The organism is Bacillus sp. BML-BC051, assembly GCF_019656175.1.
Taxonomy (GTDB): Bacteria; Bacillota; Bacilli; order Bacillales; family Bacillaceae_G; genus Bacillus_A; species Bacillus_A mobilis.
In genome coordinates this window covers 1-45,751 of the sequence record NZ_BPLI01000080.1, presented here as the reverse complement: position 1 = coordinate 45,751, position 45,751 = coordinate 1, and the positions used below count along the sequence as shown (strand labels likewise).

The following is a 45,751-nucleotide window of genomic DNA, read 5'->3' as shown; positions in this document are numbered from 1 at the left end:
TTTTATGGGCAGTTGATCCCCCACCTAACTTCTTTGCTTTCGCTGAATTTTGAGGTGGGGGGTCTTACTGCCCATTAAAGCGGGATAAAATTAGAAAGTAAGCCAAATAAGAAGAACACTCACATAACCAAATTACATTGCTAGTAGCTACTCTTCTTATACCTTTCACTCATGCTACTACAATGTACCCCCTTCCCCTTTATATAATGAAGAAGGCCTTAGTCCATATGGACTAAGGCCTTCTTATACATCCTAAAATACCCCTACCTCGTATTTTTATTTTCGACAAAAAATAGGTGGGGGTATAATTCGCTATCTCATCGCTAAAAGTTTACTCTTCGCATTAATAGGAATATTTACAGCTTCAATTTCTTCAATCGCCTCGCCGTAGCGCCCTTTTGCATACACCTTTAATGCTTCATCTCTCTTTAACATATGCTTAACAGTCTTCTTTATTTTTTGTTCTCTTCCACGTTCGTCAAACGCAATAAATTCATATTCATACCATTCATCACCAATAGGCTGACCAATTGTATTCACAACCGTATAGTATTCTTTCGTCTTATAAAGCGGATTATATTTATCGATAACCGGTCCAAATTTCGTAGGCAGTAACATTATTACTATCACTACCATCGCTATTATAGTAGTGATCATTTTTTTCTTCATAATAAACATTCCTCCTCAGCAGGATATATATACATCCATTTTAAAAAGAAGGAATAAAATCTACTATTGAATCTCATTACATTACACTTACATTTTTGTAAGAATTAAAAAAGGTGAACGAATTTACTCGTTCACCTTTTAGCTCGCTTTAAAGCCACCGCCAAGTACATCACGTACATCATGAATAACAACGAAAGCATCTTCATCTACTCGGCCGATAACTTGCTTTAACTTAACAAGCTCTTGTTTATTAATAACAATATATAATACTTCTTTATTTTTACCAGTATATCCGCCGCGTCCTTCTAATACAGTGACACCGCGTGTCATGTTTTTCGTAATAGTTTCACGTATTAAGTCTGGTTGATTTGAAATGATTGTAACAGCCGTTTTTGTATCCATTCCTTCTACAATGAAATCAATCACTTTTGCTCCAATGAATACTGCAACAAGTGTGTACATTGCTTTTTCTTGTCCTATTATAAATACAGAACCAGCAATTACAACGATATCAATAATAAGTACGCCTTTACCAACGCTCCACCCTAAATATTGATTTGCTAATTGTGCTAAGATAGCCGATCCTCCTGATGTACCTCCAGCTTTGAACATACAGCCTAACCCGACACCGACAAATAAACCAGCGAATAGAGCCGCTAATAACGTATCACTATTTACATGATACTCAATATGTTCCGTAACATATAAAAACAAGGATGTTTCTACAATCCCTAAAATTGTATAAACCATCGTTTTCTTATCAAAAAATTTATAACCGATAGCTAGTAAAATTGCATTTATAGCAAAGTTCACAATCCCCGGCGACCAATCAAATAAATAGTACGTAACAACCGTTACACCAATAATTCCACCCTCTGATAAACGGTTTGGAATTGCAAAGTAATTAATACCAATTGCGAACAATAATGAACCAATTGTAATTAGTGTTATTTCTTTTATACGTTGATTAACCATAGTTCATACCTCCCCCCATTTGACATTGTATCACTATCTCCTAGAGGTTTAGAAGTTGTTTTTATTGCACATTCCCCCTCTTAAAGATCGAGATATTATGTTTAAACAAAGGGGTGATTAATTATTCATATTCGCTCTAACTGTACGGACAAATCGCTCCACATTCCCCTTCTGAATATACTTAGCTCGAATGGTTTCATGATTACAAGTACATTCGAAATGCGGACGACAAACTATGCTATCTATATGCAAATATGAATAATCTTTAAATGTTGCAGAATAGTATGGAAATTTCCCATAAAAGAGAAGACGTCTAGTAGTAGCCGCAAAAATCCCATGCTGATACGATAACGTAAAATTATCCTCCTCAAATATCCCTACTACAAAGGCCAAAATCTTTTCATCATCTTCTATATACTTTTTCATACTCGATAAAAGTTCATTCATGCATATTCCTCCAAATACTATTTTTGAAAAGAATCCATGGATTATTACAGACCGGTTTAACTCCTTTATAAAGTATGAAACGCGTTTCCTGTCAAAGATATTTCAAAAAAATAATCCGTTATGCAATTTACACATAACGGATTAAAACTAAACAGTAGAGCGTTCCACAAGTTCGTATGGAATTTCCACCTTTTCTTGTTTAGAACTTTCATCACTTATTTGCCTGTAAAACATTTCAAAGGCCTTTTTACCTATTTCCTTTAAATTTTGATCGATGGTTGTAAGTTGTAACACTTGCGAAATAGGTTGATTATCAAAGCCAATAATCGCTAAATCTTTAGGAACTTGAATACCTAATTTTTCAGCTTCTGTCATCACCCCAATCGCAACTTCATCTCCTGCTACTATTAACGCTTCAGGAAGATGCTGCATCCCCTTTAATTTATGAGCCACTCTCACACCATCTTCTAATGTAAAACATTCTGTGAAAATCCATCCTTCATTCACTTCTTCATCTATAGATTGCAATTGCTGTTTATAAACATCAAAACGCTTTTGACTACTCGGTCCTAATTTTCTTCCTGTGCAATAACCAATTTTTTTATAACCTTTCTCAATTAAATAATCCATTCCTAATTGAAAAGCGGCCGAATGATTCGTATATACACTTGAGATATTCGAAATATCATTATCTTCACAAGCAACAATTGCCCCATAGGAAGCATACGGTTCTATCGTTTCCCAATCATTTGCACGAGAACAAATAATAAGACCATCCAATTGTTTTGTTTTTAACATATGTAAACTTTTCATTTCTTCTTTTTTATTATAATTCGTTTGGCAAAGTAGCACTCTATAATTATGAGCTAACGCCACCTCCATCATCCCGCCTACCATCGCATCAAAACACGGATGATTAATATACGGTAAAATCACACCAACAATATTCGTCTTCCCTTTTGATAAATGAACAGCATTTGCGTTTTGCGAGTAATTCAACTTCTCAACTATCTCTATAACCGCTTTCCTTTTCTCTTCACTTACATACGGATGATCATTCAATACTCTCGAAACAGTCGTAACTGAAACTCCCGCCATCTTTGCAATATCTTTAATATTAGCCATACACTCACCTCTACTTTTAAAATTAATGAATTCCATGCACATATGTCAAATCTTCTCATCATTACACCTTCATTCGTTTTTCTTACAAAAGTGTAATTCTCCTGTAAGCTAATTCGATAGTTACTTCTTACGATATTTCATACAATTAAGTCAGAAACAAGGCAACAACTATTCGAAAAGGAGCGGATTCATATGATGAACAAAATGAAATCAAACAATTTTTTAAATACAATGGGCATGGTATTTTCTACTCTAATCGATGCTAAAGCTGTTGCTTCTACATTAAACAAGTAAGGAGAATTCATTATGAACAATATCACATTTAACAAATTAGATTTTTTAGGACTAGCTAGCGGATCAGTTCTTCTTACTGCTTTTATTTACGCCGCTACGCTTGTATAACTTTGTGTCCCCTTTCCCCTTTACCCCGCTTTAACGGGCAGTAAGACTCCCACCTCAGAATTCGGCGAATGCGAGGAAGTTAGGCGGGAGATCAACTGCCTGTAAAAGCCCGATTGGTTCAACTAATAATCAGTGGGGACGAACAAAACCCCCACTGATTAAAGTTTCACTTTATTATAAATAGTAATAGAAAAGACGACCGTCTATGCCCGGTCGTCTTTTCTTATTTTTGATTTGATTGCAAAGTTTCCTTTAGCTCCTCAAATTTCTCATTTAATTGATCTGTCATCATTTTCATCGCTGTTTTTCGATCTATTTGTTCTTCAGCATCAATTTGAATTGGGTCTCCAAAAATCAATTGTGCCTTTTTCCCTTTTATTAATTCTTTTACACTTGATGGACCAACATAAGCTGCCGGTACTAACGGGACATTAGAACGTAGCGCAATCGTAACAGCCCCAGCTTTTAATGAAACATCTTCTGTTGATCGTGTCCCACTCGGAAAAATCCCTACTACTTTCCCTTCTTTTAATAGGCGTGACGGAATTTTGAGTGTACTCGGTCCTGGATTCGCACGATCTACAGGAAATGCATTCACATTTTTAAAGAACCAGTTTTTGAATTTCCCTTCAAATAATTCTTTTTTTGCCATGTAATGAATTTGGGTCGGGTACATCCCTGTAGCTAACATTAATACATCCATAAAACTTGTATGTGTACACGCAACAACATATGGGCCGCCTTCTGGTAACTTTTCTCTCCCTTGCACTTCTACTTTTCCAGCTGTTTTAAATATATATTTCAACAAAAATGTAATTGGTTTATACATTTGTTTCGTTCCTTTCTGAACATCCGAATTATAATCATTTTCTTACAACGATTATAACACTAAGTTTTAGGAGTTGGTAATAAAAATGAGTATTAATTGTTAAATTTCAATTCTTACAAAAGTGTAATTTTCTTGTAAGCTAATTCGATAGTTACTTCTTACGATATTACATACAATTAAGTCAGAAAGAAACAACAACTATTCGAAAAGGAGCGGATCAATATGATGAACAAGATGAAAACGAACAATTTTTTAAATACAGTGGGCATGGTATTTTCCGCTCTAATCGATGCTAAAGCTGTTGCTTCTACATTAAACAAGTAAGGAGAATTCTTTATGAACAATATCACTTTTAACAAATTAGATTTTTTAGGATTAGCTAGCGGCTCTCTTCTTCTTACTGCTTTTATTTACGCTGCTACGCTTGTATAACTTTGTGTCCCCTTTCCCCTTTATATAGAAAAAGACGACCGTCTATGCCCGGTCGTCTTTTTAAATGTTTCTTTCTTTTAACTCTTTTAAAAGCTGTATCATTTCAGCTTGTTGTTTTATCTTCTTACGACCATTTCGATTAATTGCTGCAAGCTCACAAGCAACTCCGACGGCAAAGAAAAACAATAAACTTTCTAACATGTGAAATCCTCCAATTGCCTATTAAACAGCTTGGCGTAATTGCTCTTCTTGTAAAATCTTCTTATTTATATTTTCTTCTTTTCTCTGACAAACGTTATTGCGAATAAGTGCTGCAATAACAAGTAAAGTTCCTACAATATCAAACATTGTTATTTGATATCCTTGCATCATCATAATAATTAAAGTCGTAATAGGCACAAAGTTAATAAATAAAATCCCATTAATAGATGATAAAATTTTCACACCGTAATTCCAAGCGAGTAATGCTACGATTCCCGGTAATGTCATCATAAACAATAAATCATATTTCACGATAGAAATCGTTCCCATGCTCGGAATCGGTACATATCCAAGCAATGTAATGATTACAGTTATAATCCCTGTGACAGTCGTACCGAATACACACGTCAACGTAGAATAACGTAATGTTGACCAATCGCTACACGTTTGACCACCCATCGTATAAATAACCCAACCTACAACCCCAATAAATATACATGCTAGTGAAAACATGTTATCTTTCAATGTTAAAAAGAAACTCATATCACCTTTTGTAATAACAAATAGAGCTCCTATAAAAGCGACCATCATGCTCGTTATCATATACTTTTTCGGTTTTACATGCTTATATCCCCATAGAATACAAATAGAAATCATCGGCATCAGTGCTTCCATAATAGACGCTACCATCACGCCTGATTTTCCCATTAACATTTGACCTAAAAATATAAGTACATTATATACAGTAAACGCCATCGTCCCGAAAAAGACGAGTAACTTTCCTCTTCCCTCTAAACGAAATGCCTGCTTTCCTTCTTTCATTAACAACAATACAATCAGTACGATTGCCACCGCTCCATAGCGAATAAGCGAAAAATAAAATGGATCTATGTATTCTAGCGCATGATCAGCAACTGGAAACATCGCTCCCCATGACATACTTGCAATTAAACATGCTAAAGCCCCTATTATCATTTGACCTTTTCTCAATACAATTCCCCCGCTTCTTTCTATTTGCACAAAGAAAATTGTAAAAGAAAAAATATATCACGTAAAATGATTCAAAATGATGTTAACTATCACTTATAATGATAGTTAATATCAAGGAGGATCATACTATGGAATTAAGAGACTTACAAATCTTCCAAAGTGTTGCCGACCAAGGTAGTGTAAGTGGCGCAGCAAAGGAATTAAACTACGTACAATCAAATGTAACTGCACGTATTAAACAACTAGAAAACGAACTAAAAACACCGCTCTTTTATCGTCATAAACGAGGCATGACTTTAACAGCTGAAGGAAGAAAAATGCTCGTTTATGTTAATAAAATTTTGCAAGATGTCGATGAGCTAAAACAAGTATTTTTAGATAGTGAAACACCGTCTGGTATATTAAAAATCGGCACGGTCGAAACAGTAAGTACATTACCTACCATTTTATCTTCTTACTATAAACGTTATCCGAATGTCGATTTATCATTACAAGCAGGTCTAACAGAAGAATTGATTAGAGAAGTACTTGATCATCAATTAGATGGTGCCTTTATATCAGGTCCTATTAAACATCCACTAATCGAACAATACGATGTTAGTACAGAAAAATTAATGCTTGTAACACAAAATAAAGCTTTTCATATAGAAGAATTTACAACAACGCCTCTACTCGTTTTTAACCAAGGATGTGGATACCGTTCCAAACTAGAACGCTGGCTTAAAGATGAGGGTTTGCTACCAAAAAGAATTATGGAATTTAATATATTAGAGACAATATTAAACAGTGTTGCACTCGGTCTTGGAATTACACTCGTACCACAGTCTGCTGTCCACCATCTTTCTAAAGCTGGTAAGGTACATTGTCATGCAATCCCTGAAAAGTATGGTAGTATTTCAACGGTTTTCATACGCCGTAAAGATAGCTATACGACAAATTCAATGCGTAGCTTTTTAAAAACAATCGAAGAGCATCATCACATCAACATGCTTTAAAAGACATTCTTACACGGATGTCTTTTTTTCTTACAAAAGTGTAAGTCTTTCGTAAGCTAATTCGATAGTTGCAGGCGATCATATTTCCTATAATTAAGATATAAAGCAGGGCAACAACAATTCGAAAAGGAGCGGATACGCATGATGAACAAAATGAAATCAAACAAATTTTTAAATACAATGGGCATGGTGCTATCCGCACTTGTCGATGCAAAGGCTGTTGCAACTACATTAAACAAATAAGGAGAGATTATAATGAACAACATTACATTTAACAAATCAGATTTCTTCGGACTTGCAAGTGGAGCGACTCTTCTTACAGCTTTCATTTACACACTTGCTCAAGGTCTTGTTTAACACTTTGTTTCCCCAAACCCCTTTATATATAGAAAAAGCTGCTCGTCTTATAGACAAGCAGCTTTTTAGTTTATCCCACTTTAATGGGCAGTAAGACCCCCACTGATTAAAGTTTCACTTTATTTCATATATAATTTGACCTGTTTTCGTCATATCGTATCCGCCAATTGCTTTTAATTCATTATGAAATTCTTCCGATTGCAGAATGTCTTTCACGACTTCAATCAGCTCTTCATTTTCTTTATTCTTCAAAATCACTAAATCATACTGTTCTTTCATGATTGGAACAAAGTCTACATTTACAATTTGCGAAAACTTTTCTGATCCTACTCCCACATCAGCTTTTCCATTCGCGACTTGTGTCGCAACACCAAGATGATTCGATTCTTCCCATTCATACCCACTAATACGTTCTTTATTTAACTTTTGAATGCGCAATTGTTCATCCACTAATACCCTAATGCCAGAGCCTTTTTCTCGATTTACAAATCGTATAGATGATTGAGATAAATCATCCCATGTTTTTATATTTTTAGGATTCCCCTTTTGCACATAAAACCCAACGTTCCTTGCTAATAAATTAATCATAGTACACGGTTGTCCAACTAAAATACGTTTTACGTAAGGAACATTATATGTACCCGTTTCTCCATCAAACAAATGAAGACTAACGATACTTCCTTCTCCTTGATACATTTTTATTAAACTCGTTAAACTACCTTGATATGCCCTTAATATATTTGAACCTATCAGGCGATTTTCTATACGTTTTGCCAACATATCTAACGTTAGTTCTTGTCCGCTAATAATACATGTATCCAAGCCTCTACTATCTTCGCTCTTTACAGGCGTACCTTGTATTCTCCCTGTTTTCATTTGCTTTATATATTGTTCTAAATCCGTTGCATCAATGCGCATCTGTCTACCGATTCTATAAGAAGGCAGTTCTCCTTTTTTAATTAGATCGTATACAGTTAATTTTGATACTTTTAATCGCTTCGCTACTTCTTCCGTTGTGTAGGAATGATGATCCATAGACGATTCCTCACTTTCTTCCTTCATTGTAACAAAGAAAAGAATTTTTCTCCTATATTTTAAAAACAACTACATCGTTCAAATTATATTCAATTATAACTAGTTATAATTAGTTATAATTAGTTATAATTGAATATATCAAAACGAAAGGGGATTTTTTTATGAACAAGTTTACATTACGATCCATCGGAGCACTTATACTTTCTTTTCTTCTTTTATTTAGCGTTGCATGTACAAGCGGAGATAAGAAAGAGAAATCAACTGCTAAAGAAGGAAAAACAGTTGAACTTACTATATCAGCTGCTGCAAGCTTACAAGATGCACTAAAAGAAATTGAAACAAAATATAAAGAAACAGAACCTAATATTAAGCTTTCTTTTAACTTCGGTGCTTCTGGTGCACTTCAACAACAAATTGAACAAGGTGCACCTGCTGATTTATTCTTCTCAGCAGCCGAAGATAAATTCCAAGCTCTTGTTAAAAAAGGATTCATTAATGAAAAAGAAGGGAAAAATCTTCTTGGAAATGAACTCGTTCTAGTTGTCCCAAAAGATAGTTCTCTTACAAAAATTCAAGATTTAAAAGATGAAAAAATTAAGAAAATCGCACTTGGTACACCTGAATCAGTACCTGCTGGAAAATATGCAAAGGCTTCTCTCACACATGAAAATCTATGGAATGATATTCAAAATAAAATCGTATTTACAAAAGATGTTCGCCAAGTGTTAACATATGTAGAAACAGGTAATGTCGATGCTGGCATTGTATACAAAACAGATGCTCTTATTTCAAACAAAGTAAAGATTGGAGAGACAGCAGCAGCGACTTCTCATGAGCCAATTCACTATCCTTTAGGTGTTATAAAAGAATCTAAGCACAAGAAAGAGGCGACTTCATTTTATGAGTATTTGCAGTCAAAAGATGCACAATCTATCTTTAAGAAATATGGATTTACAGTCCTATCATAATTGCCATGAGCTTTGATGCTATTTTGTCACCAATCTTTCTATCTTTACGAGTAGCTGCATGCGCCACCATCATCGTTACAATTTTAGGAACGATAATCGGACGGGCTTTAGCACGCTCTTCATGGCGATATAAAGTTATATTAGAAACAATTTTCTTATTACCAATGGTACTTCCACCAACTGTAATTGGTTTTTTTCTCATTATCATTTTCGGAAATAATAGTCCCATTGGAATGTGGATAGAATCATTGTTTCAGCAGTCTATTATGTTCACATCTACTGCTGCGATCATCGCTTCTACAGTTGTTGCATTTCCGCTTATGTACCAATCAGCAAAAACAGGATTTTCTATCGCAAATGTACAAATTGAAGAAAGCGCTCGTGATCTTGGTGCAAGTGAATATCAAGTTTTTCTACATGTCACACTTCCGCTTGCATTTCCCGCCTTACTAAGCGGAATGATTTTAAGCTTTGTTCGTGCACTAGGGGAATTTGGTGCTACGCTCATGTTTGCCGGAAATATTCCTGGTAAAACACAGACAATCCCAACTGCAATTTATATGGCGATTGATGCAAGTAATATGCAACTCGCTTGGACACTAGTAGTTATCACTATTAGTATGTCACTCCTATTTCTGCTATGTATTCAGCTTATTAATAAAAGAATCACTAACTCTTAAAGCAGCTTCTGCCGAAGCTGCTTCTTTATTTCTTAGGAAATAAAATATACTAGCGGGAAATAACTGAATTTTACCTTTTATTAAAATATACATTTTATTTGAATTCACTTTCTAAAATAGGCAATTTCCTGTTATTATATGGAGGTGTTTCAAAAAATGAAGAAATGAAAACGCATTTATATCGTGAATTCTTCATCCTGTTTTAGCAATCGGTAATCTTCTACTCTATTAGTGGGGCATTACCGATCGTTAGAACGATATGTAATTATATTGGTATAGAAAACCGAAGGGAGTCTTGTAATGGACATTTTATTAGCGCTTCTTCCTGCAATTGCATGGGGAAACATCTTATTAGTAAGCGTAAAAATGGGCGGTGGTGCATATAGCCAAACGGTAGGTATGACAATCGGTGCTCTATTCTTCGCAACAATTATGTATGTATTTACTCAACCAGCTTTAACAATGACAGTCTTGATTGTTGGTTTTATTTCAGGTTTATTCTGGGCATTAGGACAAGTAAACCAATTAAAAACAGTTGAAAAACTAGGTGTTTCAACTACTGTAACGATTTCTACTGGTATGCAACTTGTTGCAACTTCTATCTTTGGGGTTATCGCTTTCCGTGAGTGGACTACTACAACGACGATTGTTCTGGGAACGATTGCAATCCTATTAATTGTAGTTGGTGTTGTATTCACATCACTAGATGACAAAGAAAATGCACAGCCACCAGGACAATTGAAAAAAGGACTTCTTACTTTAATTGTTTCTACTTTCGGCTACCTTGTATATGTAATTATTATTCGTTGGTATAATATCGATGGTTGGTCTGCTATTTTACCACAAGCAGTTGGTATGTTTGTTGGTGCGGTTGTACTGACATCTAAACATAAGCCATTTAATAAATATGCAATCCGTAATGCTTTATCTGGTTTACTATGGGGAACTGGAAACTTATTCTTACTTCTTTCATTACCACGTGTCGGAGTAGCAACAAGCTTCCCATTATCTCAAACTGGAATCGTTATCTCAACATTCGGTGCGATTGTCTTCTTAGGCGAAAAGAAAACAAAACGTCAATTGATCTTTATTGCACTAGGTAGTGTTTTAATTATCGGCGGCGCTGTATTGTTAGGTATGACAAAAGCATAAACTTATAATCTATTAATCCCTGAAGCAATTATGCTTCAGGGATTTTTTATTACAACTATTTTTTAAATATAATAATCTTTATAGCCTTATTTGTATCACCTCTCCTCCCTCCCATTCCATTCTTTTCACGATAAGTCTTTTCTTTTTACAAAATTCTCTTAAAAATGGTATCGTTTTTTATAACATATCTCCACTAGAAAGGAATAAAGGATATGCTAACTAAACATCGAATTCTATTTATTGGTGCTGGTCGTATGGCAGAAGCTATATTTTCCGGATTACTTAAAACAAGCAAAGAATACATCGAAGAAATTATCGTTTCTAACCGAAGCAACGTAGAAAAGCTAGAACAATTACAAGCACGATATAATGTGTCTACTGCAACAGATTGGAAGCAGCATGTTACATCTGTTGATACGATTGTTTTAGCAATGCCACCTTCTGCACATGAAGAATTATTAGCAGAATTATCTCCGTTACTATCGAATCAACTTGTCGTAACGGTAGCCGCTGGCATTGGCCCATCTTATTTAGAAGAAAGACTTCCCGGGGGAACACCTGTTGCTTGGATTATGCCAAACACAGCTGCTGAAATTGGAAAGTCTATCTCCTTATATACAATGGGACGATCAGTAAACGAGATGCATCAAGAAACCCTGCAACTGCTTTTAAGAGGCATTGGTACTTCGCAACTTTGCACTGAAGAGGAAGTTCATCAGCTAACTGCAGTTACTGGAAGTGCACCAGCTTTCCTTTATTACTTTGCTGAAAGCTTAATTGAAGCAACAAAAAGTTATGGAGTCGATGAAGCAACTGCCAAACACCTTGTCATTCAAATGATTTCTGGCTCTGCTTCTATGCTTGAACAAACGCAAGATCCAGCTAACCTCCGCGAACAAGTAACAACACCAGGTGGTTCCACAGCTGAGGGTCTCAAAGCTTTATATGAATATAATTTTTCAGAGGCAATTCAAAAAGCAGTAGAAGCAACAAACAAAAAAGCTAGGGGGAAATAATATGAATTTAACAAGTTTAAAAGACTATACAACATTACATAACGGTGTAAAAATGCCTTGGTTCGGTTTAGGTGTTTTTAAAGTAGAAGATGGTTCAGAAGTAATTGAATCTGTAAAAGCAGCAATTAAAAATGGCTACCGCAGCATTGATACTGCCGCAATTTACCAAAACGAAGAAGGCGTTGGACAAGCGATCCGTGAATCAGGTGTTTCACGTGAAGAATTATTCATTACATCAAAAGTATGGAATAGCGATCAAGGGTATGAAACGACACTTCGAGCATTTGAGACTACATTAGAGAAATTAGGTCTAGAATATTTAGATTTATATTTAGTACATTGGCCTGTAAAAGGGAAATATACTGAATCATGGAAAGCGTTAGAAAAGCTTTATAAAGATGGCCGTGTTCGCGCTATCGGTGTGAGTAATTTCCATATTCACCACTTACAAGACGTATTTGAAATTGCTGAAATTAAGCCAATGGTCAACCAAGTGGAATACCATCCACGTTTAGCACAAGAAGAATTACACGCTTTCTGTAAAGACCATAATATCCAACTTGAAGCTTGGTCACCATTAATGCAAGGCCAACTGCTAGACAACCCAACATTACAAGACATTGCAACAAAATATAATAAATCAACTGCGCAAATTATTTTACGTTGGGATCTACAAAACGAAGTTGTAACGATCCCTAAATCTATTAAAGAACATCGCATTATTGAAAATGCAAATATATTCGATTTTGAATTAAGTGCTGATGACATGAAAGCAATTCAAGCTCTAAATGAAGATCGTCGCGTTGGTCCAGATCCAGATAACTTTAACTTCTAATAGAAAAACCACTGCCATATGCAGTGGTTTTTCCTATTAAAGAAAACTGAAAATTTAAACTATATTTCATTTGGTTGACACTTCATTATCCAAGGTGTAAGATTTTGAATTATCAAAGAAACACAAAAATTAATAAAGTTTATTCGTTTACTCATTGTATCAAGAGAGGTGGAGGGACTGGCCCTTTGAAACCTCGGCAACAGGTTCATTTTGAATACTGTGCCACTTCCTGCAAGCTTTGTGCTTGAAAGATAGAATGAGGGACTTCGTTTATATACGGGTGCATAACTTGTACGTAAAAATCCCTCTTTCTCAATACGAAAAGAGGGATTTTTTATTTTTCATTTCCCTCATCATCATCCAAACTTAATTATTTAGGAGGAAAATCAAATGAAAAAGAAGTTTGTACCCGGTATTGCATCAGTTGTAGGAGTAAGTATTTTATTAACTGGTTGCGGTAGTTATAAAAACGAAGCGAGCGGAGCAAATGCAAAAGACGAGGCGCCTAGTAAACAGATTTTAAACTTATCTTCACCTACTGAAATACGAACAATGGATACAGCTCGTGCTACAGATACTGATTCTGGTCAAGTAATGAGAAACGTATTTGAAGGTTTGTATAATCTTGGTGAAGGTAACAAACCTGTCCCTGGTGTTGCAAAATCTCATGAAGTAAGTGGCGATAAAACGAAATACACATTCCATTTACGAGATTCAAAATGGTCAAACGGCACTCCTGTTACAGCGAAAGACTTTGTCTTTGCTTGGCAAAGAGCTGTTGATCCAGCAACAGCCTCTGAATATGCATTTCTATTCTTTGATATTAAAAATGCAACAAAAATTAACAACAAAGAACTTCCAGCCGATCAACTTGGTGTAAAAGCAATTGATGACCATACGTTTGAGGTGGAATTAGAACGTCCTGTTCCGTACTTTATAAGCTTAACAGCGTTCCCAACATTTCTACCAATTAACGAGGAATTCTTTAAAGCACAAGGTGATAAGTATGCTTTAGAAGACAATACAATCTTGTACAATGGAGCTTTTACACTAAGCGATTGGAAGCACGAACAAAGCTTTAAATTTAAGAAAAACCCTACCTATTGGGATAAAGATACTGTCAAACTGGAAGAAATCAATTTTAACGTCGTTAAAGAAAAATCTACAGAAGTAAATTTATTCGAGTCAAAGCAATTAGACCGTATAAAACTAACATCTGACTTCGTTGATAAATATAAAAAAGATGCAAACTTTAAAGAACGTCCGAACGTAGGGGTACAGTTTCTACGTATGAATCAACAAAATAAAGTACTTCAAAACGTTTCTGCACGCCAAGCAATCGATCAAACAATCGATCGAAAATCCTTTGTAAATACGTTATTAAATGACGGCTCTACACCAACCTCTAGTCTCGTGCCGAAAAACTTTGCAAAAGGACCTGACGGAACAGACTTCCGTACTGCAAACGGCGATTTAACAAAGGTTGATACACAATCTGCACAAGAATTATGGAAAAAAGCTAAACAAGAGCTTGGATCTGAAAAAATAACGTTAGAACTATTAACAAGTGACGGTGACCTTGAGAAGAAAACTGGTGAATTCTTAAAAGGACAACTAGAAAAGAATTTAGATGGCTTAACAGTGACGATAAAACCGCAACCACGTAAACAACAAGTTTCACTTTTATTAAAAGGTGACTATGAAATTGGAATTGACGGCTGGAGCCCTGACTTTGCGGATCCAATTACATTCCTTGAGCTATTTACAACGAATAACCCTTATAACTTAGATCATTACTCTAATAAGGAGTTCGATGAAACAATAGCAAAAGTGAAAACAACTTTAGCCGGTGATGAAAAAGCTCGTTGGGAAGCACTACTAGCATCCGAGAAAATATTATTTAAAGACTCTGTGATCGCTCCTCTTTACCAAAAAGGCGAATCTTATTTAGAACGTTCTTATGTGAAAGGAATTGTGCAAGTAGACTTTGCAGGTCAATTAAACTTCAAATGGGCAAAAATTGAAAAATAAAGCGAAACTTTAATCAGTGAGGTTTTCTTCATTCCCCACTGATTATTACCTCATACCAATTATTTTTTTAGAAAAACATATTAAAAGTAGGTTCCCCAACACGAGGGAATCTACTTTTTTAATATATTATTCCAAGAAATTAACAATCTATTTTTATTATTGACATATAGTTCTTTCCAGTGTTAATATTCTAAATAATCAAAGAAACGAAATATTCCACCATCAAAATATAATGTCTACTACGTTGAAACATATAACGATAGATTATAGTTCAACATGTATATACATATAGAACACCTGATTACCTACATACACATATCTATAATAGGTTTTCTCTTCTTCTATAGTTACACTTCAAGACATGGACATTATGACGTTACGAACAACACATATAGGGAGGAACGAACAATGAAGAAAAAAGTTATACCTGTTGTTGCATCTGTTTTAGGGGCAAGTCTATTACTAACTGCTTGCGGGGGCAATAAAGATAATGCAAGCGGAGCGAAAGCAAATGATAAAGCGCCTGATAAACAGGCAATTAACTTATCATTCGCTTCAGAAATTCCAACAATGGATGTTGCAAAAGCAACGGATGGGGAATCCATGAACGTAATGCGAAATGTTTTTGAAGGTTTATATGCAATGGGAGAAGATAATAAACCAATTCCTGGTGTGGCTGAGTCGGTTGACGTTAGTCCCGATAAAACAAAATATACATTCCACCTGCGTGATTCAAAATGGTCAAACGGTACTCCTGTTACAGCAAAGGACTTCGTCTTCGCTTGGCAACGTGCCGTAAATCCTGATACAGCAGCTGAATATGCGTTCTTATTCTTCGATATACAGAATGCGAAACAAATAAACCAAAAACAATTGCCAATTGATCAACTAGGGGTCAAAGCTCTTGATGATAAAACGTTAGAAGTACAACTAGACCGTCCTGTTCCCTACTTCTTAAGCTTAACGACATTCTCAACATTCTTACCAATTAATGAAGAATACTTAAAATCTCAAGGCGATAAATATGGTTTAGAAACAAATCATTTAATTTACAACGGTGCTTTCACATTAGATAACTGGAAACACGAGCAAAGCTTCCAATTGAAGAAAAACCCTACCTATTGGGATGCTAAAACTGTAAAATTAGAAGAAATCAACTTCAATGTCGTTAAAGATAAGTCTACAGAAGTTAACTTATATGATTCAGGACAAATTGATCGCGTTGCTTTAACTGCGGAGTTTGTTGATAAATATAAGGGCGATCCAAACTTCAAAGACCGTGCTGAAGTTGGTATTCAATTTTTACGACTAAATCAAAAAAATGCAACATTAAAAAATCAACATGCACGCCTTGCTATTAACGGAGCAATGAATAAAAAAGCATATGTAGAAACAATTTTAAATAACGGTGCTGTTCCAGCTGAAGGAATGATTCCTGCGAAATTCGCAAAGAGTCCGGAAGGCAACGACTTCCGTAAAGAAAACGGAAACCTAGTCAAAGATGATGTGAAAACAGCGAAAGAAAACTGGAAAAAAGCGAAACAAGAACTTGGTACTGACAAAGTAACAATCGAACTATTAACAAGTGATAATGCTTTAGCTAAAAAGACTGGTGAATATTTAAAAGGTGAACTAGAAAAAAATCTAGATGGATTAACAGTGACGTTAAAACCACAACCACGCAAACAACAGTTAAAACTACTATTAAGTGGTGACTATGAAATCGGTATTGATGGCTGGGGCCCTGACTTCGCGGATCCAATTACATTCTTAGATTTATTTACAACAGATAGTGCTTATAACTTCGATAAATACTCTAACAAAGAGTATGATGAGCTAATCCATAAAGTGAAAACAGATTTAGCTGGCGATGAAAAAGCTCGCTTTGAAGCGATGAAGCAAGCTGAAAAAATCCTATTACAAGACGGCGCTATCGCTCCTTTATACCAACAAGGTCGTTCTTATTTACAACGCTCTTTCATTAAAGGGCTTGTAACAACTGACTTCGGCGGTGAATTTAACTACAAGTGGACAGAAGTTGCAAAATAATAAGTATCAGTAAAAAAAGGTATCCAATTGAAGGATACCTTTTTACTTTATACTTCTTTAACTACAGAGCTTCTTCCCTTTACTATTCCTTTTATAGATACAGTAATCATTGCTACCAATTGTGTAACGAATATAATGACTAATAATGAAATAATATTTTTCTCTAAACTAATCCCTCCAAATATTATTGTATAATAGCCATTTGCTGCATATGTTGCGGGAAATAATTCGCCGATTGTTTGATATGTTTTAGAAAGCATCTCATGTGGTACAATTACAACCGAACTTACAAGTTGGAGCGATAGTGAAATTATATTAAAGATCATACCTGCATTTCCGAAAACAGTTATGAACATTTGTGTTAATGAAATAAAGGCGAAGAAGACTATTTTTAATAATCCTCTTCCCCTTCTTTTTGCATCCAACTAAAACTCATCATAAATATAAACACAAACATCAAATATGTTCGCCACGTCAAAGAAGGTATATGCCCTGACCAAAGATAGCTAATGAAATAGTTAATTCCCATAATACAAGACGATACTACTAAACTAATACTTATTAGTTTTACATATTTGAGCATATCTTTTCTCCTTACTTTTCTATCTCTTCAAATTGCAGATTTATCGGTTCTTCTAGTAGTGTTTCATAAAAGTTTTCAGCCAAATCTGTTGAAGGAATTTTTTCATCTACTTCATCAAATCGAATACTATCTAGCCACACACAACCTTCTCCTGATAATAAAACACCGAACGCAATACCAAGAGCCTCTTCTTTTATATCTAATACAACCGAGTACGATTGCCAGTTATTCGTATTTTTAATTGGACGATTTTGCATATTATCCATAGCAAGCGGTTCTGTATCTTTTCCGTCTACTCGCATCCACAATCCTGCCCAATCTCTTACGTTCTCACTCTTAACAAATGCTGTTAAACGTAATCTTTTACCTACATATTTATCCGCTCGAAACATTTGCATTAATGTTGAAAACCCTCCGTGCGTAACATTCTCTTTTGCTTGTATGTATGCAGATACTTTTCCTTGATGGGCAACTTCATAATCTAAACCCATCTCATATTCAGCAGGATGACTTCCACTTAAAATCCATCCTTTCGGTATACCTTTTTGCATCGAAACACCCTCTCTTTCTATATAAAATGACTGGAAGTACTTTCGATATTTCTTCGGTGGCAATTGAAACATTCTTTTAAAAGCTCTCGTAAATGCCTCTTGTGAGGAAAAGCCGTATTGCACTGCAATATCAATAACAGCTCTCTCTGTTGACACTAAAACCTGCGCAGCATGAGTTAACCTTCTCTTTCGAATATAATCCGTTACACTCATCCCAACATATCTTTGAAAAATACGATGAAAATGGTACATCGATACTGCACTGTGAGACGCCACTCTGTCTGTTGTAAGCTCCTCGTGTAAGTGACCTTCTATATATTCAATTGCTTGTTTTATCATCTCTTTATATTCTCCATGCATGTTAGTACCCCCTCACAACTCCAATTTACCATATACATACAAATCATTTTTGATTTAAATTGCGGATTATCCCTTGTGGCTATAGGGTAATAATTTATTTTCAACTCATACATAATTACATGATTTTGGGAAAAACTTGTATAGAAGGAATTTACATAAGGAGGAATTTATAATGAGAATTTTACTATCAGTTTTATTAGCTCTTATGCTAGTACCTGCATTAACAGGATGTAAAGCTCCTGCAAAAGAAGACACAACTTCTAATAAAAAGACTACAGAAGAGGCAAAGAATGAAGCTCCTGCTGATTTAAAACTAGACTTTAATGAATTCGATTTAAAGGCAGACTACCAAGATACAAAGAAAGACTACGAAGCTGACTATAAAAATGTAGCAGCAGATAAAAAAATGGAAGCAAAAATTGAAGATCATAAAGCAGATGTAAAATTAACAGGAGACGAGGCCATCACAAAATTAAGCCCACTTCTACAAGAATTAAAATTTAATAAAGATACTCCTGACCAAGAAGTAATCGATCAAGTAGTAAACGTGTTCAAGCTTGATAAAGACTATCAAAAGTTCGATTTAGAAGTTGTCTTCTCTGATGGAACGAAAAAAGAATATAAAAGAGAAATAAAATAAAGAAGTAGGCGATTGCCTACTTCTTTATTTTATTTTTTAGCATATCGTAAGCTCGGTTGAGACCCTACGTAGTATTCTAATCCAGATACAGATGATTTTTGCAAATAAGAATCTGTCGGGAATACAAGTGGAATTAAAGGATACTCTGTAAACATAATATCTTCTGCTTGATGTAATAAGTCAAAGCGTTTATTTTCATCTTGTTCTAATTTTGCTTGATTAATTAAATTATCAAAGTCTTTATTAAACCATTTCGCATAGTTATTTGGACCATCACCTGCATAAATTTCCAATTGAGCAGCTGGATCTAATGTAGATCCTCCCCATCCCATATATGCAATTTGAAAGTCACTCTGTTTGTACATATCAATATAGCTTTTCCACTCTTTACCTTCTATTTTTACATCTACCCCAAGATTCTTCTTAAACATTTCTTGAAGTGTTTCAGCTATTTTTTTCTTATCCGAATATTTCACTGTTACTTCTGGAAGGGTAGTCCATCCTTCTTCCTTCATTCCTTCTTCTAATAGAGTCTTAGCTACTGCAGGATCATATTTAAAATAGTCACCTTTCTCTTTACGGAAGTCGCGACCACTTTCTGTTTTTGCTCCTTCTGGTACAAAGCCATATGCTTCTTTTGCATTATTCTTTAATATTTTCTCTACGATAAACTTACGATCTACAGCTAATGCAAAAGCTTTACGGATTTTCGCATTTGTAAATGGTGGTTTTTCTGAATTAAATGAGTAAATGTGAGTTGAGTAGTCTTGCATCTTTTTAAACTCTTTATTTTTTTGTTCCTTTTCAACTAAGTCTGTTGGTATATGAGATAGTAAATCTAATTCTCCAGATTTATATAATTGATACGCTGTTTTACCTTCAGGAATAATACGGAATTCGATTTCTTTTGATGCTACTTTTTTATCATGAAACTCTTTATTTTTTTCTAAAATAATCGCTTGATTATGCTTCCATTCTTTCAATGTAAAAGGACCGTTTGTAATTAATTCTTTGGGATCTACTTTTAGTTTACCTTTTTCATCAATAGATTTTTTATTAAGTGGAATATATAACGACTGAGATAACGTTCGTTTAATAGACGTTACTGGATGTTCAAATTGTAGCTTTAGAGTTACATCATCTACCGCTTGAATTCCTACTGCATCTTCTGCACCTTTCCCCGTATTAAACGCTTCCCCACCTTTAATGAAATATAGTTCTGTTGCATTCATAGAACCCGTTTTAGGATTTAATATTCTCTTCCAAGCGAATTCAAAGTCTTTTGCTGTTAATGGAGAACCATCAGACCATTTCAATCCTTTTTTCAAATAGAATGTATACTCTTTTCCATCTGCCCCAGCTTCCTCTTTCTCTACTAAGTCCTTTTCAAATTTCCCATCACTTGTTTGTCTATACAAAGTTGCAAATAAGTGCTCAATTACATAATTAGAATTATTGTCTGTTGAAATTGCTGAATCTAGTGTATAAGGATCACTACCAAGATTCGTTACAAAACGGTCTCCCTTACTAGCACTTGCTTTTGAAGTATCTTTCTTACCGCAAGCGACAGAAGTAATTGCTAATACGGCCATAATGACAAATAATAAAAACTTCTTCATCCTACATTCCCCTTTAACCTGAAATTTTTGGTGTTGATGCTAATAATGTTTTTGTATAAGAATGTTGTGGATTACGGAATACTTCATCCGTATTTCCAAATTCAACAAGTTCTCCTTTATATAAGACAGCCACTTTTTCACATAAATAGTGAACCATCGGTAAATCATGTGCGATAAATAAATATGTATAGCCTTGTTCCTTTTGGATCTTTTGCAACAAATGTACAATCTGAATTTGTAGTGAAACATCTAATGCAGAAATTGGTTCATCAAGAATTAATACCTCGGGCTCACATAATAACGCCCTTGCAATAGCAATCCGTTGACGTTGTCCTCCGCTAAATTCGTGCGGGTAACGATCAATATATCGTCTATCTAATCCAACACGTTCTAGTGCATCACCTGCGACTTTATCTTTCAGCCTTTTATCACCTAAACCGAATGAAATATAGCCTTCTGTTACGCTATCGCGTACTTTCCAGCGCGGATTTAATGCAGCTGTTGAATCTTGAAAAATGAACTGTACTTTCTGCAAGAAATCCCGTTTATGAGTTGACTTCAACTTATGGACAACTTGACCGTTATAATCAATTTGACCAGACGTTGGGCTCTCAATCCCGGCTATGAGCTTACCAAGTGTTGTTTTTCCTGAACCACTTTCTCCAATAATGCCAAGCGTCGTTCCTTTCGGGATAGAAAGTGATATATCTTTTAGCGCTGCGATTTCTTTCTTTTTACTTCCATACGTTTTTGTTACTTGCTTTACCGTAATTAAATCTGTCGTCATGAGGCATTCACCTTCTCTTTTGATTTCGCTTGGTCATGCTCTAGAACATGTTGCCAACAATGTGAACTGTGCTCCTCAGAATATGATGTTCTATCAGGGAAACGATGAATGCATTCTTGTATTGCTACTGGGCACCTATTTACAAATGGACACCCAAAGCTATTTAACGTTTCAATTGATGGTGTTGTTCCCTCAATGGCCCTAAGTACCTTTTCAGAATCATCCATATTCGGAATGGCTTGCAATAAACTTTTCGTATATGGGTGCTTCGGTGAACCTATTACTTCTTGTATCGTTCCTTTTTCAACAACACGTCCCCCGTACATCACAACTACTCGATCTGCTACTTCACGTACAAGTGCCAAATCATGGGTAATTAACAAAATACTCGTATGTTGTTTTTCTTTTCGCTCTTTTAATAACCCCATAATTTGTTTTTGAATCGTTACATCTAATGCAGTTGTAGGCTCATCTGCAATAACGAGCTTTGGGTGACAAGCAAATGCAATTGCTAAACAAATACGCTGCCTCATACCTCCGCTTAATTGATGCGGGTACTGTTCAAAACGTTTCTCTGCTTCATGTATCCCTAAATCATTTAATAAGTTAATTGCAATTTCTTTTGCCTCTTTCTTTGACTTCTTTTCGTGTTGCAAAATTACTTCTGTAATTTGTCTGCCCACCTTCATCGTAGGATTTAAAGAGGACAGAGGATCTTGAAAGATAAAGGAAATATCTTTCCCTCGAATTTGATTCCACTCTGATTCTTGTAAATTCGTTAATCCTTGAGATTCGAAAGAAATACTTCCATCATCGATATGAATAGACTCTTGATTTAGTCCGATAATGGATTGTGCTGTAACACTTTTCCCTGAACCACTTTCTCCTACAAGTGCCACGATTTCACCTTCGTTAATGGAAAAGGAAACATGCTTCACAATTGCTTGCTTACTATTCTCTTTTTCAACGGCTAACGTTACGTTTTCTAAAGATAAGAGCTGTCCCATGTTTTTTCTCCTTTCGATTTCGTTTTACAATCTTCGGATCAATTGCATCTTGCAAACCATCACCAATTGCATTAAATGCGAACATGATGAGCGCAATCATCAGCGACGGAAAGAAAAGTTGCCACCATTCCCCGCTTAATAATGTCCCGAGCGCATCATTTGTCATCGTCCCCCAGCTCGCTGCTGGTGATTGTACCCCTAGTCCGATAAAACTTAAAAATGATTCTGAGAAAATAGCTGCTGGAATTGTAAATGATAAATTTACGATAATAATGCCTGTTAAATTCGGAATGATATGTCCGTATATAATCTTCATATGCGATGTACCTAATCGTTCTGCTGCAATAACAAATTCTCTTTGCTTTAAAGATAAGATTTGTGCCCTAACGAGACGCGCCATGCCAATCCATCCGGTTAATGCAAGAGCAATAATAATTGTAAAAAGTCCTGGTTTCATAATGATTAGTAGTAAAATAACAATTAATAAATATGGAATACCGTATAATACTTCAATCCCTCGTACAATCCACTCATCAATTAACGTTCCCAGGCGATTACGTCCTCTCACATATCCACTAAAGCCCCCAATCAGTACACCAAGTCCTATATCAAGAACGGCCGCTATTAATCCAACTACTAATGAAATTTTCCCTCCAGCCCAAGTACGTGCCCAAATATCCCGACCTAAATCATCTGTTCCAAACCAATGCTCACTACTAGGAGGTAAATTTGTCGCCTCTTTTACTTGTTCACTCGCAGTAAAAGGAGTTAAACTTTCACCGATAAGAGAGAAAATAATAATGAGTAATAATGTCACCGTCCCTAGAACTGCGATTGGATTTGATACAAACTTACGAAACACTTCTTTTTTTCGGCTAATCGTTTGCTGCTCTTTATTTATCGTTAATTCTTTTTTCTCTTCATTCGTTAATAGCTGTTTATTGATTTCATAAGCTCCCATTTAAATATCCCCCCTCCTTATGTAATAGAACGAATACGCGGATCAACAATACGGTGAATAATATCTGTAATGAAAATACAAGAAATTAATAATGAACTATAGAAAATTGTTGTTCCCATAATGACTGGATAATCCCGGTTAAAAATACTATCCACAAAATATTTTCCAAGACCTGGAATCGCAAAAATCTTTTCAATAATGAACGTCCCTGTTAAAAGCCCAGCCATTAAAGGTCCAACAAATGTAAGTACTGGCACAATCGCATTTCGAAGAGCATGTCTTATAATGATTTTCTTAATTGGTATACCTTTCGCTCTCGCTAGCTTAATATAATCACTCTGCAAGACTTCAATCATATTAGAGCGAACAAACCTTGTAATTACTGCGATTGGCCCTAGCGCTAATGCGAAGGATGGCAATACCGTATGTTCGAATGTGCCCCAAGACGCTACTGGCAAAAGTTCAAATTGAATTGCAAATACTTGTATAAATAATGGTGCTAAAATAAAACTTGGAATAGAAATACCGAGAATCGCAAGTAAGCTCACACTATAATCAATTACTTTCCCATGATATAGAGCTGCAAATGTACCTGCTGCAATTCCGACTAATAATGAAATAACAAGTGCTTGTAAACCAATAATCGCTGATGGACCAAATCCTGTTGTTATAATTTCTGATACGCCTTGCCCCGTCGATTGAACGGATTCACCAAAATCAAAATGAACTACACCGTCTAAATAAGCAACATATTGATTCCATAACGGTTCATCAAGGTGATACTTCGCTCTCATATTCTGCACAACTTCCGCCGGAAAGATCTTTGCATCCGATGAAAATGGATCCCCCGGAATAATGTGCATAATCAAAAATGTTACTGTTGTAATAATCCATAGTGTAAACACCATAACTGATAGTTTTTTAACAACATACACTCCAATAACCTCCTAAACACATAAATTTACTTTGTTTTATTAACGTATCTTTCCCATTAATCCCTTTCCTCTTCTTAAAACACAAAAAGCCTTGATCTTAAAAAATAAGATCAAGGCTTAATAAACGAAGGCCCATCACTTATCTTTCAAGACTTGCTTGCTGGAATTAGCACGGTGTTCCTGTTACAGAACCCGCTGCTGAGGTGTCATAGGGCCAGTCCCTCTACCTCTCTGGATAAGTAAATTGCTATATTATTATTTGGTTCAAATTGTATATTTCGAATTATAATTCTGAAAAAATGAAAAGTCAATCAAATTGGATATATTTAGAAAAATCAGTTTTTAATAAGAGGTTTATCTAAATCGCGTTTTTTCACTTATACTTAACAGGAGTAGTACCAGCAAAACGCATAAAATATATATTAAGGAAAATATTCACAAATACCCTTAGCGTATGTTTTCCACGAAATGTTGGCGGGACCCCATACCCATCAAGCTAAGATTTTAGAATACCCCCCAAACGGAAATTTTGTGTGTTTTATAGCACCGAAGTTCATTTTTATCGTTTTAGGGGCAACCTGTTCTGTTAAGTTGATACGATATAGTGGGCCCCTACTAGACCATAAAAAAACCATTCCAATATGAAATGGTTTTTTGTAACACTTATTCGCATTAATTACTTATTATAAAACTAATAAAAGAAAATATAATTGCATTTCAATTTCTTAATAATTACTTTTAAGATGACTATTATCTCGACCAAGTGCTTTTTTGACAGCATTATACATCTGCTTGTTTTTTCTTGTATGCAATTGGACTTCAGTACCATCGTGCCCAATAAGGTAGAATACAGGAGCTTTTTTCTCACTCGTATTATTAATACTCATATTCGTATTCCCGATTTTTGTTGAAGTTGTTATATAATCGCCAGTACCAAGGCCTTTATAACCATATTCCGCATAATTACTATGAGGAATATATATTATATCACCTTTCTTTGGAACGAAAATTAGCGCCTCTTTTGTTAACGTAAGACATCCCCATCCAAAATCTGAATGATGAAATACTTCTAGTGTCAATATACTGGTTTGATTATACTTATTACGAACAATTTCTTTACAGCTGTTTTTCCCTTTGTTATCCTGAATCACAAAATAAATAGGAATCCCAAACAAAGCAAGCAGATAAGAAAATGCTATGGCTTCGCTATTAATCATAGCTCCTATCAAAAATAACCCTACAGCTGACCCAACTGTAATAAAAAATCGTTTCGCAAAACGTGAAGTAAATGGATCCACTAACAAACACTCTCCTTTTTTTTACCAATGATATGCTGATTTTATTTTATAAATTACTAAAACTTAATAAACAAATTAAAGATTTACATTTTTTTGTTTGTTCAAGGCCTATATATCGATTTCAAAAAAACATCTTGATAAAAAATGGTTTTAACTATATAGGATTCGTTAGGAAAATAATGTATAATTACAACGTTTATTATACTATAGGGGGCAAGGTATGTATATATTGAAAAATCGACAAAGATACTTATTATATTTTTTAATAAAGAAAAGACACCCTAAGGTGCCTTTCTCCGACTTGAACTACAATTTCACATTCCAATAAAAGGATGAAAATCTGATAATTCCCAATGGTACACTTCATGAAGTTTATATTTCTTTACAGGTTAATTGTACAAAAAAATGTATAGACAACCAGACTTGTATTAAAATCCCATACATTTTAATATTTTGTTGTAGGGTAAAAAACATTAAAAAAGGTGGTTGCTACATGAAAACATTACACAAATTCAAATGGACTAAAGTGCTAGTAATAGCATTAGTAGCGGTATTGTGTTTTACAATTCCGTTACAAGAAAAAACAAAGGCTGCGGTTATTGATGAGGTTACAAAAGATGTTATTGAAAATGTTAGCGAGGAACAATTCAATAATGGATTTAATGCCGTTAAAGCAGGTCTTTCATTAGAAAATGGAATTTACAAGTTTAATAAAGAAAATCTAAATAATTCTAATCTTACACAAGAACAAGTAAAAGAATTAGAGATCTTTTTCACAACTCAATCACAAGAAGTTATGAAAGATATTTTTGAAGGTGTAAATAGTGAAGATGCTAAGGTAAATAAAAATGCTCTTTATATGTCAGCTACGCCAGAAGTACAACAAGCGGTAATTCCAGTATTAGTTGCTGCAGCTGCGGCTGTTGCTGCATTCGTGGGCGCAGCAATCGCTGCACAAATTATAGCAGATGTATATAAGTTAGCTGCTATTTCTTTTTGTCGTAAATGGCAAAAGTACAGCAAAGTTAAAACAGCTTGTAAAGATTTAGGATACTTAAAATAATGATGGATAAACCCACTTTAATCGTTATAGGAGTCCTTGTAGGCAGTTTAATATTGCTTGGTGCAGGTTGTGCCGTACTATTTAAATACTTTAGACAATAAAAAAATAACCTTGCACGCGCAAGGTTATTTTTTCGTTTCTGCTTGAAAACGTTTATAGTATGTCGATGCTGTTGCAAAGTTAATTTCTATATCGCGAATCAATGATGAGTCTTCTTCTTTAGCTAACTTCTGTAATTTTTTCATCGCTTGTTCCGATTCATTCAAGAAACCAGCGTATACCTCATGTTCTTGCTCTTTCGACTTTGGAACACGAATTTCTTTACGTATATTATCGATATCTTCTAACATGCTCGTCGTTACCTTTTGCACATCTTCTTTATATGTAGCATTCGTTATTTCCTTACCGCCCTTTTCTTTTGCTACTTCAAATAACTGCAGTGCTTTATTAATTTCCTTATTCATTTTTATATCGTATTTTTCATGTACTGCAAGATATTCTTTCATCTCTTCTGTTTGTTCAGTAGATTGCTCTACCGTTTCTTTCGGTTCTTTCGTATCTTTATTTCCATTACACCCTGCTAGAAGGAGCATACTTCCCATTACAGCAATACCCAAAACCTTCTTCATCTCTTCTTCTCCTTTTATCTACAGCTATTACTCATTATAGTTTCTTTTATCTCCACTTGTTATTATACCGAGAACACCCTACTTTTTACACTTAAGACGATACCTTAATATACACACCAACATTTTTGTCACAGTATCGTCACTTTATGCAAATAACTTTTGCATCACCTTACAACACTGTATAAGTTATTTCAAAGAAATGAAAAAAAAGCTGATTCAACACATGTTTGAATCAGCTCTTTTGTATAAATTAAGCCTCTAAATTTTGTCTTTGTTGCAGTTCAAACTGCTTCTCACTTCTTCTGGCCATAAATAGATAACATAACACAGCACCAATTTCACAAAGAGCTATCACAACCCCCATCGGTAATGCGGTATTGCTTCCGCCAATACCTACTAACGGTGCAACAAGTGCTCCTGAAATGAACTGTAATAATCCTAATAAGGCCGACGCTGTTCCTGCGGCTTGTTTCTGATTTCTCATCGCTAACGAGAATCCAGTTGTTGATACAACCCCGACACTTGATACGACAAGGAATAACGAACATAAAACACCAATTAAACCTATTCCTAGTACGATTGTCAGTAGTAAAGATAAACCGCCAACAGCTGCAATAATAATACCAGCAACAAATAATGTCTTCTCATTCACTTTCCCTGCTAAACGACCTGTTACCTGACTAGCAATAATAATACCGATACCGTTAATCGCAAAGAATAAACTAAATTGCTGTGGTGATGCTCCGTATATGTTCTGCAGCACAAATGGTGAGCCCGAAATGTATGCAAACATTGCCGCCGTTACTAGCCCTTGTGACAATGCATATCCCATAAACAGACGATCCTTTAACAGTTTTCCGTACGTCGCCAACGTCCCTGACAATCCACCTGTTTCTCTTTCTTCGATAGGTAATGTTTCACGTAATACAAAAGTAGCTGATATTAACATGAATACACTAATTACTCCAAGAACGATGAAGACACCGCGCCATGTTGTAAACTGTAGCAATTGTCCTCCAATAATCGGTGCCAAAATAGGCGCTGCTCCGTTTACTAACATGAGCAGTGAGAAAAACTTCGTCATTTCAGAACCCGAATACATGTCACGCACCATTGCACGTGATATAACAATCCCAGCCGATCCTGAAGCTCCTTGTAAGAAGCGTAATAACACTAAACTCCAAATAGATGGCGCAATAGCACAAAGTAAAGAAGAAGCAACATAAATAATAAGAGCAATAATAAGAGGTTTGCGCCTTCCATAAATATCACTAATTGAACCGACAAATAATTGCCCAACTGAAAGCCCAAGTAAACAAGCTGTCAATGTAAGCTGCGCAAGGGATGCACCTGTTTGTAAATCATCCGTTAATTTCGGTAAAGAAGGCAAATACATATCAATAGATAATGGCCCAATCGCTGTAAGTGTCCCTAGTACAAGAATCATCCATAACCTATTTGTCTTTACAGGTTTATATATTTCTTGATTAACTCCATTCACTTTTTCCGTTCACCCTTTCCTATAACTACTGAATCGTAACAATTATAGTTACAACATAAACATACGTCAAGTATAGTGCATTTTCCTGTTTTATACTGTAAAAAAAAGCGATAGAATTTCTATCGCTTTACTTTTTCAAATTACTATTTGCAAATTTAGATACGGAAGACATCGCTTCTCCTGTATCTAAATATGTGATTTGAATTGGATCTCCCACTTCTGTAAACATAGCATATGGGAATTTCTTCACAGGTATCATAAATACTTTTTGTTCATTTTCTAACAGTACGTACACAATTGTATTTTCACCTGATTTTTCTTTATATACACGTTGTACAACGCCTTCTTTTTGTGCCTCTTTACCACTTGAAGTCGGTCTAAATGAATCTCCACTTCCGCTCAGCGCATTTTTATAATTCTCAAGTGCTTCTTTTTGCGTCGAACCTGTTGCAAATATTTTTGCATTAGAAGCATAGATAACTGTATGAGCACGTACTAATCCCCCGTCATCAATAACAGGTACAATCCAAGAAGGTTTACCGTACACGTTATAAATAACCGGCATCGTTCCATGCCATTTCTCTCTCTTAAAGGAATTATCCACTACTTCCGAAGCAGCTGAACCATCCATAATTCCCTTCACTTCTTTTCCGTTATAGTAATACAACTTACCTGTACGCGCATCGATAAGCGAATAACCTAGTGCAGAATCTACTCCCTCTTTCGGAGAGGTGAAATCAGTAAAGTAATATAACGTTCCATCCTTACCGAAGATTGGTGTAACTCCTTCTTTCGTTCCCCACTCAGTCGGAATCTTCATATCCGTTTGCGAGAATTTTGTATTCCAAAATCCGTGAATGTATTTACCGAAATACGTATTTAATGTAGATGCGGTCTCGTGATTTAATACACCATCAACAAATTTAGGTGCCTTTCCTTTATCGTATCTTTTCACTTCACCTGTTTGTGCGTCTACTACTACAACGCCCTCTACTTCGAATCCAGATCTTCCCGAAATAAATTCACCATACGTCATTGTATAATACGGTTTCCCTTTATCATCAACTTCGAATTTAGGTTTCCCTTTAAAAATTAAATCCGGTTCTGCTTTTCGAACGACACGTTCTAATTTATTACCAAAAAACATGCTTGGCACATATTTCATTTTATAACCGAGATGCAGTTTCGCTTCCGCATCAGGATTCGTACCTGACATCGTTACGTACCCTGGAATTGTCTCAGCTTTACGTGCTTTAAAAAATCCTGAAACTTCAATTGGTGCTACATATAAAGCCTCACCATTTACCATTTGTGGCGTTAATTCTCCTAGCTCAAAATAAGCTACTTTCGGAATGTCCCCAAATACTTTTTTCATTTTATTCTCCGCTGTCTTTGGCGGCACTGTAAACGGCTGATCATTTTCAGTAAATGGCTCTGAAATATCTTTCTCTACTTTTACAACAGAATCATATTTCTTTTGCGAGATTACTATATCATGCAAATAACCAAAATAGCCGTAACTTGCTAGTAAAACAAACATTAGAAGTCCTTTTAACGTACCTTCTAATTTCCCTATTTGATCTTGTGAAAATAAAACAAGCCCAATTAAAATTGCTACTGCAACAGAATAATGAGTAAGAATCGAATCTGCTCGATCATCAATTAGCCAAAAATATTCATAGATTGCAATACCTATCCAAAATAAAACAGGAATAACTAAAATGGATGATTTCTTACCCTTTACAACCTTCTCATCCCCTTTCTTATCCACTGCTCGAAGTTTACTACCGCTTCTTGTCCATGGAATCAAAAACAAAGTGAGAATAGCTAAAATTAAAAATTTCATCAAAGGCAATGTCCCCTTTTCTTTTGTCTTCCCCTTTAGTATAACAAATAAAGGGTATTCAGGTAAAAATGGGGATGATTATATTTTTTTACTACTTAATACAACTCCGCTCACTACATATAAGATAGATGCAATATAAAAAATCGTACCAATCGTAAAGAAATCTACTAAATATCCCGTTGCAATAATTGCTACTGCTCCTCCAATCGATGTCCACACATGATATTTTCCAATCTCATAACCAGCATTTTCTTGCACAACCTTTCGCGCTAACGATGTCTTCTCCGTATTACGCTGTACAGCACCTAAAATCCCCATTACAATTTGAAGAATATACACATGCCAGACTTCCGTGGCAATCGGGAAACAAAGCATTAATACTGCCATAGACCAAGCATATATAATTAATAATTTCCGATCACCCACTCGATCAGACACCATTCCTACTACCGGATATACAAGTGCTGAAGTTAAAGCGAATAAGCCATACGCCCAGCCAAATTGCGAGAAGCTATTCCCAACGTTTCGAAGCAATAGTATATAAAAAGGAAATACCATACTTCCCGCCATCATAATTATGCTTTGTGAGGCTACAAATCTTCTATATGTCATTTCGTATACTCCCTATAAAATAAATTCACAAATCTCTCTTTTGGATCCGCTTCTTTTTTCTTCTGAAGAAATTCTTCTATACGAGGATATGCCCTCTTTAACTGCTCCTTCGTTGGGTAAGAATAGTACGGTAAATAATAACTTCCATTATGCTTTAAAGTAACATCAATCATCTTCTGAATGACCACTTTTGTTTTCTTTATTTCATCCTCTGAGCGCCCTTGATTAATTAAAAGCACAAGTGCAAACATATCATCTTTCGCATAAGATAGTACCGCATTCTCATTCTTTTCTACATAGCGAATTGTAATATTAAGAAGGTTTAATTCCTCTTCATTCAAAACACTTCGCAAGTCATCTATATATGCTGTAAAACTACCTATCGGTACGAAATACTCCTGTAAAATCTCGGTCAAGTTTGGATTATCATATTCCATAAAGGCACTATCCGACCTCATAACATTATTTCGCGTCTCATACTTTCCATCTGTACGTTCAAAATAACTTCTTTGTATATCCCAAAACGTATTCTTTCCCCAATCACTATAGCGTGATAAACCGAGTAAAAATTTTGGCGCAGCTATAATATTTTCTTCTTTCAATTTACTGTACTCTTTCAACCTCTGCTGATTTTTCGCTAATACATAATCTGTCACATACATCTCTTTTAAAAATGAATTGGGGGCAACAGAAATACGGGCTAAGTGCATACGAACATTTTCATCTCTTTTCACTTTATCTTTGAAATAAGACGTGTATTCTTTATAATCTATCATTCTCGTGTGCATTTCATACAATTCATCATCTGTTAACTTTAGCGTCACATCTAAAATCACGCCAAACAATCCGTATCCCCCAATTACATATGGAAACAGATCAGCATTTTCTTCTCTACTTACATTACGCACCGTACCATCTGCCATTAACAACCTAAACGACTCTACTGTATCAATCAATGCTTCATGACGAATATCACGCCCATGTACATTTACACTTAATGAACCACCAACAGTAAAAATATTTTGAGATTGCATCACTTGAACCGCAAGACCATATGGATTGATTTTCTTTTGAATATCATTCCATGTGACACCGCTTTGCACCTTAATCCTCTTCTTCTCCGGATCAAATTCTAATATTTTATTATACCCCTTCATATCAAGCATCGTACCGTTCGGATAATACGTCTGACCGCCTTGGCTATGCTGCATACCTGCAATAGAAATCTTCTCTCCAGAAACATTTGCATCTTGCACGACCTGTTTTAATGAATCTTCATCCTCAGCATTTTCAACACGTTTAATTTTCGTTGGAAGCAACTTTCCTACATCGCTCATAATAGGATGATCTAGTTGCTCTTTATATGTATTTATAGATGTCGCAAGCAACACTGTATAGGCTACAATGACCACCGCTATCTTTCTTTTTTTCAAATGACACTCTCCTCTTCTACAGTTTTCCCTCTTCATATTGTACCTATTTTCCTAAGAAGAAAGTATACAAAAAAGAGGGCACCTTATTTTAGGTCCCCCCTCATCAAAATTGTTACTTTGCTGCTGGCAATTGTATTGGGTCAAACTTTTCGTACGACGTATACTTTGCGTTCGTAATAATATGTGCTTTATCCTTACCGTTACTACTCATAATCATGTCTATCTTTGCTGATTCATATTTAAAATCTTTTGTAATGATATATTCTGCATCCACTTCTTCTATCTTCGCATTTTGTGCTTGTAACATTTTCTTCTGCGTTTCATCCATGCTAGTTAACATACTTTCTGTTTCTTGCCCTTTTAATGTAAATTTCAGTTTATATTTATCTCCGCTTTTCTCCATCTTCATTTTATCTAAAACTACTGCTGGTACTTCTAACTTATCTATAATATCTTGAGTCGCTTTCATTCCACCAGCGTTTAATTGCTCCTCTGGTACAGTTATAACTTCTCCTGTATTAGGGTTTTTCACCTCACCAGCAACTTTACCATCCACAGTATACACTACAACATCTGTACCAGAAATATTCATTTCAGAACGAGAATTCTTTGTCTTTGGCTCTAATTGCATCTTAGCCTTTAATATATTCATCTCTGTTCCCTCAGCTTTTATCCCTACATCATATGTCATCGTTACATGTTCTTCATTTTTAAAAGCTTCGTTCGTTTTCTTGAAAACATCCTTCGCTGCTAATTCTTTTTCTTTCTGCACAGCCTCTTTTTTCGGTTCATCAGTTTTTGTTGTTTTCTCATTGCTACACCCTACCCCTAGACTGATTGCAAACACTAAACTTGAAATAAAAATAGTTTTTTTCATAATGTCGCCCCCTTTTCAAAAATAATATCACCTCTTTTCCTATGAAATCTATATAAATTTCAATCTATACTCGCTATATAGAGACATGTTTAATGAAGATTTTAAATATGATGTATATAACAACAACTCATTTCAGGAGGTCATTATGAAGGCGATCATTTGCACAAAGTATGGACCACCTAACGTTCTTCAGCTTCAAAATATAGAGAAACCTACACCTAAAAAGAACGAAGTATTAGTTAAAATTTACGCAACAAGTGTATCAACTGGAGATTGTAGAATACGAGGTTTTAATAGTCCCCTCTTATTTTGGATTCCTATGCGGATCATATTAGGTTTCAGAAAACCGAGAAAACCTATACTCGGCGTAGAGTTATCCGGTGAAATCGAAGAAATAGGAACAGATGTAACTCAATTTAAAAAAGGTGATCCAATTTTTGCATTAACAGAACTAAACCTCGGTGGTTATGCCGAGTACACATGCGTACATGAAAGTGGATTAATAACATTAAAACCTACCAATGTGACGTATGAAGAAGCGGCAGTTATTCCTTTTGGTGGAACTTCAGCATTACATTTCCTGAGAAAGGGCCTTATAAAAAAAGGGAAACAAGTGCTCATATATGGTGCCTCAGGATCAGTAGGAACAGCTGCTGTACAACTTGCTAAATATTTCGGTGCGACTGTTACGGCTGTTTGTAGTAATTCAAATTTTGAACTCGTTCAATCTTTAGGAGCTGATAAGGTAATTGATTATACGAAAGAAGATTTTACTAAGCGGCGCGAGCGCTACGATATTATATTTGATGCAGTTGGTAAGTATAAAAAATCCCTTTGTACAAATACATTAACCCCCAATGGAAAGTATGTATCTGTTAATGGAATGATGGCAAAGGTAAGTAAAGAGGATATGATTCTACTAAAAGAACTAACTGAAACAGAACATTTAAAACCTGTTATTGATAGAACCTACCGATTAGAAGAAATTGCTGAAGCCCATATGTATGTGGAAAAGGGACATAAGAAAGGTAACGTTTCGATTACCTTAAAATAAAATATATTCAGAAAATAACGTTGACAATTCTTTTTGTAAGATTTACTATTAGTACCATATTAAAAAACTACATACACAAACTCTTATCAAGAGTGGCGGAGGGACTGGCCCGATGATGCCCGGCAACCGAGCTTATAACGTATAAGCTAAGGTGCTAATTCCTGCAAAACGAGTTTTCGTTTTGGAAGATAAGAGAGGATCCTATTTTGTCTATTCGGCACCTCTCTTATTTTTGAGAGGTGCTTTTTATTTTGGAACGTATATGAAGGGGGAATTATAGATGAAAAAAGTATTATTGAGCATTGTAAGTGGAGCGGTATTATTGCTAGGTGCATGTGGTGCTAATTCTGATAAAGAGGTAAAAGCATTAGATGAGAAAAAGATTACTGTCGGTGTAACTGGCGGACCGCATGAACAAATTTTTGAAAAGGTAAAAGAAGTGGCAGCAAAAGACGGACTCGAAATCGATGTAAAGGTATTTAATGATTATGTAGCACCAAACGTATCCTTAGATGAAAAAAGCCTCGATGTAAATAGCTATCAAACGAAATCATATTTAGACGTATTTAAAGCTGAGCGCAATATGAAATTAACGGAAGTATTTTCAACAGTAACATTCCCTATGGGCGTATATTCTAAAAGCTTAAAGGGTGTAAAAGACTTAAAAGAGGGCGACGCAATCGCTGTACCAAATGATCCAACGAATGAACTTCGAGCTTTAAAGCTATTTGAAAAAGCAGGAGTTTTAAAAGTGGATCCAAAGGCGACAGAAAAAGCGACTGCGAAAGATGTCATTGAAAATCCGAAAAATTTAAAGATTGTTGAATTAGAGGCATCTCAATTACCGACACAACTAAGTGAAGTGAAAGCAGCTGCAATTAATACAAACTTTGCATTAGGTGCAAAATTAAGCCCTGCGAAGGATTCTATCTTCCGTGAAGGAAAAGATTCACCATATGTAAACTGGGTCGTTGTTCGCACTGAAAATAAAGATGATGCTGTTGTAAATAAATTAAAGAAAGCTTATCAATCTAAAGAAGTAAAAGAATTTATCGAGAAAAAATTTGATGGTTCTGTTTTACCGTCTTGGTAGGAGCTGACGATAATGATTGAATTAAAAAATGTATCCAAAGTATTTACAACAAAAAAAGGGAATGTAGAAGCTCTTAAGCCTACTTCCCTTCAAGTAAAAAAGGGCGAAGTATTTGGAATCATTGGATATAGTGGCGCTGGTAAAAGTACATTAATTCGATGTGTAAATTTATTAGAAAAACCAACGACAGGGGATATCATTGTAAACGGCCAAGACTTAACAACTTTATCAGCAAAAGAACTAGCAAAATCGAGACAAAAAATCGGGATGATTTTCCAAGGGTTCAATTTACTTAAAACTGTGACAGTTTATGAAAATATCGCATTACCGTTACGTCTATCTGGTCTTTCCAAAAATGAAATTGAAAAAAGGGTAGAAAAGTATTTACGTATTGTCGATCTTTTTAATCGAAAAGATGCCTATCCGAGTGAACTTTCTGGTGGCCAGAAGCAGCGTGTTGCCATTGCACGTGCACTATCACATGAACCTGAAGTGTTATTAAGCGACGAAGCAACGAGTGCTTTAGACCCAGAAACAACGGATTCTATTCTTGACCTATTACTAAGGATTAATGAAGAAATCGGGATTACAATTTTATTAATTACACATGAAATGAATGTCATCCAGCGTATATGTGACCGAGTTGCTGTCATGGAACATGGAGCAGTGGTTGAAAGCGGGACTGTAAAGGATATATTTACAAATCCACAACATGTAACAACGAAGAAATTCGTAAATAGTGCATTTGCAGCGAAGATTCCAGAAGAAGTACAAAAAGAACTACAAACTACCGGTGAAATTGTAACTCTCTCCTTTATAGGGAATGCTTCAGGAGAGCCAGCATTAGCTGTCGCTACAAAACGTTTTCAAGTGTATCCAAATATTTTATCCGGTAATATTACACAGTTAAAACATGAATCATATGGGAAACTGATCATTCATATGCAGGGTGAGAAAAATGAAATAGCCCGCGCTTTATCATTTTTACAAGAGAAAGGGATCATCGTAGAAGGAGGTAGAACAGATTATGGGGAACAAGTCCTTTTTGGATGAATGGGGTAAAGTCATATGGGAAGCAACCATTCAAACATTTCAAATGACATCTATTTCGCTATTCATCTCTATCCTTATTGCATTACCACTTGGCGTTACACTGGTTTTAACGCGACCTGGTGGACAACATGAAAATAAAATCATTTATCCTATTCTTAATACCGTTATTAATATCATTCGCTCTCTTCCATTTATCATTCTATTATTCTTCATTTTACCTTTTACAAAGTTTCTAATGGGAACATCCATTGGTGTGCAAGGTGTTATCGTACCACTTGTCGTATTCACAGCTCCTTATATTGCACGATTAATGGAGGCAGCTTTATTAGAAGTAGATCGTGGTGTTATTGAAGCTTATCAAGCGATGGGCATTTCTACTATAAAAATCATTTGGCACGTTATGGTGAAAGAAGCTCGTCCCTCCCTTGTACTTGGCTTAACAATTGCAACAATCGGCCTAATTGGTGCAACAGCAATGGCTGGACTTGTAGGTGCTGGCGGTCTTGGTGATTTAGCATATCGATTCGGGCATTTACGCTACGAACCTGAAGTAATGTATGCAACTGTCTTTATTTTAATTATCCTCGTTCAAGGGCTACAGTCTTTAGGGAATGGTGTTGCACGAAGATTGAAGAAAGATTAAAAAGAAGGTATCTCACCGAAATGAGATACCTTCTTTTTATCTTTTAAATCCACCTTCAGAATGAATAACTTGTCCAGTAATCCATTCTGCTTCTTCACTTACTAAAAATTTAATGAGCCTTGCTGCATCCGTTGGTTCACCAATTCTACCAAAAGGAAACATCGGCTTTAATCCTCGCTTTATTTCTTCAGTCATCCATCCTGTACTAGTTGGACCTGGGTTAATTGCATTCACTGTTATTCCTAAATGAGCTACCTCAGCTGACAATGTACTAGTAAGAGCATCAATAGCTCCCTTCGTTGTTGCATACGCTAGTTCTCCTGCCATAGGCCCTTTAAATTGTCCCGATGTCATATTCACAATTCTACCACCAGATTTCTTATCAAACCCTTGGACAAATTGACTACTTAACAACGTAGTCGCACGAACATTTACCATGTAATGCTTATCTAATTCTTCAGCAGTCAAATTAGAGAAGTCATTATTCGTAGAATACGCTGCATTATTAATTAATATATGAGGGTAGCCTAGTTGTTCAGTAACTTTATTTATAAGCTCTTTCGGTGCATCATTCTGAGTTAAATCTAACTCCATACTTGATACTTTAACACCGCTTTTTAGTAACTCTTCTTTTAATTGTATTTGTTCACTTTGATCAACGCCCCAAGGCATCTCTTTATCGTACGCTGTCCAATACGTAAAAAATATATCGTATCCTGCTTCAGCTAATTCTTTACAAATTGCTGCGCCTATACCATCTAGACGACTTACACCTGTAACAACTGCTATTTTATTTTTTAATTGATTCATTATATACTCCTCCACTTTAAAGGACGCATACTTTATATAAGAGATATGAATTTCCCTACACAGTATCCTTACAAAAGGGATGTACAAGCCAAATATGCAGTCCTTGAATGATTTACAGATAGCTAAATAAACCCTCACTTATGAGAGAAAAATTAATCTATCTAGTTTCCTAATCATTACAAGTTCATCCACATATTGAGTCCTTGTCCCCTTTCCATATATCTCTATTTCTATCATACCAATATGATGTAATATTTCAAATGATAAAAAAATAAAAATCGATATTCTATGGCGATCTTCCACTAATTTTAATATATTACAATAACTAAATAATTAAAATAATCCGAAAAACACTGGTAAATACTGGCTGCATTTTTTATAATAAAATGTGGGGCTAATGTGAGAGTCTAGTTTTACACAAATAGGGGGAAGAAACATGTCAAAAAAATTACTTTCTTTATTTTCTACAGTAATCGTAGCAGCGTTTGTAATAACTGGCTGTGGTCAAAGCGATACGACAAATAAAGAACAAAAAGAAAATACAACAAAAGAAAGCAAAACAGAAAAAACGGATACAACGAAAGAAAATAAACCGGAAGAAAAAAAATCCGAAGATAAAAAAACTGAAGAGAAAAAGCCTGAAAATACAGCTACTAGCTCAAGTGATTACTCTAAACTGATTTCCTATATGGAAAAAGAAACAGGTGGTAAAACAAAAGTCCTTTTTGAAAATAAGGAACCACAAGTGCATAAAGCTGAAGATGTTTCAGTATCAATGAATAGTTACACATTAGTTGAATTAAATGGATTCCATACAAACTTCGATATTCCGTTTAATCGTCAAACAGAGGGCGGAGTTATTCTTGTGAACTACAGCGTAAAAAATAGTTCAGCTAAAGATATTTATTATATGCCAGCATTGGACATGTCATTTACTGGTGCGCAGAAAGTATATAGTAACTATAAAGATTTAATTCCAAAAGAAGATCAGCTCCCAACTAAGCTTGCTCCAACGAATGATTACTTAGTAAAAGCAGGAGAAACTATTTCTGGTTATATCGCTTATCCATTCGGAAAAGATGATTTAGCGAAAATTTCAAGTCTCTCAACAGTCTCAGTCACAGTCCCAACTGCACAAGCTAATAAAGGAAAATTTGATGCTCCAATCGGAAGTCCTGGAAGCTTTTCATTAAGTTTAAACAAACAAGGTGCTGAAAAAGTTGCAACAGATAATACTTTCTACCAAGATAAAGCTACAGCTAATAACATGGGCGATAAAAAAATGTTAAAAGAGAAATCAAATATTAATAACAGCCAAGAATTAGGCGCTGTTAACGTTACATTAGACGGATACCAATTTACTCAATTCACACCAAATTCCGTCGAAGCTCCACGCTTTGCAAATTTCAAAAATGGTCTCGTTCTATTAACAGTAAAATTCAAACTTGATAACAAAGATACTCAAGACGTTTCACTATCTCCTATAAGCTCTACATTGAGAGTGAATGATGGTACACAATATACGATTAATGAAGGTATGCTACTAAATTACGACTATAACGCTGCAGTTAAAACTGGAACATCTGGAGAGTTACTACAAGTATATATTTTAGATCAAGAACAGTATGAAAAGATTTGGAAAGACAAAAGCTTTGAGATTGAGTTAGGACCTATGAGAAATAAAGAAGCAAAAGATATTTCACAAGGTAAAAAAGCTAAATTTACATTACCTAAATAGATTACTACATATATAATAGAAAAGGCGTATAACATAGGATTGTTATATGCCTTTTTTATTTGTATAAAGAACAAAACTTTAATTTAAGTGTATACATTTATCATTACCTATCCGTTGTATAAGTGTAGGGAGGAAAAGTGATGGGAAAAGAAAATATATTGACCTCCTACCTTATCAATCTAGGGGAGGAAGTGTTCAAACTACTACTAGCGAAAGGGGCTATAAAAGAAGATGCAGAAGACATCATCCAAAATACCTTCTATAAAGTATACACATTGCTAGATAATTTAACCGAGAGTAACATACGTCCATGGTTTTTCAGAGTCGCATTAAACGAATACATTGACTTGAAAAGGAAAAAAGAGCAACAAAACATCTATTTAACTGAAGAGATTTATGCAAAATTACAATATACAGACCGAGAATTAGACGCTGTTTTAAATAAAGATGAGATTTTCTATCTATTAAAAGATATAAAACTAGAATATAAAGAGGCCTTCTTTTTAAAGTACTACTACAACTTTTCATATGAGGAAATCGCCCTAATACTAGATATTCAAGTAAACAGCGTCAAACAAAAGTTACATCGTGCACGTAAAGCAATTCACTCAAAAATAGGAGGAAAACCTTAATGGATACTTCTTTAAAAGATGCATTAAAAAAAGCGAAAAGGAAACAGTTATTTAAAAGCATTATTACCTCTATGATTGTTGTAATCATACTTATCCCTATATTTTATAAAGTTGGCAATTACTTCGCAGCGAAAAGCTCTACGAAGCTTCACGAACGACTCTTTTTACATAACGACATTGCAGAACCGAATGTACAAATTGATTCTCAAGTAACAAGTAATTCATCCATGTTTGGCGGCAATATTATATCAAATCGTTCTAAAAACATTAATGGTTACGTAGTCCCTTGGAATACATTAACAAGCTCCTATGGTTGGGTCCGCATCAATATCGATTCCAATGAATTAACGCCTGGTTTTTATTGGTCCAATAAAGAGTTCTATGAGTACGATAAACAAACAAAGAAAAAATTTGCAACATTTTATAATCCCGCTATTAAGGAATATTTTGATGGTGTGCAAAATGAATTAGGGGAAGTTTCACAAATGAACAACTATGTTGCCGAAGTTGCTATCTCTTTCAATCAGCCCTACACACTACAAGAAATTAAAGAAAAAATTCCAGACAACTTAAACATTGTATGGTTATATATGACCTCACCAATTGGAGATGAAAGCAAAGGACCTGCTGGTATGCCCGTTTATGGATTTAATCCAGACAAGTCTCCTGAAGAAGCGTACAAAGAGTTCGTTGATTCACTTAACCAATACGATGACGACGGACATGACGAAACTATCCAAAAGTTTTTAAAATCAAACAAGGGCAAACCATTTGATCAAGTGACAATCTTAGGGGTTATGCTAACAGGAAAAACAGAAAGCTTTAAGGTATTAGAAAACCAAGACTTTATTCGCGGTGCTTCTGTAGGCGTTACTGCACAAGTTGTTCCTTATATAAAACCGGAGAAATAATAAGAAAAAGACAAAATAAGCTAGTTAAAAAAATGTACATGAATCTGTTTACTATGGGAGCTACCTATTTTAGTGGAGAGCTCCTTTCATGTATTATTCACCCTCCAAACAATACATTTCCAAATACTTTATGTACAAATGAAAAATCACCATTTTTGTTCACACTTTATCCATTGTGAATCTTTTCACAATGGATATATAATAAACATGTAAATAAAATATTGGAGGGATTTCAATGGTTATCAATTTTTTAAGAACTGATAAACGTGCTGCTTTCATATTATTATTTTTAAGATTTTACATAGGATATGCATGGCTCGCTGCTGGGATAGGTAAAGTTTTCGGACAATCTTTTGATGCAAGTGGTTTTCTAAAGGGCGCTATCGCTCAAGCATCAGGTGACCACCCTGCCGTACAAAGTTGGTGGGCAGACTTCCTTCAACACTTTGTTCTTCCAAACGCAGACCTATTTAGCTTTTTAGTTCAATGGGGAGAAATTTTAGTAGGTCTAGGTTTAATTTTAGGCGGATTAACAAAAACTGCTGCATTCTTTGGAATTATAATGAATCTTTCATTTTTACTAAGTGGAACTGTTAGTGTAAACCCAAATCTGCTTATTTTAACTATGTTCATTTTAGTTGCAGGTCATAACGCTGGACGTATTGGATTAGATGGCTATGTTTTCCCTAAACTTTTCCGTAAAAACAACCATGAAACATATAAATTAAGTAAAACTGCGTAGTAACAGTTTACTTTTAAAATATAAATAAGAAAAAGAGCCTAAGTATAGGCTCTTTTTCTTACTTGCTCCAAATTTAAACTCTTAACGAACCGCGGAATCCTCTAGCAGCATAATAGGAATCTGCTCCATTGTGGTACACAAAAACGTGTCCGAAGCGATAATCGCAAAAAAGAGCACCACCGAGTTCTCGAATATCTGAAGGCGTTTGTACCCAGCTTGATGATTTCATATCGAAATCTCCAAGTTGTTGCAACTCTCGATATTGTTCTTCCGTTAATAATTCAATGCCCATAGCAGCTGCAACATCAATAACGTTATTTTCTGGTTTATGTTTTTTTCTTGCCTCTAACGCTTCAAGATCATAACAAAGGCTTCTGCGGCCTTTAGGGCTCTCCTTTGAACAATCACAGAAAGTATACTCATCCTTCTCTTCATCATAACTAACAACATCCGGCTCACCACCAGTTACTTCCATTTCATGAATTGACCATAATTTTTCATTATTAGTAGCTAGCTTTGCTTCAACTTTAGCCCATTCAAGACCTTCATGGCGATTCATGTTTTTCTCAAAACGAGCTTGTAATACTTTTAATAGTTCTTCACGTTGTTCTACAGATAACTCATTCTTATTCGCTGTCATATTAGTCCTCCGAATTATGTTTACTTCTCATAGCTTAAGTATAAATCGTCACGATGGTTGTTTGAATCTCTTTTTTAACAATTTGACCTGATTAAATCCCTGTACGAAAACCCTCCATACTTTCCCCAAGAATATAATGGGAAAACCACATCAAGTTCTGCTTCATAATAGCTACATTCATTCCTGGCTGATCAGAACTATATGCCATTCCTTTAAATATAATTAATTCTGTATCAACTTCCATATCTCTTAATCCTTCATATAGCTCATATGCATTTGTAATTGGAATTCTTACATCCTTTTCTCCATGTTGAATTAACGTAGGCGTACAGGCTGATTTAATATATGTCATTGGTGATGTTTTCTTATATATATCTGGATCATTCCATGGAGTATTTCCTAAATACATGCTAATAAAGTAAGGGATATCTGTATGTACATAATGAGTACTCCAGTTAGTGATTCCGCCCCCAACTGAGATAGCTTTAAATCTATCACTAAATGTAGAACAGAAAGCAGATATATATCCTCCGTTACTCCATCCCATAACTCCTACTCTATCTTTATATACCATCCCTTTTTCAACTAGTGCATCCACTCCACATATAACATCATCGTAGTCAGCAAGTCCTTGTTTTCTATAGTTTGCTTTTAAAAATTCATTACCATAACCAGAACTTCCTCTATAGTTTGGTTCTAAAACGATAAAGCCTTTTTCGATAAACTGTTCAATCGGATATTTCTCATTAAAACAGTTTGAAAATATCGGAAAGGACGCCCAATTCGGACCACCATGGATTACTACTAATAAGGGATATTTTTTATTTGCCTCAAACTCTACTGGGGTTGATAAAACACCTTCTATTTCAAGACCATCACTACTTCTCCATGAGATGATTTCTCTGTTACTTTTAAGCTTGCCTTCGAAAAAGCTATTTTCATTCGTTATTTTTTTATCGTCCAAATAGACTTCAAAGGTTTCATTTTTTATAGCCTTAGTATATGTTATATGATTGCCATCCCTTGTTATAGAGGCATCCATTATAAATCCATCTACTGTTTCGCTTAACATTTCCACAGTGCCATCCTCACATAGCAAGCCAATACGGTAATTCGTTTTATCCTGCCACCTAATTAAAATACCTTTAGCCGTCCACTGTAACGGCATAATCGTACTATCAAAATCTGTTAAAGGTTGAATTATCTCTCCCGTATTCATATCATATATCTCTAATGTACTATCTTGTATATGATTTTTATAGTAATCCTTCTCTCTTATGCTTGCTGCGTAACATATTTTATCACCCTCGGGAGAAAAGCAGACGCTTCCCCCTAACAACGTATCCATATTCATTTTTTGTAGTTCTCCAGCTTCAACATCTAATATGTAGAGATCACCATTCATATAATCGTTTAAGCTTGGTGTAGCCATACATACAACCTTTTTCCCATCACTTGAAATATCAAAGTTATGTATATAAAAATCCTTCCCATCCGCTAGTTGATAAACACCGTTAATTTTGCGTTCCTCTTTATCATTTTGTATCACTTTTTCTAGCTCAATGTAGTATAAACAATTATTTCGATGTTCCTTACCTACATGGTGGAAATCTCCATATTGTTCCTTACGTTTCTTTATTTCCCCACATTCTTTTGACTGTGCAATATAATAAAAGCCTTTACCCGTGGGATCCCATTTAAATGTATTAACTCCTTCCTTCACATCCGTAATTTGAACCTCACTACCACCGTCTATTGACTTAACAAAGATCTGATTTGTATTACCCCCGTCACCACCTGTTCTAAGGTATGCAATAGCCTTAGCATCTGGAGACCATAATGGGTGCGTACTATCTATATCTCCAGTTGTTAGTGGGTAACTCTGCTCTTTATCCTTTTCATATATCCATACATGATTTCTATACGTATTGTCTTTCCAGTTAGCTTTCTTCTTAACAAACGCTACGTTTTTGCCATCATCACTTATGTTTGCACTTGATAAGACCGGTAATGAAATAATCTCTTCTATACTTAAATATGTTTTTGCTTTCACTTTCATATAATAAGCCCCCTTGTAATGTCGATGAATCTATCGTCTCTTCTCTTCATATATAAAGGAAATTGTTCACGCATACTTAAAATGATAACTAAAAATTCAGATAAATAAAAGTGAATTTGATAAAGTAAAACTTTAAATAGTAGGATTCTATCCGCTTACCAATTTTAGATGTTCTTTTTCAATACAAAAATACCCCTTTAGATACAATATCTAAAGGGGTACCGATTCATATATGTTTGATTAAAAAAATGTTTTAGACTCCATGCCATTGGTGTGATAGCTTTTTATTGCCTGAAATTCGTTAATCTACACAACAATAGTTGTAGACTAATCAAGGTGATACTCACCTTTATCTATAAAGAAAATAAAAGAAAGTATTAGACTAGCAATAAAATTCTTTTTCATTGCAAAATATTCCTTTAATAAATACCTTACAATAAAAAACAAGCACCTTAATAAGTGCTTATTTTTTTATTAACTAACCAA

The 45,751-nt window shown here is 35.1% G+C and carries 47 protein-coding genes and 3 riboswitches; of the genes, 21 read left to right on the top strand and 26 right to left on the bottom strand.

All coding sequences use genetic code 11. The features are described from left to right. Positions 1-312: 312 nt before the first annotated feature. The 4 genes from K5S59_RS27000 to K5S59_RS26985 all read right to left on the bottom strand — a co-directional run bounded on the left by K5S59_RS27000 (position 313) and on the right by K5S59_RS26985 (position 3,216). Positions 313-669 carry a YxeA family protein gene (locus tag K5S59_RS27000; RefSeq protein WP_098872067.1) on the bottom strand — a complete coding sequence of 119 codons (357 nt, stop codon included), beginning with the start codon at positions 667-669 and terminating at the stop codon, positions 313-315. A 138-nt stretch (positions 670-807) separates the two neighbouring features. Next, positions 808-1,644 carry a YitT family protein gene (locus K5S59_RS26995; RefSeq protein WP_000248055.1) on the bottom strand — a complete coding sequence of 279 codons (837 nt, stop codon included), beginning with the start codon at positions 1,642-1,644 and terminating at the stop codon, positions 808-810. A gap of 117 nt (positions 1,645-1,761) precedes the next feature. Beyond that, a complete protein-coding gene (locus tag K5S59_RS26990; protein ID WP_001004237.1) occupies positions 1,762-2,091 on the bottom strand; it encodes a PH domain-containing protein in 330 nt (109 codons plus the stop codon). Between the two features lie 147 nt (positions 2,092-2,238). Continuing rightward, positions 2,239-3,216 (bottom strand): LacI family DNA-binding transcriptional regulator, encoded by a 978-nt coding sequence (locus K5S59_RS26985; RefSeq protein ID WP_001273892.1) that lies wholly within the window; start codon positions 3,214-3,216, stop codon positions 2,239-2,241. 306 nt (positions 3,217-3,522) lie between these two features. Between K5S59_RS26985 and K5S59_RS26980 the strand changes: the two genes are divergently transcribed. Continuing rightward, positions 3,523-3,618 (top strand): DUF3948 family protein, encoded by a 96-nt coding sequence (locus K5S59_RS26980; RefSeq protein ID WP_001060010.1) that lies wholly within the window; start codon positions 3,523-3,525, stop codon positions 3,616-3,618. Positions 3,619-3,841: 223 nt separating this feature from the next. On the opposite strand, the gene K5S59_RS26975 is transcribed toward K5S59_RS26980, so the two are convergent. Further along, entirely contained in the window at positions 3,842-4,447 is a 606-nt protein-coding gene (locus K5S59_RS26975; protein ID WP_000277789.1) for a lysophospholipid acyltransferase family protein, read from the bottom strand. Positions 4,448-4,783: 336 nt separating this feature from the next. Here K5S59_RS26975 and K5S59_RS26970 point away from each other — a divergent pair, with 336 nt between their 5' ends. Beyond that, a complete protein-coding gene (locus tag K5S59_RS26970) occupies positions 4,784-4,879 on the top strand; it encodes a DUF3948 family protein (protein WP_001060007.1) in 96 nt (31 codons plus the stop codon). Positions 4,880-4,939: 60 nt separating this feature from the next. Here the strand turns inward: K5S59_RS26970 and K5S59_RS26965 are convergent, their stop codons facing one another. Together K5S59_RS26965 and K5S59_RS26960 are read right to left on the bottom strand one after the other, a co-directional pair. Continuing rightward, positions 4,940-5,080, bottom strand: coding sequence for a YrzO family protein (locus tag K5S59_RS26965; protein WP_000894069.1), 141 nt, complete (start codon positions 5,078-5,080; stop codon positions 4,940-4,942). 21 nt (positions 5,081-5,101) lie between these two features. Continuing rightward, on the bottom strand, positions 5,102-6,070 hold the full coding sequence (locus K5S59_RS26960) for a DMT family transporter (protein WP_120449350.1): 969 nt from the start codon (positions 6,068-6,070) through the stop codon (positions 5,102-5,104). Positions 6,071-6,198: 128 nt separating this feature from the next. On the opposite strand from K5S59_RS26960, the gene K5S59_RS26955 reads away from it, so the two are divergent. Together K5S59_RS26955 and K5S59_RS26950 are read left to right on the top strand one after the other, a co-directional pair. Then, positions 6,199-7,065, top strand: coding sequence for a LysR family transcriptional regulator (locus K5S59_RS26955; protein ID WP_000423048.1), 867 nt, complete (start codon positions 6,199-6,201; stop codon positions 7,063-7,065). Positions 7,066-7,320: 255 nt separating this feature from the next. Further along, positions 7,321-7,422, top strand: a complete 102-nt coding sequence (locus tag K5S59_RS26950) for a DUF3948 family protein (RefSeq protein WP_001060013.1) — start codon at positions 7,321-7,323, stop codon at positions 7,420-7,422. A 114-nt stretch (positions 7,423-7,536) separates the two neighbouring features. On the opposite strand, the gene K5S59_RS26945 is transcribed toward K5S59_RS26950, so the two are convergent. Beyond that, positions 7,537-8,484 (bottom strand): helix-turn-helix transcriptional regulator, encoded by a 948-nt coding sequence (locus tag K5S59_RS26945; protein ID WP_000657106.1) that lies wholly within the window; start codon positions 8,482-8,484, stop codon positions 7,537-7,539. A 134-nt stretch (positions 8,485-8,618) separates the two neighbouring features. Between K5S59_RS26945 and modA the strand changes: the two genes are divergently transcribed. The 7 genes from modA to K5S59_RS26910 all read left to right on the top strand — a co-directional run bounded on the left by modA (position 8,619) and on the right by K5S59_RS26910 (position 17,188). Continuing rightward, a complete protein-coding gene (gene modA, locus K5S59_RS26940; RefSeq protein ID WP_098237958.1) occupies positions 8,619-9,425 on the top strand; it encodes a molybdate ABC transporter substrate-binding protein in 807 nt (268 codons plus the stop codon). A gap of 5 nt (positions 9,426-9,430) precedes the next feature. Beyond that, positions 9,431-10,105 (top strand): molybdate ABC transporter permease subunit, encoded by a 675-nt coding sequence (modB, locus tag K5S59_RS26935; protein WP_002070208.1) that lies wholly within the window; start codon positions 9,431-9,433, stop codon positions 10,103-10,105. 300 nt (positions 10,106-10,405) lie between these two features. After that, positions 10,406-11,257 (top strand): GRP family sugar transporter, encoded by an 852-nt coding sequence (locus K5S59_RS26930; RefSeq protein WP_000353549.1) that lies wholly within the window; start codon positions 10,406-10,408, stop codon positions 11,255-11,257. Between the two features lie 212 nt (positions 11,258-11,469). Further along, on the top strand, positions 11,470-12,273 hold the full coding sequence (proC, locus tag K5S59_RS26925; protein WP_000956264.1) for a pyrroline-5-carboxylate reductase: 804 nt from the start codon (positions 11,470-11,472) through the stop codon (positions 12,271-12,273). A gap of 1 nt (position 12,274) precedes the next feature. Then, a complete protein-coding gene (locus tag K5S59_RS26920) occupies positions 12,275-13,108 on the top strand; it encodes an aldo/keto reductase (RefSeq protein WP_001054820.1) in 834 nt (277 codons plus the stop codon). Positions 13,109-13,261: 153 nt separating this feature from the next. Continuing rightward, a riboswitch (SAM riboswitch) is annotated at positions 13,262-13,366 on the top strand. Between the two features lie 132 nt (positions 13,367-13,498). Continuing rightward, on the top strand, positions 13,499-15,139 hold the full coding sequence (locus K5S59_RS26915) for a peptide ABC transporter substrate-binding protein (RefSeq protein WP_000726439.1): 1,641 nt from the start codon (positions 13,499-13,501) through the stop codon (positions 15,137-15,139). Positions 15,140-15,547: 408 nt separating this feature from the next. After that, the gene (locus K5S59_RS26910; RefSeq protein WP_120449347.1) at positions 15,548-17,188 is read left to right on the top strand and encodes a peptide ABC transporter substrate-binding protein; all 1,641 of its coding nucleotides are present in this window, start codon (positions 15,548-15,550) and stop codon (positions 17,186-17,188) included. 47 nt (positions 17,189-17,235) lie between these two features. Here K5S59_RS26910 and K5S59_RS26905 read toward each other — a convergent pair whose 3' ends face one another. Genes K5S59_RS26905 through K5S59_RS26895 form a run of 3 tightly spaced genes read right to left on the bottom strand, consistent with a single transcriptional unit; the run spans position 17,236 to position 18,682 of the window. Beyond that, complete coding sequence (locus K5S59_RS26905) at positions 17,236-17,544, bottom strand: ABC-2 transporter permease (RefSeq protein WP_050418692.1); 309 nt, start codon at positions 17,542-17,544, stop codon at positions 17,236-17,238. A 35-nt stretch (positions 17,545-17,579) separates the two neighbouring features. Continuing rightward, positions 17,580-17,771 (bottom strand): hypothetical protein, encoded by a 192-nt coding sequence (locus K5S59_RS26900; RefSeq protein ID WP_080000033.1) that lies wholly within the window; start codon positions 17,769-17,771, stop codon positions 17,580-17,582. 11 nt (positions 17,772-17,782) lie between these two features. Beyond that, positions 17,783-18,682, bottom strand: coding sequence for a helix-turn-helix transcriptional regulator (locus K5S59_RS26895; protein WP_120449345.1), 900 nt, complete (start codon positions 18,680-18,682; stop codon positions 17,783-17,785). 172 nt (positions 18,683-18,854) lie between these two features. Here K5S59_RS26895 and K5S59_RS26890 point away from each other — a divergent pair, with 172 nt between their 5' ends. Further along, positions 18,855-19,322: a YusW family protein gene (locus K5S59_RS26890; protein WP_061677911.1), complete on the top strand. Its 468-nt coding sequence runs from the start codon at positions 18,855-18,857 to the stop codon at positions 19,320-19,322. 29 nt (positions 19,323-19,351) lie between these two features. Here K5S59_RS26890 and K5S59_RS26885 read toward each other — a convergent pair whose 3' ends face one another. The 6 genes from K5S59_RS26885 to K5S59_RS26860 form a co-directional block, all read right to left on the bottom strand. Continuing rightward, entirely contained in the window at positions 19,352-20,941 is a 1,590-nt protein-coding gene (locus tag K5S59_RS26885; protein WP_120449343.1) for a peptide ABC transporter substrate-binding protein, read from the bottom strand. A gap of 13 nt (positions 20,942-20,954) precedes the next feature. Beyond that, a complete protein-coding gene (locus K5S59_RS26880) occupies positions 20,955-21,728 on the bottom strand; it encodes an ABC transporter ATP-binding protein (RefSeq protein ID WP_120449341.1) in 774 nt (257 codons plus the stop codon). Further along, positions 21,725-22,735, bottom strand: a complete 1,011-nt coding sequence (locus K5S59_RS26875) for an ABC transporter ATP-binding protein (RefSeq protein WP_000531249.1) — start codon at positions 22,733-22,735, stop codon at positions 21,725-21,727. The genes K5S59_RS26880 and K5S59_RS26875 overlap by 4 nt, the downstream gene beginning before the upstream one ends. After that, positions 22,692-23,696 (bottom strand): ABC transporter permease, encoded by a 1,005-nt coding sequence (locus tag K5S59_RS26870; RefSeq protein WP_000501547.1) that lies wholly within the window; start codon positions 23,694-23,696, stop codon positions 22,692-22,694. The genes K5S59_RS26875 and K5S59_RS26870 overlap by 44 nt, the downstream gene beginning before the upstream one ends. 17 nt (positions 23,697-23,713) lie before the next feature. Next, on the bottom strand, positions 23,714-24,631 hold the full coding sequence (locus tag K5S59_RS26865) for an ABC transporter permease (RefSeq protein ID WP_000289679.1): 918 nt from the start codon (positions 24,629-24,631) through the stop codon (positions 23,714-23,716). A gap of 136 nt (positions 24,632-24,767) precedes the next feature. After that, a riboswitch (SAM riboswitch) is annotated at positions 24,768-24,873 on the bottom strand. 483 nt (positions 24,874-25,356) lie between these two features. Further along, positions 25,357-25,935 (bottom strand): hypothetical protein, encoded by a 579-nt coding sequence (locus tag K5S59_RS26860; protein ID WP_033655960.1) that lies wholly within the window; start codon positions 25,933-25,935, stop codon positions 25,357-25,359. A gap of 487 nt (positions 25,936-26,422) precedes the next feature. Between K5S59_RS26860 and K5S59_RS26855 the strand changes: the two genes are divergently transcribed. Next, the gene (locus K5S59_RS26855; RefSeq protein WP_120449337.1) at positions 26,423-26,992 is read left to right on the top strand and encodes a hypothetical protein; all 570 of its coding nucleotides are present in this window, start codon (positions 26,423-26,425) and stop codon (positions 26,990-26,992) included. 125 nt (positions 26,993-27,117) lie between these two features. Here the strand turns inward: K5S59_RS26855 and K5S59_RS26850 are convergent, their stop codons facing one another. The 6 genes from K5S59_RS26850 to K5S59_RS26825 all read right to left on the bottom strand — a co-directional run bounded on the left by K5S59_RS26850 (position 27,118) and on the right by K5S59_RS26825 (position 33,890). Further along, positions 27,118-27,621 (bottom strand): hypothetical protein, encoded by a 504-nt coding sequence (locus tag K5S59_RS26850; protein WP_000756543.1) that lies wholly within the window; start codon positions 27,619-27,621, stop codon positions 27,118-27,120. Positions 27,622-27,871: 250 nt separating this feature from the next. Beyond that, positions 27,872-29,122: a multidrug effflux MFS transporter gene (locus K5S59_RS26845; RefSeq protein ID WP_001014709.1), complete on the bottom strand. Its 1,251-nt coding sequence runs from the start codon at positions 29,120-29,122 to the stop codon at positions 27,872-27,874. A gap of 127 nt (positions 29,123-29,249) precedes the next feature. Beyond that, complete coding sequence (locus K5S59_RS26840; RefSeq protein WP_000670273.1) at positions 29,250-30,968, bottom strand: DUF3981 domain-containing protein; 1,719 nt, start codon at positions 30,966-30,968, stop codon at positions 29,250-29,252. A gap of 78 nt (positions 30,969-31,046) precedes the next feature. Next, the gene (locus K5S59_RS26835; RefSeq protein ID WP_000222372.1) at positions 31,047-31,580 is read right to left on the bottom strand and encodes an MFS transporter; all 534 of its coding nucleotides are present in this window, start codon (positions 31,578-31,580) and stop codon (positions 31,047-31,049) included. After that, positions 31,577-33,013 carry an FAD-binding oxidoreductase gene (locus K5S59_RS26830; RefSeq protein ID WP_000746281.1) on the bottom strand — a complete coding sequence of 479 codons (1,437 nt, stop codon included), beginning with the start codon at positions 33,011-33,013 and terminating at the stop codon, positions 31,577-31,579. The genes K5S59_RS26835 and K5S59_RS26830 overlap by 4 nt, the downstream gene beginning before the upstream one ends. Before the next feature lie 112 nt (positions 33,014-33,125). Then, positions 33,126-33,890 (bottom strand): hypothetical protein, encoded by a 765-nt coding sequence (locus tag K5S59_RS26825; protein ID WP_000750884.1) that lies wholly within the window; start codon positions 33,888-33,890, stop codon positions 33,126-33,128. A 145-nt stretch (positions 33,891-34,035) separates the two neighbouring features. On the opposite strand from K5S59_RS26825, the gene K5S59_RS26820 reads away from it, so the two are divergent. The 4 genes from K5S59_RS26820 to K5S59_RS26805 all read left to right on the top strand — a co-directional run bounded on the left by K5S59_RS26820 (position 34,036) and on the right by K5S59_RS26805 (position 37,733). After that, a complete protein-coding gene (locus tag K5S59_RS26820; protein WP_000643857.1) occupies positions 34,036-34,944 on the top strand; it encodes an NAD(P)-dependent alcohol dehydrogenase in 909 nt (302 codons plus the stop codon). Between the two features lie 80 nt (positions 34,945-35,024). Beyond that, a riboswitch (SAM riboswitch) is annotated at positions 35,025-35,139 on the top strand. An 85-nt stretch (positions 35,140-35,224) separates the two neighbouring features. Beyond that, complete coding sequence (locus tag K5S59_RS26815) at positions 35,225-36,037, top strand: MetQ/NlpA family ABC transporter substrate-binding protein (protein WP_000756969.1); 813 nt, start codon at positions 35,225-35,227, stop codon at positions 36,035-36,037. Positions 36,038-36,049: 12 nt separating this feature from the next. Beyond that, positions 36,050-37,090, top strand: a complete 1,041-nt coding sequence (locus tag K5S59_RS26810) for a methionine ABC transporter ATP-binding protein (protein ID WP_000571342.1) — start codon at positions 36,050-36,052, stop codon at positions 37,088-37,090. Then, complete coding sequence (locus K5S59_RS26805; protein WP_000527140.1) at positions 37,065-37,733, top strand: methionine ABC transporter permease; 669 nt, start codon at positions 37,065-37,067, stop codon at positions 37,731-37,733. Before K5S59_RS26810 ends, K5S59_RS26805 begins: the two co-directional genes overlap by 26 nt. Before the next feature lie 36 nt (positions 37,734-37,769). On the opposite strand, the gene K5S59_RS26800 is transcribed toward K5S59_RS26805, so the two are convergent. After that, positions 37,770-38,546 carry an SDR family oxidoreductase gene (locus K5S59_RS26800; RefSeq protein WP_120451074.1) on the bottom strand — a complete coding sequence of 259 codons (777 nt, stop codon included), beginning with the start codon at positions 38,544-38,546 and terminating at the stop codon, positions 37,770-37,772. Positions 38,547-38,979: 433 nt separating this feature from the next. Between K5S59_RS26800 and K5S59_RS26795 the strand changes: the two genes are divergently transcribed. The 4 genes from K5S59_RS26795 (at position 38,980) to K5S59_RS26780 (ending at position 42,566) form a co-directional block, all read left to right on the top strand. Then, positions 38,980-40,281, top strand: coding sequence for a DUF5068 domain-containing protein (locus K5S59_RS26795; protein WP_098257959.1), 1,302 nt, complete (start codon positions 38,980-38,982; stop codon positions 40,279-40,281). A gap of 140 nt (positions 40,282-40,421) precedes the next feature. Further along, complete coding sequence (locus K5S59_RS26790; protein WP_000514146.1) at positions 40,422-40,913, top strand: RNA polymerase sigma factor; 492 nt, start codon at positions 40,422-40,424, stop codon at positions 40,911-40,913. After that, positions 40,913-41,824: a sigma factor regulator N-terminal domain-containing protein gene (locus K5S59_RS26785; RefSeq protein ID WP_000381486.1), complete on the top strand. Its 912-nt coding sequence runs from the start codon at positions 40,913-40,915 to the stop codon at positions 41,822-41,824. Before K5S59_RS26790 ends, K5S59_RS26785 begins: the two co-directional genes overlap by 1 nt. Positions 41,825-42,059: 235 nt before the next feature. Further along, a complete protein-coding gene (locus K5S59_RS26780) occupies positions 42,060-42,566 on the top strand; it encodes a DoxX family membrane protein (RefSeq protein WP_000236336.1) in 507 nt (168 codons plus the stop codon). 73 nt (positions 42,567-42,639) lie between these two features. On the opposite strand, the gene K5S59_RS26775 is transcribed toward K5S59_RS26780, so the two are convergent. Further along, positions 42,640-43,206: a DUF4256 domain-containing protein gene (locus K5S59_RS26775; RefSeq protein ID WP_000126342.1), complete on the bottom strand. Its 567-nt coding sequence runs from the start codon at positions 43,204-43,206 to the stop codon at positions 42,640-42,642. Between the two features lie 91 nt (positions 43,207-43,297). Next, a complete protein-coding gene (locus K5S59_RS26770) occupies positions 43,298-45,265 on the bottom strand; it encodes a S9 family peptidase (RefSeq protein WP_212981844.1) in 1,968 nt (655 codons plus the stop codon). Between the last annotated feature and the right edge of the window lie 486 nt (positions 45,266-45,751).

Excerpts from the sequence above, each read along its gene's own strand:
- K5S59_RS27000 (WP_098872067.1), bottom strand. The coding sequence starts at position 669 with ATGAAGAAAAAAATGATCACTACTATAATAGCGATGGTAGTGATAGTA.
- K5S59_RS26995 (WP_000248055.1), bottom strand. The coding sequence starts at position 1,644 with ATGGTTAATCAACGTATAAAAGAAATAACACTAATTACAATTGGTTCA.
- K5S59_RS26990 (WP_001004237.1), bottom strand. The coding sequence starts at position 2,091 with ATGAATGAACTTTTATCGAGTATGAAAAAGTATATAGAAGATGATGAA.
- K5S59_RS26985 (WP_001273892.1), bottom strand. The coding sequence starts at position 3,216 with ATGGCTAATATTAAAGATATTGCAAAGATGGCGGGAGTTTCAGTTACG.
- K5S59_RS26980 (WP_001060010.1), top strand. The coding sequence starts at position 3,523 with ATGAACAATATCACATTTAACAAATTAGATTTTTTAGGACTAGCTAGC.
- K5S59_RS26975 (WP_000277789.1), bottom strand. The coding sequence starts at position 4,447 with ATGTATAAACCAATTACATTTTTGTTGAAATATATATTTAAAACAGCT.
- K5S59_RS26970 (WP_001060007.1), top strand. The coding sequence starts at position 4,784 with ATGAACAATATCACTTTTAACAAATTAGATTTTTTAGGATTAGCTAGC.
- K5S59_RS26965 (WP_000894069.1), bottom strand. The coding sequence starts at position 5,080 with ATGTTAGAAAGTTTATTGTTTTTCTTTGCCGTCGGAGTTGCTTGTGAG.
- K5S59_RS26955 (WP_000423048.1), top strand. The coding sequence starts at position 6,199 with ATGGAATTAAGAGACTTACAAATCTTCCAAAGTGTTGCCGACCAAGGT.
- K5S59_RS26950 (WP_001060013.1), top strand. The coding sequence starts at position 7,321 with ATGAACAACATTACATTTAACAAATCAGATTTCTTCGGACTTGCAAGT.
- K5S59_RS26945 (WP_000657106.1), bottom strand. The coding sequence starts at position 8,484 with ATGAAGGAAGAAAGTGAGGAATCGTCTATGGATCATCATTCCTACACA.
- modA (WP_098237958.1), top strand. The coding sequence starts at position 8,619 with ATGAACAAGTTTACATTACGATCCATCGGAGCACTTATACTTTCTTTT.
- modB (WP_002070208.1), top strand. The coding sequence starts at position 9,431 with ATGAGCTTTGATGCTATTTTGTCACCAATCTTTCTATCTTTACGAGTA.
- K5S59_RS26930 (WP_000353549.1), top strand. The coding sequence starts at position 10,406 with ATGGACATTTTATTAGCGCTTCTTCCTGCAATTGCATGGGGAAACATC.
- proC (WP_000956264.1), top strand. The coding sequence starts at position 11,470 with ATGCTAACTAAACATCGAATTCTATTTATTGGTGCTGGTCGTATGGCA.
- K5S59_RS26920 (WP_001054820.1), top strand. The coding sequence starts at position 12,275 with ATGAATTTAACAAGTTTAAAAGACTATACAACATTACATAACGGTGTA.
- K5S59_RS26915 (WP_000726439.1), top strand. The coding sequence starts at position 13,499 with ATGAAAAAGAAGTTTGTACCCGGTATTGCATCAGTTGTAGGAGTAAGT.
- K5S59_RS26910 (WP_120449347.1), top strand. The coding sequence starts at position 15,548 with ATGAAGAAAAAAGTTATACCTGTTGTTGCATCTGTTTTAGGGGCAAGT.
- K5S59_RS26905 (WP_050418692.1), bottom strand. The coding sequence starts at position 17,544 with ATGTTCATAACTGTTTTCGGAAATGCAGGTATGATCTTTAATATAATT.
- K5S59_RS26900 (WP_080000033.1), bottom strand. The coding sequence starts at position 17,771 with ATGCTCAAATATGTAAAACTAATAAGTATTAGTTTAGTAGTATCGTCT.
- K5S59_RS26895 (WP_120449345.1), bottom strand. The coding sequence starts at position 18,682 with ATGCATGGAGAATATAAAGAGATGATAAAACAAGCAATTGAATATATA.
- K5S59_RS26890 (WP_061677911.1), top strand. The coding sequence starts at position 18,855 with ATGAGAATTTTACTATCAGTTTTATTAGCTCTTATGCTAGTACCTGCA.
- K5S59_RS26885 (WP_120449343.1), bottom strand. The coding sequence starts at position 20,941 with ATGAAGAAGTTTTTATTATTTGTCATTATGGCCGTATTAGCAATTACT.
- K5S59_RS26880 (WP_120449341.1), bottom strand. The coding sequence starts at position 21,728 with ATGACGACAGATTTAATTACGGTAAAGCAAGTAACAAAAACGTATGGA.
- K5S59_RS26875 (WP_000531249.1), bottom strand. The coding sequence starts at position 22,735 with ATGGGACAGCTCTTATCTTTAGAAAACGTAACGTTAGCCGTTGAAAAA.
- K5S59_RS26870 (WP_000501547.1), bottom strand. The coding sequence starts at position 23,696 with ATGGGAGCTTATGAAATCAATAAACAGCTATTAACGAATGAAGAGAAA.
- K5S59_RS26855 (WP_120449337.1), top strand. The coding sequence starts at position 26,423 with ATGAAAACATTACACAAATTCAAATGGACTAAAGTGCTAGTAATAGCA.
- K5S59_RS26850 (WP_000756543.1), bottom strand. The coding sequence starts at position 27,621 with ATGAAGAAGGTTTTGGGTATTGCTGTAATGGGAAGTATGCTCCTTCTA.
- K5S59_RS26840 (WP_000670273.1), bottom strand. The coding sequence starts at position 30,968 with ATGAAATTTTTAATTTTAGCTATTCTCACTTTGTTTTTGATTCCATGG.
- K5S59_RS26835 (WP_000222372.1), bottom strand. The coding sequence starts at position 31,580 with ATGACATATAGAAGATTTGTAGCCTCACAAAGCATAATTATGATGGCG.
- K5S59_RS26825 (WP_000750884.1), bottom strand. The coding sequence starts at position 33,890 with ATGAAAAAAACTATTTTTATTTCAAGTTTAGTGTTTGCAATCAGTCTA.
- K5S59_RS26820 (WP_000643857.1), top strand. The coding sequence starts at position 34,036 with ATGAAGGCGATCATTTGCACAAAGTATGGACCACCTAACGTTCTTCAG.
- K5S59_RS26815 (WP_000756969.1), top strand. The coding sequence starts at position 35,225 with ATGAAAAAAGTATTATTGAGCATTGTAAGTGGAGCGGTATTATTGCTA.
- K5S59_RS26810 (WP_000571342.1), top strand. The coding sequence starts at position 36,050 with ATGATTGAATTAAAAAATGTATCCAAAGTATTTACAACAAAAAAAGGG.
- K5S59_RS26805 (WP_000527140.1), top strand. The coding sequence starts at position 37,065 with ATGGGGAACAAGTCCTTTTTGGATGAATGGGGTAAAGTCATATGGGAA.
- K5S59_RS26795 (WP_098257959.1), top strand. The coding sequence starts at position 38,980 with ATGTCAAAAAAATTACTTTCTTTATTTTCTACAGTAATCGTAGCAGCG.
- K5S59_RS26790 (WP_000514146.1), top strand. The coding sequence starts at position 40,422 with ATGGGAAAAGAAAATATATTGACCTCCTACCTTATCAATCTAGGGGAG.
- K5S59_RS26785 (WP_000381486.1), top strand. The coding sequence starts at position 40,913 with ATGGATACTTCTTTAAAAGATGCATTAAAAAAAGCGAAAAGGAAACAG.
- K5S59_RS26780 (WP_000236336.1), top strand. The coding sequence starts at position 42,060 with ATGGTTATCAATTTTTTAAGAACTGATAAACGTGCTGCTTTCATATTA.
- K5S59_RS26775 (WP_000126342.1), bottom strand. The coding sequence starts at position 43,206 with ATGACAGCGAATAAGAATGAGTTATCTGTAGAACAACGTGAAGAACTA.
- K5S59_RS26770 (WP_212981844.1), bottom strand. The coding sequence starts at position 45,265 with ATGAAAGTGAAAGCAAAAACATATTTAAGTATAGAAGAGATTATTTCA.